55 protein-coding genes, 1 tRNA gene, 1 pseudogene and 1 riboswitch (2 of these 58 only partly in view) are annotated in these 55,240 nt (G+C 73.0%); of the genes and pseudogenes, 27 read left to right on the top strand and 30 right to left on the bottom strand.

The window, feature by feature from the left end; all coding sequences use genetic code 11:
• Window positions 1-460: the 5' portion of a carboxymuconolactone decarboxylase family protein gene (locus ACY34I_RS07430; protein WP_462753726.1), read on the bottom strand. It extends 104 nt beyond the left edge of the window; the window shows 460 of its 564 coding nt (coding positions 1-460); the start codon lies at window positions 458-460; its stop codon lies off the left edge, out of view.
• Between the two features lie 63 nt (window positions 461-523).
• On the opposite strand from ACY34I_RS07430, the gene ACY34I_RS07425 reads away from it, so the two are divergent.
• Window positions 524-994: a MarR family winged helix-turn-helix transcriptional regulator gene (locus ACY34I_RS07425; RefSeq protein ID WP_462753724.1), complete on the top strand. Its 471-nt coding sequence runs from the start codon at window positions 524-526 to the stop codon at window positions 992-994.
• 9 nt (window positions 995-1,003) lie between these two features.
• Here ACY34I_RS07425 and ACY34I_RS07420 read toward each other — a convergent pair whose 3' ends face one another.
• The gene (locus ACY34I_RS07420; protein WP_462753722.1) at window positions 1,004-2,485 is read right to left on the bottom strand and encodes an AAA family ATPase; all 1,482 of its coding nucleotides are present in this window, start codon (window positions 2,483-2,485) and stop codon (window positions 1,004-1,006) included.
• A 103-nt stretch (window positions 2,486-2,588) separates the two neighbouring features.
• On the opposite strand from ACY34I_RS07420, the gene ACY34I_RS07415 reads away from it, so the two are divergent.
• On the top strand, window positions 2,589-2,795 hold the full coding sequence (locus ACY34I_RS07415) for a hypothetical protein (RefSeq protein ID WP_462753720.1): 207 nt from the start codon (window positions 2,589-2,591) through the stop codon (window positions 2,793-2,795).
• On the opposite strand, the gene ccsB is transcribed toward ACY34I_RS07415, so the two are convergent.
• The 6 genes from ccsB to hemL all read right to left on the bottom strand — a co-directional run bounded on the left by ccsB (window position 2,788) and on the right by hemL (window position 8,901).
• On the bottom strand, window positions 2,788-3,792 hold the full coding sequence (ccsB, locus tag ACY34I_RS07410; RefSeq protein ID WP_462753718.1) for a c-type cytochrome biogenesis protein CcsB: 1,005 nt from the start codon (window positions 3,790-3,792) through the stop codon (window positions 2,788-2,790). The genes ACY34I_RS07415 and ccsB overlap by 8 nt on opposite strands.
• On the bottom strand, window positions 3,792-5,405 hold the full coding sequence (gene resB / locus ACY34I_RS07405) for a cytochrome c biogenesis protein ResB (RefSeq protein WP_462753716.1): 1,614 nt from the start codon (window positions 5,403-5,405) through the stop codon (window positions 3,792-3,794). The genes ccsB and resB overlap by 1 nt, the downstream gene beginning before the upstream one ends.
• Window positions 5,405-6,280 carry a cytochrome c biogenesis CcdA family protein gene (locus ACY34I_RS07400; RefSeq protein ID WP_462753714.1) on the bottom strand — a complete coding sequence of 292 codons (876 nt, stop codon included), beginning with the start codon at window positions 6,278-6,280 and terminating at the stop codon, window positions 5,405-5,407. Before ACY34I_RS07400 ends, resB begins: the two co-directional genes overlap by 1 nt.
• Complete coding sequence (locus tag ACY34I_RS07395; RefSeq protein ID WP_462753712.1) at window positions 6,280-6,852, bottom strand: TlpA family protein disulfide reductase; 573 nt, start codon at window positions 6,850-6,852, stop codon at window positions 6,280-6,282. The genes ACY34I_RS07400 and ACY34I_RS07395 overlap by 1 nt, the downstream gene beginning before the upstream one ends.
• Window positions 6,852-7,499 (bottom strand): histidine phosphatase family protein, encoded by a 648-nt coding sequence (locus ACY34I_RS07390; RefSeq protein ID WP_462753710.1) that lies wholly within the window; start codon window positions 7,497-7,499, stop codon window positions 6,852-6,854. Before ACY34I_RS07390 ends, ACY34I_RS07395 begins: the two co-directional genes overlap by 1 nt.
• 64 nt (window positions 7,500-7,563) lie before the next feature.
• Window positions 7,564-8,901, bottom strand: coding sequence for a glutamate-1-semialdehyde 2,1-aminomutase (gene hemL / locus ACY34I_RS07385; protein WP_462753708.1), 1,338 nt, complete (start codon window positions 8,899-8,901; stop codon window positions 7,564-7,566).
• 149 nt (window positions 8,902-9,050) lie between these two features.
• Between hemL and ACY34I_RS07380 the strand changes: the two genes are divergently transcribed.
• Window positions 9,051-9,383 (top strand): STAS domain-containing protein, encoded by a 333-nt coding sequence (locus tag ACY34I_RS07380; RefSeq protein ID WP_148794027.1) that lies wholly within the window; start codon window positions 9,051-9,053, stop codon window positions 9,381-9,383.
• Window positions 9,384-9,493: 110 nt separating this feature from the next.
• On the opposite strand, the gene ACY34I_RS07375 is transcribed toward ACY34I_RS07380, so the two are convergent.
• Both ACY34I_RS07375 and ACY34I_RS07370 read right to left on the bottom strand, forming a co-directional pair.
• Entirely contained in the window at window positions 9,494-11,086 is a 1,593-nt protein-coding gene (locus ACY34I_RS07375) for an ABC transporter permease (RefSeq protein WP_462753706.1), read from the bottom strand.
• Between the two features lie 76 nt (window positions 11,087-11,162).
• Window positions 11,163-12,080 carry an ABC transporter ATP-binding protein gene (locus tag ACY34I_RS07370; RefSeq protein WP_462753704.1) on the bottom strand — a complete coding sequence of 306 codons (918 nt, stop codon included), beginning with the start codon at window positions 12,078-12,080 and terminating at the stop codon, window positions 11,163-11,165.
• 96 nt (window positions 12,081-12,176) lie between these two features.
• Here ACY34I_RS07370 and ACY34I_RS07365 point away from each other — a divergent pair, with 96 nt between their 5' ends.
• A complete protein-coding gene (locus ACY34I_RS07365; RefSeq protein WP_462753702.1) occupies window positions 12,177-12,680 on the top strand; it encodes a GbsR/MarR family transcriptional regulator in 504 nt (167 codons plus the stop codon).
• A gap of 67 nt (window positions 12,681-12,747) precedes the next feature.
• On the opposite strand, the gene ACY34I_RS07360 is transcribed toward ACY34I_RS07365, so the two are convergent.
• Entirely contained in the window at window positions 12,748-13,305 is a 558-nt protein-coding gene (locus ACY34I_RS07360) for a response regulator (protein ID WP_148794023.1), read from the bottom strand.
• Window positions 13,302-17,666: a HAMP domain-containing protein gene (locus ACY34I_RS07355; protein WP_462753700.1), complete on the bottom strand. Its 4,365-nt coding sequence runs from the start codon at window positions 17,664-17,666 to the stop codon at window positions 13,302-13,304. Before ACY34I_RS07355 ends, ACY34I_RS07360 begins: the two co-directional genes overlap by 4 nt.
• A gap of 154 nt (window positions 17,667-17,820) precedes the next feature.
• Between ACY34I_RS07355 and ACY34I_RS07350 the strand changes: the two genes are divergently transcribed.
• Window positions 17,821-19,899, top strand: a complete 2,079-nt coding sequence (locus tag ACY34I_RS07350; protein ID WP_462753698.1) for a SpoIIE family protein phosphatase — start codon at window positions 17,821-17,823, stop codon at window positions 19,897-19,899.
• 10 nt (window positions 19,900-19,909) lie between these two features.
• On the opposite strand, the gene ACY34I_RS07345 is transcribed toward ACY34I_RS07350, so the two are convergent.
• Window positions 19,910-21,388, bottom strand: a complete 1,479-nt coding sequence (locus tag ACY34I_RS07345) for an FAD-binding oxidoreductase (protein WP_462753696.1) — start codon at window positions 21,386-21,388, stop codon at window positions 19,910-19,912.
• 100 nt (window positions 21,389-21,488) lie between these two features.
• Between ACY34I_RS07345 and ACY34I_RS07340 the strand changes: the two genes are divergently transcribed.
• Complete coding sequence (locus tag ACY34I_RS07340) at window positions 21,489-23,585, top strand: S9 family peptidase (protein WP_462753694.1); 2,097 nt, start codon at window positions 21,489-21,491, stop codon at window positions 23,583-23,585.
• 46 nt (window positions 23,586-23,631) lie between these two features.
• Here the strand turns inward: ACY34I_RS07340 and ACY34I_RS07335 are convergent, their stop codons facing one another.
• Window positions 23,632-24,576 (bottom strand): threonine ammonia-lyase, encoded by a 945-nt coding sequence (locus tag ACY34I_RS07335; protein WP_462753692.1) that lies wholly within the window; start codon window positions 24,574-24,576, stop codon window positions 23,632-23,634.
• Window positions 24,577-24,616: 40 nt separating this feature from the next.
• Here ACY34I_RS07335 and ACY34I_RS07330 point away from each other — a divergent pair, with 40 nt between their 5' ends.
• The gene (locus tag ACY34I_RS07330) at window positions 24,617-24,796 is read left to right on the top strand and encodes a hypothetical protein (RefSeq protein ID WP_148794017.1); all 180 of its coding nucleotides are present in this window, start codon (window positions 24,617-24,619) and stop codon (window positions 24,794-24,796) included.
• Between the two features lie 86 nt (window positions 24,797-24,882).
• On the opposite strand, the gene ACY34I_RS07325 is transcribed toward ACY34I_RS07330, so the two are convergent.
• The 3 genes from ACY34I_RS07325 to ACY34I_RS07315 all read right to left on the bottom strand — a co-directional run bounded on the left by ACY34I_RS07325 (window position 24,883) and on the right by ACY34I_RS07315 (window position 28,144).
• Window positions 24,883-27,000 carry a bifunctional polysaccharide deacetylase/glycosyltransferase family 2 protein gene (locus tag ACY34I_RS07325; RefSeq protein WP_462753690.1) on the bottom strand — a complete coding sequence of 706 codons (2,118 nt, stop codon included), beginning with the start codon at window positions 26,998-27,000 and terminating at the stop codon, window positions 24,883-24,885.
• A 2-nt stretch (window positions 27,001-27,002) separates the two neighbouring features.
• On the bottom strand, window positions 27,003-27,410 hold the full coding sequence (locus tag ACY34I_RS07320; protein ID WP_462753688.1) for a hypothetical protein: 408 nt from the start codon (window positions 27,408-27,410) through the stop codon (window positions 27,003-27,005).
• Window positions 27,411-27,577: 167 nt separating this feature from the next.
• The gene (locus ACY34I_RS07315; RefSeq protein WP_462753686.1) at window positions 27,578-28,144 is read right to left on the bottom strand and encodes a TIGR03086 family metal-binding protein; all 567 of its coding nucleotides are present in this window, start codon (window positions 28,142-28,144) and stop codon (window positions 27,578-27,580) included.
• Window positions 28,145-28,175: 31 nt separating this feature from the next.
• On the opposite strand from ACY34I_RS07315, the gene ACY34I_RS07310 reads away from it, so the two are divergent.
• Window positions 28,176-28,985, top strand: a complete 810-nt coding sequence (locus ACY34I_RS07310) for a DUF6597 domain-containing transcriptional factor (RefSeq protein WP_462753684.1) — start codon at window positions 28,176-28,178, stop codon at window positions 28,983-28,985.
• Window positions 28,986-29,015: 30 nt separating this feature from the next.
• Here ACY34I_RS07310 and ACY34I_RS07305 read toward each other — a convergent pair.
• Window positions 29,016-30,275: pseudogene (locus tag ACY34I_RS07305) on the bottom strand (PP2C family protein-serine/threonine phosphatase); the annotation flags it as partial.
• A gap of 142 nt (window positions 30,276-30,417) precedes the next feature.
• Between ACY34I_RS07305 and ACY34I_RS07300 the strand changes: the two are divergent.
• Window positions 30,418-30,774: an STAS domain-containing protein gene (locus ACY34I_RS07300; protein ID WP_148794012.1), complete on the top strand. Its 357-nt coding sequence runs from the start codon at window positions 30,418-30,420 to the stop codon at window positions 30,772-30,774.
• 10 nt (window positions 30,775-30,784) lie between these two features.
• On the opposite strand, the gene ACY34I_RS07295 is transcribed toward ACY34I_RS07300, so the two are convergent.
• The gene (locus ACY34I_RS07295; RefSeq protein WP_462753682.1) at window positions 30,785-32,077 is read right to left on the bottom strand and encodes an MFS transporter; all 1,293 of its coding nucleotides are present in this window, start codon (window positions 32,075-32,077) and stop codon (window positions 30,785-30,787) included.
• Between the two features lie 49 nt (window positions 32,078-32,126).
• Between ACY34I_RS07295 and ACY34I_RS07290 the strand changes: the two genes are divergently transcribed.
• The 4 genes from ACY34I_RS07290 to ACY34I_RS07275 all read left to right on the top strand — a co-directional run bounded on the left by ACY34I_RS07290 (window position 32,127) and on the right by ACY34I_RS07275 (window position 34,040).
• Window positions 32,127-32,810 carry a FadR/GntR family transcriptional regulator gene (locus ACY34I_RS07290; RefSeq protein ID WP_462753680.1) on the top strand — a complete coding sequence of 228 codons (684 nt, stop codon included), beginning with the start codon at window positions 32,127-32,129 and terminating at the stop codon, window positions 32,808-32,810.
• Window positions 32,811-32,850: 40 nt separating this feature from the next.
• Window positions 32,851-33,321, top strand: coding sequence for a large conductance mechanosensitive channel protein MscL (gene mscL / locus ACY34I_RS07285; RefSeq protein WP_462753678.1), 471 nt, complete (start codon window positions 32,851-32,853; stop codon window positions 33,319-33,321).
• 80 nt (window positions 33,322-33,401) lie between these two features.
• Window positions 33,402-33,650: a hypothetical protein gene (locus tag ACY34I_RS07280; RefSeq protein ID WP_462753676.1), complete on the top strand. Its 249-nt coding sequence runs from the start codon at window positions 33,402-33,404 to the stop codon at window positions 33,648-33,650.
• 30 nt (window positions 33,651-33,680) lie between these two features.
• Window positions 33,681-34,040: a hypothetical protein gene (locus ACY34I_RS07275; protein ID WP_148794007.1), complete on the top strand. Its 360-nt coding sequence runs from the start codon at window positions 33,681-33,683 to the stop codon at window positions 34,038-34,040.
• Between the two features lie 8 nt (window positions 34,041-34,048).
• Here ACY34I_RS07275 and ACY34I_RS07270 read toward each other — a convergent pair whose 3' ends face one another.
• Window positions 34,049-35,269 carry a benzoate/H(+) symporter BenE family transporter gene (locus ACY34I_RS07270; RefSeq protein ID WP_462753674.1) on the bottom strand — a complete coding sequence of 407 codons (1,221 nt, stop codon included), beginning with the start codon at window positions 35,267-35,269 and terminating at the stop codon, window positions 34,049-34,051.
• Window positions 35,270-35,350: 81 nt separating this feature from the next.
• Here ACY34I_RS07270 and ACY34I_RS07265 point away from each other — a divergent pair, with 81 nt between their 5' ends.
• The 4 genes from ACY34I_RS07265 (at window position 35,351) to ACY34I_RS07250 (ending at window position 38,850) form a co-directional block, all read left to right on the top strand.
• The gene (locus ACY34I_RS07265; RefSeq protein ID WP_462753672.1) at window positions 35,351-35,899 is read left to right on the top strand and encodes a helix-turn-helix domain-containing protein; all 549 of its coding nucleotides are present in this window, start codon (window positions 35,351-35,353) and stop codon (window positions 35,897-35,899) included.
• A gap of 104 nt (window positions 35,900-36,003) precedes the next feature.
• Window positions 36,004-36,723 carry a PP2C family protein-serine/threonine phosphatase gene (locus tag ACY34I_RS07260; protein WP_462753670.1) on the top strand — a complete coding sequence of 240 codons (720 nt, stop codon included), beginning with the start codon at window positions 36,004-36,006 and terminating at the stop codon, window positions 36,721-36,723.
• A gap of 141 nt (window positions 36,724-36,864) precedes the next feature.
• On the top strand, window positions 36,865-38,061 hold the full coding sequence (locus ACY34I_RS07255) for a GNAT family N-acetyltransferase (RefSeq protein WP_462753668.1): 1,197 nt from the start codon (window positions 36,865-36,867) through the stop codon (window positions 38,059-38,061).
• 39 nt (window positions 38,062-38,100) lie between these two features.
• Window positions 38,101-38,850 (top strand): ZIP family metal transporter, encoded by a 750-nt coding sequence (locus tag ACY34I_RS07250; RefSeq protein ID WP_462753666.1) that lies wholly within the window; start codon window positions 38,101-38,103, stop codon window positions 38,848-38,850.
• A gap of 91 nt (window positions 38,851-38,941) precedes the next feature.
• Here ACY34I_RS07250 and ACY34I_RS07245 read toward each other — a convergent pair whose 3' ends face one another.
• Window positions 38,942-40,024: an NAD-dependent epimerase/dehydratase family protein gene (locus ACY34I_RS07245; RefSeq protein WP_462753664.1), complete on the bottom strand. Its 1,083-nt coding sequence runs from the start codon at window positions 40,022-40,024 to the stop codon at window positions 38,942-38,944.
• 124 nt (window positions 40,025-40,148) lie between these two features.
• Window positions 40,149-40,622 (bottom strand): anthrone oxygenase family protein, encoded by a 474-nt coding sequence (locus tag ACY34I_RS07240; RefSeq protein ID WP_462753662.1) that lies wholly within the window; start codon window positions 40,620-40,622, stop codon window positions 40,149-40,151.
• 145 nt (window positions 40,623-40,767) lie between these two features.
• Between ACY34I_RS07240 and ACY34I_RS07235 the strand changes: the two genes are divergently transcribed.
• Window positions 40,768-40,839, top strand: a tRNA-Lys gene (locus ACY34I_RS07235).
• A gap of 202 nt (window positions 40,840-41,041) precedes the next feature.
• On the opposite strand, the gene ACY34I_RS07230 is transcribed toward ACY34I_RS07235, so the two are convergent.
• The 7 genes from ACY34I_RS07230 to ACY34I_RS07200 form a co-directional block, all read right to left on the bottom strand.
• Entirely contained in the window at window positions 41,042-41,647 is a 606-nt protein-coding gene (locus ACY34I_RS07230) for a histidine phosphatase family protein (RefSeq protein ID WP_462753660.1), read from the bottom strand.
• Window positions 41,644-42,396 (bottom strand): CbtA family protein, encoded by a 753-nt coding sequence (locus ACY34I_RS07225; protein ID WP_462753658.1) that lies wholly within the window; start codon window positions 42,394-42,396, stop codon window positions 41,644-41,646. The genes ACY34I_RS07230 and ACY34I_RS07225 overlap by 4 nt, the downstream gene beginning before the upstream one ends.
• Before the next feature lie 29 nt (window positions 42,397-42,425).
• A complete protein-coding gene (locus tag ACY34I_RS07220) occupies window positions 42,426-42,629 on the bottom strand; it encodes a CbtB domain-containing protein (RefSeq protein ID WP_187413323.1) in 204 nt (67 codons plus the stop codon).
• A 58-nt stretch (window positions 42,630-42,687) separates the two neighbouring features.
• Window positions 42,688-42,772: riboswitch (cobalamin riboswitch) on the bottom strand.
• 220 nt (window positions 42,773-42,992) lie between these two features.
• Window positions 42,993-43,616 (bottom strand): VOC family protein, encoded by a 624-nt coding sequence (locus tag ACY34I_RS07215; RefSeq protein WP_462753656.1) that lies wholly within the window; start codon window positions 43,614-43,616, stop codon window positions 42,993-42,995.
• Between the two features lies 1 nt (window position 43,617).
• Entirely contained in the window at window positions 43,618-43,758 is a 141-nt protein-coding gene (locus ACY34I_RS07210; protein ID WP_462753655.1) for a hypothetical protein, read from the bottom strand.
• A gap of 144 nt (window positions 43,759-43,902) precedes the next feature.
• Window positions 43,903-45,135, bottom strand: a complete 1,233-nt coding sequence (locus ACY34I_RS07205) for an epoxide hydrolase family protein (protein WP_462753653.1) — start codon at window positions 45,133-45,135, stop codon at window positions 43,903-43,905.
• Between the two features lie 17 nt (window positions 45,136-45,152).
• The gene (locus ACY34I_RS07200) at window positions 45,153-46,040 is read right to left on the bottom strand and encodes a thioredoxin family protein (protein WP_462753651.1); all 888 of its coding nucleotides are present in this window, start codon (window positions 46,038-46,040) and stop codon (window positions 45,153-45,155) included.
• 333 nt (window positions 46,041-46,373) lie between these two features.
• Here ACY34I_RS07200 and ACY34I_RS07195 point away from each other — a divergent pair, with 333 nt between their 5' ends.
• Together ACY34I_RS07195 and ACY34I_RS07190 are read left to right on the top strand one after the other, a co-directional pair.
• Window positions 46,374-46,859 carry a hypothetical protein gene (locus ACY34I_RS07195; protein ID WP_462753649.1) on the top strand — a complete coding sequence of 162 codons (486 nt, stop codon included), beginning with the start codon at window positions 46,374-46,376 and terminating at the stop codon, window positions 46,857-46,859.
• 120 nt (window positions 46,860-46,979) lie between these two features.
• Window positions 46,980-47,606 (top strand): phosphatase PAP2 family protein, encoded by a 627-nt coding sequence (locus ACY34I_RS07190; protein WP_462753647.1) that lies wholly within the window; start codon window positions 46,980-46,982, stop codon window positions 47,604-47,606.
• 135 nt (window positions 47,607-47,741) lie between these two features.
• Here ACY34I_RS07190 and ACY34I_RS07185 read toward each other — a convergent pair whose 3' ends face one another.
• Entirely contained in the window at window positions 47,742-48,512 is a 771-nt protein-coding gene (locus ACY34I_RS07185) for a prepilin peptidase (protein ID WP_462753645.1), read from the bottom strand.
• Window positions 48,513-49,099: 587 nt separating this feature from the next.
• Between ACY34I_RS07185 and ACY34I_RS07180 the strand changes: the two genes are divergently transcribed.
• From ACY34I_RS07180 to ACY34I_RS07150, 7 genes are all read left to right on the top strand, one after another.
• Window positions 49,100-49,666, top strand: a complete 567-nt coding sequence (locus ACY34I_RS07180) for a hypothetical protein (RefSeq protein WP_462753643.1) — start codon at window positions 49,100-49,102, stop codon at window positions 49,664-49,666.
• Window positions 49,660-50,604 (top strand): hypothetical protein, encoded by a 945-nt coding sequence (locus ACY34I_RS07175; RefSeq protein ID WP_462753641.1) that lies wholly within the window; start codon window positions 49,660-49,662, stop codon window positions 50,602-50,604. The genes ACY34I_RS07180 and ACY34I_RS07175 overlap by 7 nt, the downstream gene beginning before the upstream one ends.
• A 97-nt stretch (window positions 50,605-50,701) precedes the next feature.
• Window positions 50,702-51,358 (top strand): SAF domain-containing protein, encoded by a 657-nt coding sequence (locus ACY34I_RS07170; protein ID WP_462753639.1) that lies wholly within the window; start codon window positions 50,702-50,704, stop codon window positions 51,356-51,358.
• The gene (locus ACY34I_RS07165) at window positions 51,358-52,191 is read left to right on the top strand and encodes a P-loop NTPase family protein (RefSeq protein ID WP_462753637.1); all 834 of its coding nucleotides are present in this window, start codon (window positions 51,358-51,360) and stop codon (window positions 52,189-52,191) included. Before ACY34I_RS07170 ends, ACY34I_RS07165 begins: the two co-directional genes overlap by 1 nt.
• Window positions 52,181-53,713: a CpaF family protein gene (locus ACY34I_RS07160; RefSeq protein ID WP_462753635.1), complete on the top strand. Its 1,533-nt coding sequence runs from the start codon at window positions 52,181-52,183 to the stop codon at window positions 53,711-53,713. The genes ACY34I_RS07165 and ACY34I_RS07160 overlap by 11 nt, the downstream gene beginning before the upstream one ends.
• Before the next feature lie 91 nt (window positions 53,714-53,804).
• A complete protein-coding gene (locus ACY34I_RS07155) occupies window positions 53,805-54,704 on the top strand; it encodes a type II secretion system F family protein (RefSeq protein ID WP_462753633.1) in 900 nt (299 codons plus the stop codon).
• Window positions 54,705-54,747: 43 nt separating this feature from the next.
• Window positions 54,748-55,240, top strand: the 5' portion of a protein-coding gene (locus ACY34I_RS07150) for a type II secretion system F family protein (RefSeq protein ID WP_462753853.1). The gene runs 368 nt beyond the window's last position; the window shows 493 of its 861 coding nt (coding positions 1-493); the start codon lies at window positions 54,748-54,750; its stop codon lies beyond the right edge, outside the window.

The raw sequence follows: 55,240 nt of genomic DNA, 5'->3' as shown, positions 1-55,240 counted from the left end.
GCACCACGTCCAGCGCGTGCCGGGGGCGCCAGCCGGCGGCGAGGAAGGCGTCCAGCTCGTCATCGGGGACGCCGCCCCGGTGATCGAGCACGGCCAGGGTGAACCGGCGCAGCGCCTCCAGTCGCGGCTCCGGCAGTGCGGCGCCGGCACGCAGCGCCTCGATCAGCTCGGGCGTCCCGCCGCGCCCGGCCAGGGTGGCGGTATGCATGGCCACGCAGAGGTGGCACTCGTTGCGGGTGGCGACGGTGAGCACCACCACCTCCCGGGCGATCGGGTCGAGGTCAGTGGACTCGAAGACGGCGGTGGCGCCGAGGAAGCCCTTGAGCAGCTCGGGCGACTCCGCCATCAGGCCCACGGCGGTGGGCAGGTGGCCCTGTTTGCGGTGCACGCCAGCCATGACCGGACGGGCGGCGGCGGGCGCGGTGTCGGGGGTGTGGGCGGTGAAGACTGGTCGGGACATGACGGGACCCCTCACGTAAGATAGTCAACGTGGTTGACCAGATAGTAAACGTGGTTGTCGAACGTGGCAACGCCTGACCGCCCCGGCTTCGCGCTCCCGCTGCTGATGCTCGCCGGCTTCCGCACCCTCATCGACGACCTGCACGCCGAGCTGGCCCGGCAGGGCCACCCCGACCTGCGCCCGGTGCACGGCTTCGTACTCCAGGCGGTCGGCCCGGCCGGCACCACCGCCAGTGAGCTGGGCCAGCGCCTCGGCGTCTCCAAGCAGGCGGCGGGCAAGACCGTCGACCGGCTGGTGGCGCTCGGCTACCTGGACCGCGCCGACGATCCCGCCGACGCCCGGCGCAAGCTGGTCCGGCTGACCGACCGGGGGCTGGACGGGTTGCGCCGGTCCGCGGTCGTGTTCGACCAGCTCCGCGACCGCTGGGCGGCCACCCTGGGCGCCGACCGGGTCGCGGCCATCGAGGACGACCTGCGCCGGATGGTCCCGGCCGACGTCTTCCGCCTCGACGTCCCCGGCTGGTTCGGCGCCTGAACCGCAGGCTCAGCCGGTGTAGAGCCGGGCGGGATCCACCAGCACGACGTCCGAATCGGTCGATGCCACGCGAACAAGATCATCGGTGAAGCCCCCCGCGGTCGCGAGCAGCAGGCGGGTGTCGGTGGCGTCAAGCCCGGGGCGGCGGACGAGTAACTCCCGGATGTGTCTCAACCGGTCCAGGTCCGCCTGGCCCAACCGCCGCCCCCACTTCACCTCGCCGATCGCGAGCAGCGGACGCGGTCCGTCACCGAGCGGCGGCTCGCCAAGCGCGACGAGATCCAACTCGTGGCTGGTTCGGGTGGACGGGTCCGTCACGGTCGCGGCGCTGGCCTCGGCGACGATGCCGTCGAAAACGTCCAGGTCGGCGAAACGGATTGCCCACTGCCGGACGATCTCCTCGAACCGGGGACTGAGGACGGCACTGGTGTACCGACGGCTCGACCGGCGCCACACGTCCGCGCCGCGACGCTGCTCGAGTGCGGTCCAGGCAGGCCGCATGATCGCCTGGTAGAAGGTGATGAGCGGTTCGGTAATCCGGTAGCTACTGCGTCCGCTCCGCAGCGGGTCCGGTTCCCGCACCAGCAGTCCGGCGTCCTCCAGCACGGTGAGTGGATGTTGCAGGTCATTCGCCTTACGCCCGATGTAACCGGCGATCCCGCCACGACTGGCGTTGCCCTCGGCAACCGCCGCGAGCACGGAGTGGTAAAGCGCGACATCCCGCAGATCAGGGTCCTCGGCCAGCAGGTAGCGCGCCTCCCGGAACAACGGCCGCGCCGGGTTGAGGACCGCCCGCACCACCCAACTGTCGAAGTCCTCCGGACCGCTCGGCGCGTCGTCCTGGACGTATTCCCGCCGGTAGGCCGGCGTCCCACCCACGATGGAGAAGACCTGCACCGCCAGCAACGGGTCCTCGATACCCCAGAACGCGGCAGCGACGCGATAGTCCAGCGGCTGTACCGGTAACTCCAGGCCGGCCCGGCCGCGCAGCGGGGCGGAACCGGCGAGCAGGCCACCCATGAACGACAGAGCCGACCCGCAGAGCAGCAGACGGGTACGGGACTGCGTACGCTCCGGCCGCCCGGGGGTGAGGGCGTGCTGGATGATCGATGGGAGGTCCCGGGCAGCCCGCACGAGATACGGGAACTCGTCGAGCACCACGGTCACCGGGCGCTCCCGCCCCAGGGCGAGCAGGGCATCCACCGCCGAACTCCAGTCGGCCAACTGAACCGGCCCCGGCGCACCCGTGTAGGCACCCAGCGCCTCGCCGAGCCGCCGCAGCGACTCCGCCGCCGTCGCCTCGGTAGCGCCGAAGTAGAAGCCGCCAGTGGCTCGGGCCAGCTCATAGAGCAGCAATGTCTTGCCTTGGCGGCGTCGGCCACTGACGACCCCGAGGGTGGCGCCCGGGCGCTCGTCGGCGGCGAAGCGGATCAACTCTGCCCACTCGACGTCCCGGTCGAAGATCCCCTTCGGCTTCGACAATTGAGTCACGAGGGCCACCGCATTTCGTAGAACTACAATTCTTAGAAGTGTAGTCCTACATTTTGCAAACGCAGGAGTAGACACGGTCGCCTCGTGACGCGACGGTACGAGGATGAGTGACGCGTACGTGGTGGGCGACCCGGACGGCCTCACCCCACTCCAGGCGGAGATCCGGGACGCCGTCGCCCGGGAGCTGCACGCCCAACTGGCCATGCGAGCCGAGCGGATCGAGCTGGCCGACGTTCCCGAGATCGCCTACCAGGTGACGTTGGGCGTCGACCGGGTGCTCACCCGTCGACGCCGGACGGGGATCAGCTGACGCCGGCGTACGAGTGCAGGCCGGTGAAGAAGAAGTTGACGCCGAACAGGTTCATCAGCATGGTCAGGAAGCCCAGGATCGAGATCCAGGTGGCCACGTTCCGCTTGACGCTCGGGGTGGCCCGGGCGTGCAGGTAGCCGGCGTAGACCACCCAGGAGATGAAGGCCCAGGTCTCCTTGGGGTCCCAGCCCCAGGCCCGCCCCCAGGCCGCCTCGGCCCAGATCGCCCCGGCGATCACCGCGAAGGTGAAGAGCGGGAAGGCGAAGGCGTGCAGCGCGAAGGTCAGCCGCTCCAGGCCGGCCGCCGCCGGCAGCCGGCGGGCCAGGGTGTACGGGAAGCTCCGCCGCCCCTGCTCCCAACCGGCCCGCATCAGGTACGCCGCGGCCGGCACCACGCCGAGCAGGAAGATGCCGGAGGCGAAGATGATCGTCGACACGTGGATGATGAACCAGTACGACTGCAGCGCCGGCATCAGCGGGGTGACCTGCACGTAGAGCTTCAGCTCGGCGAACGCCAGCAGCAGCACCATGACCAGGGTCAGGAAGAGCCCGAGCCGGCGCAGCGACGGCTGCTTCCAGAGCACCGCGAGCCAGGCAGCGGCCCCGATGAAGGTGACCGTCAGCACGAACTCGTACATGTTGCCCCAGGGCATCCGCTCGGCGGCGACGCCACGGGTGACGACCGCGCCCAGGTGCAGGACGACGGCGAGCGCGGTGACCCAGCCGGCGATCCGCCCGGCGAGCGCGGCGCGGGCGGCCGAGCGGCTGGGCCGGCTCCCGGCCGGCGTGGCGGGCGCGGTGCTGGCCGGGGCGGCGGGTGCCTCGACCGGGCCGCCGGCGCCGCCGACGCCGGCGCCGACCAGCTCCCGGGCCGGCGCGGCAGTCTTCACCGACACCGCGCGGGCGTTGCCGAGCGCGTACTCGACGGCGTGGCTGATCATCGCGACCAGGTACGCCAGGATCGCGTACGTGACCAGCTGGTCGGAGAGTGCGGACATCACTCGACCCCTTCTCGCGCCCGGCCGTCGCTTCGCCCGTCGTCGCTGACCGCGGCGACGAGCTGCGCGAACTCGTCGGCGAACCCCGGATGCTCGGTGCGCGGCAGCCCACCGGCCTCCACCAAGCTACTACCGTGCGTCGGAGATCCGCCCTCGGGGGGCGAAATCCGGAACCAGACCCGCCGCCGCCGGGCGAAGAGCGAGCCCATCAGGCCGGCGAGCAGCGTCACGCAGGCGCCGAGCATCAGCATCTGCCCTGGGGCATACCGGACCGCGATGGTGATGTACGGCTTCGTGCCGACGAACTCCAGCGTGCTGCCGTCGTCCAAGGTCCACTTCTCGCCCAGGCCCAGCTTCTTGTTGCCGATCTGCTTGAGCTTGCCGTTGTCGATCTGCCGCTGGTCGAGCTGGTAGACCGACCCGGGGATGCCGGCGTCCAGGCCGAGGTTGCCCCGGTACGCGGCCAGCATCACCGCCGGGTTCCGCTCCTCGGGGAACTGCGACGCGACGAACGGCGCGCTCTCCGGGGCGGTGGGCAGGTAGAGCCCGTCGAAGGCGACCTGCTGATCGGGGGCACGCTGGCCGGTCTTCGGATCGACGTTCGCGTCCGGGAACGCGGCCACCCCCTCCTCGGTCGCGTTCGCGTCGCCGGTACGCAGGAACGGCACGGTGCTGGTCTGGGTACGGCCGTAGCGGTCGGTGTACTTCAGGATCGGGGCGTACCCGTTGCCGAGCAGGTAGACGTTGGCCGAGCCGAGCCGCAGCGGCGAGTTGACCGAGAAACCGGCGGTCCGCGTCGCGCCGTCCGGCTGGTCGACGGTCACCGTGGCCCAGTAGTGCGCGGCCTGCCCGGACGGGAGGTATTTCGCGTCGAACTTGTCCAGCTTGAGGCAGAACGGCGGCAGGTCGGCGCTGTCCACCCGGGGGCCGAGCGTCGCCTCGGCGTACTGCTGCCGGGTGTTGCAGAAGGCGTTTTCCTCGCCCGCCACCAGCAGCCGGTTGCCGTGCCAGCCGTACCAGGAGCCGACCGCGACGCCGAGCAGGACGGCGACCAGCGAGACGTGGAAGAGCAGGTTGCCGGTCTCCTTGAGGTAGCCCTTCTCGGCGGAGACCTCGTTGCCGCGGACCACGACCCGCCAGCGGCGGCGGCGCAGCACCGCCGCGATCGCCTCGGGGTCGGCGGCGGCCGGGGCCGCCAGCACCGTGTGCTGCGGCAGCCGCTCCAGGCGCTTCGGCGCGGCCGGCGGCTGCAGGCGCAGCGCCCGGACGTGGTCGCGCGCCCGGGGCAGGATGCAGCCGACCAGCGAGGTGAAGAGCAGCAGGTAGATCGCGGAGAACCAGACCGAGCCGAAGACCTCGAACATGCCGAGCTGGTCCAGGCGCGGGGCGAGGTCGGGGTGGTCGACGAAGTACTGGTTGACCTTCTCCGGGCTGACCCCGCGTTGTGGCAGCACCGAGCCGGGGATGGCGGCGACCGCGAGCAGGAAGAGCAGGATCAGCGCGGTACGCATGCTGGTGAGCTGCCGCCACGAGTTGCGCAGCAAGGCCAGCACCGGGTTGACCCGGCGCCGGGGCGCGGGCGGGGCCGCCGGTCGGTCGTCCACGGTCGTCATCAGATGCTCACCTCGCCCGTGCCCACGTGCGTCTGCAACCAGATCACGAAGTTCTGCCAGCCGCCGGTGACCAGCGCCAGGCCGATCAGGATCAGCAGGGCGCCGCCGATGCGGGTGACCCAGCGGCTGTTGCGCCGGACGGCGCGGAACAGCCCGAGCAGGCGGTGGAAGCCCAGCCCGAAGACGACGAACGGTACCCCCAGGCCGAGGCAGTACGCCACGGCGAGCAGCACCGCCCGGTCGGTCTTGCCCTCGACCGCCGCCAGGCCGAGCACCGCACCGAGCGTCGGGCCGGTGCACGGCAGCCAGCTCAGCGCGAAGACCGCGCCGAGGACCGGGGCGCCGAGCAGCCCGGCGGCGGGCAGCCGGTGGATCCGGAACTCGCGCTGCAACCCGGGGATCACCCCGAGATAGCCGAGGCCGAGTACGACGATGAGCGCGCCGATGACGATCTCCAGCGTGCGCTCGTACTCGAAGAAGAGCTTGCCGACGCCGGAGAAGAGGATCGCGGTGGCGGTGAACACGGCGGTGAACCCGGCGATGAAGAGCAGCGTGCCGGCGAGCACCCGCCCCTTCACGACGGCCACCGGCCGGGCCGCCGGCGGCGCGGCGACGGCCACGCCGCCATTGCTGTCCGCGCCGCCCGCCGGGTTGGCAGGGGCCCCCTCCGCCACCGGAGGCGTCGACCGGGGGCTCTTCCTCTCCGCCCGCCCCTCCAGGTCGGCGCCGGCCAGCCCGGTGACGTACGACAGGTAGCCGGGCATCAGCGGCAGGACGCACGGCGAGAGGAAGCTGACCAGCCCGGCGAGCGCCGCCGCGCCCACGGCCAGCAGCAGCGGGCCGGACTCGGCGAGTTGGCGGAACGTCTCGCCCATCAACGGGATCCGGACGCCGGCTGCTCGGCGGCGATCCGCTCGACGATGGGCCGCAGCCGGTCCTGGGTCACGGCGGCCCGGATCACGGTGGCGATCCGCCCCTCGCGGTCCAGCACGACGGTGGCCGGGATGGTGTTCGGCGGGATGTCCAGGGCCAGCGCCAGCCGGCTCGCCGGGTCGAAGAGGCTCGGGTAGGTGACCCGGCCCTCCTCGAAGGCGATCGCCTTGTCCTTGCTGTCCTGCACGTTGATGCCGAGGAAGCTGACCCCGGACGCCTTGGTGGCCTGGTAGGTGGCCTCCAGGTCGTCGGCCTCGGCGCGGCAGGGTGCGCACCAGGAACCCCAGAAGTTGACCACCACGACCTGCCCGCGGGCGTCGGCGACGTCGTACCGGCCGCCGGTGAGCAGGTCACCGGCCAGCTTGGGGGCCGTCGACCGCTGGTCGGGCGCGCATTCGATGACGCCGTTCCGGTCCGAGCAGCGGCTCTCCTGGTTTCCGGAGGAGCAGCCGACCAGCGCCGTCCCGGCGGTGACGGCGGCGAGCAGGGCGGCGACGAGCCTCCGGGTGAGCATCAGGCTCCCTTGGCCGTCCGGGCGGTCGGCGAGATCGCGATCAGGTGGGCCGCCGGCTCGGAGTATCCGATGCCGACGACCTTGGCGCCGTCGAAGTGGAACGAGGTGAGGCTGGCTAGCCCGCACTGCCGCTTGCGCGGGTCGTGCCAGAGCCGCTTGCGCTCGACGTACCGGCGCAGCGTCCAGATGGGCAGCTGGTGGGAGACGAGCACGGCCTCGCGCCCCTCGGCGGCGATCCGGGCGGCGTGCAGCGCGGCGAACATCCGCTCGGCGATGGCCCGGTAGGCCTCACCCCAGGACGGGGTGACCGGGTCGCGCAGCACCCACCAGTTGCGCGGGTCGCGGAACGAGCCGTCGCCCGGGGAGACCTTCTTGCCCTCGAACCAGTTGGCGCTCTCGATCAGCCGCTCGTCCACCCCCACCGGGAGGCCGAACTGCGCGGCGATCGGCTCGGCGGTCTGCTGCGCGCGTTCCAGCGGGCTGGCCACCACGTGCACCACGGTCTTGTCGGCGAGCGCCTGGGCGGCGGCCTTGGCCATCTGGACGCCCAGCTCGGAGAGGCGGAAACCGGGCAGCCGGCCGTAGAGGATGCCGTCCGGGTTGTACACCTCGCCGTGCCGCAGCACGTGGACCACCGTCTCGCTCACGACTGCGCCCCCTTCGTTCGCGACTGCGGGGCTCGCAAAACCGGCTCACTCCTCGCGCTCACCGCTACCCCCCGTGTCCCGCCGCTGCCGCCGCCGTCGCCGCGCCCGGCAGGGCGTCGGCGATCTGCTCCAGCGCGGCGTCGTCGATCGCCGCCGACACGAACCACGCCTCGAACGCGCTCGGCGGCAGGTAGACGCCGGCCGCGAGCATCGCGTGGAAGAACGCCTTGAACGCGGGCACCTGCTGGGTGCGGGCGCTGTCGTAGTCGACCACTTCGGCGTCCGTGAAGAAGATCGAGAACATGTTGCCCGCGGTCGACAGGCGGTGCGGGACCCCGGCGGCGGCCAGCGCGTCGGTGGCGAGCTTGCCCACCACGGCGGCCGTCTCGTCCAGCTTCCGGTAGAGCGCGTCGTCGGCCAGCCGCAGGGTGGCCAGGCCGGCGGCGCACGCCAGCGGGTTACCGGAAAGGGTGCCGGCCTGGTAGACCGGGCCGGCCGGCGCCAGCCGGGACATGACCTCCGCGCGCCCGCCGAACGCCGCGGCGGGCAGGCCGCCACCCATGACCTTCCCGTACGTCCAGAGGTCGGCGTCGCTGGCGTCGAGGCCGTGCCAGCCGGCGCGGGAGACCCGGAAGCCGGTCATCACCTCGTCGACGATGAGCAGCGCCCCGTGCGCGTGGGCGATCCGGGCGAGCTGCTGGTTGAAGCCGTCGCGCGGGGCGACCACGCCCATGTTGCCGGCGGCCGCCTCGGTGATGATCGCCGCGATGTGCGCTCCCTCGGCGGCGAAGGCCTCCTCCACCGCGCGCAGGTCGTTGTACGGCAGCACGATGGTGTCCCCGGCGGCCGCGCCGGTCACGCCGGGCGAGTCGGGCAGGCCGAGCGTGGCCACGCCGGAGCCGGCGGCGGCGAGGAGCGCGTCGGAGTGGCCGTGGTAGCAGCCGGAGAACTTGACGATCTTGGCGCGACCGGTGAAGCCCCGGGCCAGCCGGATCGCCGACATGGTCGCCTCGGTGCCCGAGTTGACCAGGCGGACCTGCTCGACCGGGGTACGGTCGACGATCTCCGCGGCCAGCTCGACCTCGCCCGGTGTCGGGGTGCCGAAGCTGGTGCCGTACGCGGCGGCGGCCTGCACCGCCTCGACCACCGCAGGGTGGGCGTGGCCGAGGACCAACGGGCCCCAGGAGCAGACCAGGTCGACGTAGCGGCGACCGTCGGCGTCGAAGAGCCAGGGACCCTCCCCCCGGACCATGAAGCGCGGGGTGCCACCCACGGCACGGAACGCGCGGACAGGGGAGTTCACCCCGCCGGGCACGATGGCCTTGGCGCGGTCGAACAGGGCCTCGGAGGCCGGCGCGTCGGCCGGGTAACGGCCGGATCCGGCGAAAAAGGTCTCGGTCACGATGCCGCCATTGTGTCAGCGCCGGACGGCTGATCAGCAGCCACCCCGCACCGGGGGTTACCGGGCTCACGCCCGCCCGTCCGGCCGGAGATCGACAGCCGGGGGTGGCTCGCCGGGCCCGGCGATCGAGATCGCGATAGGCTGACCGGGTGGATCGTGCCGAACTGTCCATCACGGTACACCGGTCGGGCGACGAAGCGGTGCTTCGTCTGGCCGGTGAGATCGACATGCTCACGGCCGCCCAGCTGTCGACCGTCGTGAATGAGGTGCTGGCCGAGGCCCCGCCGCGCATCGTGCTCGACCTGGGCGGGGTGACCTTCTGCGACTCGCAGGGGCTCGGCACCCTGGTGGTGCTCAGCCGCAAGGCCAGCCACGCCCAGAGCCTGCTGGTCCTCAGCAATGTCGGCGACTTCCTCCTGCGCGTCCTGGACATCACCGGCCTCCGGTCGGCCCTGATGATCCGCAACGAAACCGCCCCCTGACGCGCCCCACCCCCATCTCCTCCGCCCCGCCGCCCCGGTGATCATGAGGTTGACGGCGATGTGAATCTCATCAGGTGCCGTCAACCTCATAATCGACCTGGTTGGGCGGGTCAGGTGACGGGGGTGTCGCGGCGGCGGAAGGCGGCCAGGCCGGCGAGCGCCAGCAGCAGCGCCACGAGAGCCAGCGCGTAGAGCGGAGTGACGCTCCAGGTGTCCCGGAGCACCTGCGGGGTGTGGGTGAACGGGGAGAGGTCCAGCAGCCACTGGTCCAGCTCCAGCACGGCGCCGAGCTGGCCGAGCAGCAGGCAGACCGCGAGCACCGCCCAGGCCACCGGGGCGAGCCGGGGCAGCAGCCCGAAGAGCAGGACCGCGAATCCGGCCGGCACCCACGCCGCCGGCACCTGGGCCAGCCCGGCGCCGACCATCCGGGGCAGCTCCGTCGGCACGTCCTGCACGCTCAGCCCGTACGTCACGCCGATGGCGAGGCCGGTCACGGCGAGCACCACCGCCGGGCCGAGCAACGCGAACACCACGTGGGACAGCAGCCAGGTCGAGCGGTGCTCGCCGGTCGCCAGCAGCGGCTCGGCCCGCCCGGTGGTCTCCTCCGCCCGCATCCGCAGCGCCGCCTGGATGCCGTACCCGGCGGCGGCCAGCCCGGCCAGGCTGAGCGTGGCCCCCAGGTAGGCGTCGGCCAGGCCGGAGGCGCCGCCGATCCGGGCCATGATCTCCTCGAGCTGCGGGTTGCCCTCGACGCCCCGGCCGGCGCCCTTCGCCGCCCCGCCGAGGATCAGCCCCATCAGGCCGAAGCCGACCGACCACCAGAGGATCTGCCCGCGGTGCAGCCGCCAGGCCAGCCCGAACGATCCGGAGAGGGCCGGACCGGCGGTGGCCGGCCCGAGCCGGGGCGGCAGCACCCCGGCCCCCAGGTCGCGGCGCACCGACACCGGGTACGCCACGGCCGCGAACAGCACCGACGCGGCCAGCGGCAACGCCAGCACCCACCAGCGCTCCCCCTCGTACGGACGCACCCGGGCCGCCCAGCCCAGCGGGGAGAGCCAGCTCGGCCAGTCGTTCGAGGCGGTGTCACCCACCAGCCGGAGCGCGAAGGCGGCGCCGAGCACCGCGATACCGATGCCCCGCGCCCCGCCGGCCGTCTCGGTGAGCTGGGCGGCCAGCCCGCCGATCGTGGCGAAGACGACGCCGGTCAGCGTGGCGGCGAGGCCGTACGCGTACGAGCCGGCCGCCGGCAGCCCGGTGGAGGCCAGCCCGGCAGCGGTGAGCAGGCCGAGCAGCAGGTCGGCCGCGTACGTCACGAGCAGCGCGGCGGTCAGCCCGGCGTACCGGCCGAGCACGGTGCCGCCGAGCAGCTCGCGCCGGCCGGCCTCCTCCTCGGTGCGGGTGTGCCGGATGACGGTGAGCAGGCTGGCCAGCCCGACGATCACCAGCAGGAAGCCGGCGCGTTGCGCGGTCAGCGCGCCGACGCTGTCGCCGTACACCGGGCCGAGCAGCGCGACGATGGACGGGTTCCGGGCGGTGCCGGCGGCGTACGCGGCCCGGTCGGCCGCCGTCGGGAAGAGCTCGAAGAAGCTGGTCGCGTACGTCATCGGCAGGACGGCGAGCACCAGCACCCAGAGCGGGAGCAGGAGCCGGTCCCGGCGCAGGATCAGCCGAGCGAGGTGGCGGGTGCCGGTGAGGGTGCTCATGCGGTCACCTCGCTCCACTCGGCGGCCGTCTGAGGCACGACCGCGCGGTACTGATGATTCGCTCGCTGGCGCTCGCTCATCGGGTCGCCTCGGCAGGGGTCGCCTCGATCGGCACGGCCTCGTAGTGCCGCAGGAACAGCTCCTCCAGGGTCGGCGGCTGGCTGACCAGGCTGCGTACGCCCAGCTCGGTGAGCCGGCGCAGGGCGGTGTCCAGGGCGGCGGAGTCCACGTCGAAGCGCACCCGGTTGCCGTCGACGCGCAGGTCGTGCACGCCCGGCAGGTCGGCCAACCCGTCGAGCGGCGCGGTGACCTCGGCGTCGATCGAGGTGCGGTGCAGGTGGCGCAGCTCGCCGAGGGTGCCGGACTCGACGGCGCGGCCGTTGCGGATGATCGTCACCCGGTCGCAGAGCGCCTCCACCTCGGCCAGGATGTGGCTGGAGAGCAGCACGGTCCGGCCGTCCTGCTTGGCCCGCCGGACCCAGTGCTGGAAGACCTCCTCCATGAGCGGGTCCAGCCCGGAGGTCGGCTCGTCGAGGATGAGCAGCTCGACGTCGGAGGCGAGCGCGGCGACCAGGCCCACCTTCTGCCGGTTGCCCTTGGAGTAGGCCCGGCCCTTCTTGCGCGGGTCCAGCTCGAAGGATTCCAGCAGCTCGGCGCGGCGCTTCGGGTCCAGCCCGCCGCGCATCCGGCCGAGCAGGTCGATCACCTCGCCGCCGCTGAGGTTGGGCCAGAGGGTGACGTCGCCGGGGACGTACGCGAGGCGGCGGTGCAGGGCGACGGCGTCCCGCCACGGGTCGCCGCCGAGCAGCCGGACGGCCCCCGCGTCCGCCCGCAGCAGACCGAGCAGCACGCGGATGGTGGTCGACTTGCCGGCGCCGTTGGGACCGAGGAAGCCGTGCACCTGCCCGGCGCGGACGGTCAGGTCGAGTCCGTCGAGTGCCCGGGTCCGGCCGAAGGTCTTCACCAGGCCGGACACCTCAATTGGGGTTTCCATACTTCGGAAGCTACGCTCGTTTCATAAACTTGTGAAGACTGTGAGAGTTGGGGCACCATCAGCTTCACGACTTTTTAACGCGAGGAGCCATCGCCGATGCTTGACGACCGCCCGGCCCGGAACGAGGAGGAGATCCACCTCTTCGTCGAACGGATGGCAATGGCCTTCGCGGACGTCGGCTTCCCCCGGATGGCCGCCCGGGTGCTCTTCAGCGTGATGAGCGCGGACGACCCGCTGACCGCCGCCGAGATCGGCGAGCGGCTCGGGGTCAGCGCGGCGGCGGTCTCCGGTGCGGTCCGCTACCTGACCCAGTTCGGCATGCTGGTCCGTGAGCCGGTCAAGGGCTCCCGGCGGGACCGCTACCGGATGCCGGACAACCCCTGGTACGAGGCCACCATCACCAAGACCGGCCTCTACAAGAACTTCATCGACATCGCCAACGGCGGCGTGAACGCGCTGCTCGGGCGGGACACGCCGGCCGGCGAGCGGGTGGCCGAGATGCGGGACTTCTTCCTCTTCGTCCAAGGGGAACTCGACACGATGGGCGAACGGTGGCGGGCCTGGCGCGCCGCGAGGGCACACGGCGACCCGGCCGGCTGACCCTTGCCTGCCGGCCCGGCCGACCGACCGTCACTTTCCGTGGCCAACGGACAGGCCCGCGCAGCGCTCAGGCGGTGTTGCCCCAGCGCGCCTGCTCCAGGATGTCCACCGCGCGCTCCCGGGCCTCCGCGCCGTCGTCCGCGCGCAGCAACGCCGTCGCCTCGTCCACCGCGTCGGTGAGCACCCGCCACTGCCGGTCCCGCTCCCGCACCAGGTCGGACTGGGCGGCGAGCTGCCGGGTCTTCACCCACAGCTCCACGAAGACCGACACCTTGGCGCGCAGCACCCAGGGGTCGAACGGCTTGGTCAGGTAGTCGACCGCGCCCACCGCGTAGCCGCGCAGGGCGAGCTGGGCGTCCCGGTCCGCCGCGGTGAGGAAGATGATCGGCACGTGCCGGGTCCGCTCCCGCCGCTTGATGTGGGTGGCGGTCTCGAAGCCGTCCATGTCGGGCATCTGCGCGTCGAGCAGGATCACCGCGAAGTCGTCGACCAGGAGCTGCTTCAGCGCCGCCTCGCCGCTCTCCACGGCGACCGACTGGACCGGAAGCCCCTGGAGGATCGCCTCCAGGGCCATCAGGTTCTCCCGCCGGTCGTCCACCAGCAGCGCCTTGGCCATCTGAGTCACGGGGTCTCCTCGCCTCGGCTGCGGCCGATCCAGGACGACATCATCTCGATCAGCTCGTCCAGGTCCACCGGCTTGGTGATGTAGTCGCTACCTCCGGCCGTGATCGCCGACTCCCGGTCACCGGGCATCGCCTTCGCGGTCAGGAAGACGATCGGCAGGTCCGCGAAGCGGTGGTTGCGCCGGATCTGCCGGGTCGTCTCGTAGCCGTCCTGGTCCGGCATCATCGCGTCCATCAACACGATGTCCACCTCCGGATGCTCGGCCAGCTGGCGGACGCCGTCCGCCCCGTTGTCCGAGTACAGCACGGTCATCCCGTGCAGTTCCAACGCGGAGGTCAGGGCGAACACGTTGCGGACGTCGTCGTCGACGATCAGCACGGTCACGCCCTCCAGCCGCCGGGTCGCCGGAGTCTCCTGCGGCTGCGGCAGCTCCATCGGCATGAGCAGCGACGACGGCAGGCCCGCGCGGCTCGGTGAGGGTGGCGCCGGCGCCACCACCGCGTCCGGCGCCAGCACGTCCGGTACGAAGAGGGTGAACGTCGACCCCTGGCCGGGCGCCGACGACACGGTGATCGTGCCGCCGAGCAGGCGCGCCAGGTCCCGACTGATCGACAGGCCCAGCCCGGTGCCCCCGTACCGCCGACTGGTGGTGCCGTCGGCCTGCTGGAACGCCTCGAAGATCAGCGACAGCTTGTCGTCCGAGATGCCGATCCCGGTGTCGATCACCGTGAACGCGATCACCCGCCGCGCGTTGGTCAGCGCCGGCACGTCGAAGACGGCGTTCTCGGCGGCCGGGGCGATCCGCAGCGTCACCGCGCCGTTGTCGGTGAACTTCACCGCGTTGGAGAGCATGTTGCGCAGGATCTGCTGCAATCGCTGGGCGTCGGTGACCAGTGCCGGGGGCAGGTCCTTGCTGATCCGGACCTGGAAGTCGAGGCCCTTCTCCTCGGCCTGCGGGGCGAACGCCTGCTCGACGTAGCCGCGCAGCTCGGAGAAGTGCACCTCGGTCGGCTCCACGTCCATCCGGCCCGCCTCGATCTTGGCGAGGTCCAGGATGTCGTCGATCAGGGAGAGCAGGTCTGAGCCGGCGCTGTAGATGGTGCGGGCGAACTCGATCTGCTTCGGCGTCAGGTTCTGGTCCGGGTTCTCGGCCAGCAGCCGGGCCAGCAGCAGCAGCGAGTTCAACGGCGTACGCAGCTCGTGGCTCATGTTCGCCAGGAACTCCGACTTGTAGGCCGACGCCCGGGTGAGCTGCTGCGCCTTCTCCTCCAGGCCGAGCCGGGCCAGCTCGATCTCCCGGTTCTGGGTCTCGATGTTGGCCTTCTGCTCGGAGAGCAGCTTGGCCTTGTCCTCCAGTTCGGCGTTGGTGCGCTGCAGCTCCGCCGACTGCTCCTGGAGTTCGAGAGCCAGCCGCTGCGACTGGGCCAGCAGCTCCTCCGTACGCCGGTTGGCCTGGATCGTGTTGACCGCGATGCCGATGGTGGTGACCAGCCGCTCCAGGAACGACAGGTGCAGCTCGGAGAAGGTGGTCACCCCGGCGAACTCGATCACGCCGAGCAGCTCACCCTCGAAGAGGACGGGCAGCACCACCAGGTCGGCCGGGGGCGTCTCGGCGAGCCCGGAGCGCAGCATCAGCCGCCCGTCGGGCTGGGCGTTGACCCTTATGGTCCGCCGGGAGAGGGCGGCCTGCCCGACCAGCCCCTCGCCGGGCCCGAAGGTCACGTCGTGCCCCCGCGCCACATACCCGTACGAGGCGGTGAGCCGCAACCGCATGCTCCCCTCGGAGCTGTCCGCCAGGAAGAACGCGCCGAGCTGCGCGTCGACCAGCGGGGTCACCTCCATCATGATCATGCGGCAGACCTCGCCGAGGTCCCGCTGCCCCTGGAGCAGGCCACCGATCCGGGCCAGGTTGGAATCCAGCCAGCCCTGCTCGGCGTTCTTCTTGGTCGTCTCCCGCAGGGTGACGATCATCTGGTTGATGTTGTCCTTCAGCTCGGCGACCTCGCCCTGCGCCTTGACGGCGATCCGCTGGGTCAGGTCACCCCGGGTCACCGAGGTGGAGACCTGGGCGATCGCCCGGAGCTGGGTGGTGAGGGTCGAGGCGAGCTGGTTGACGTTCTCGGTGAGGTCACGCCAGGTGCCGGAGACGCCCTTCACCTGTGCCTGACCGCCGAGCTTGCCCTCGGTGCCCACCTCGCGGGCCACCCGGGTCACCTCGTCGGCGAACGACGACAGCTGATCCACCATCGTGTTCACGGTGTTCTTCAGCTCCAGGATCTCGCCCTGGGCGTCGACGGTGATCTTCTGGCTCAGGTCACCCTTCGCCACGGCGGTGGTGACCGAGGCGATGTTCCGCACCTGACTGGTCAGGTTCGACGCCATCGAGTTCACGTTGCCGGTCAGGTCCCGCCAGGTGCCCGACACGCCCTTCACCTGCGCCTGACCACCCAGCTTGCCCTCGGTGCCCACCTCACGGGCCACCCGGGTCACCTCGTCGGCGAACGAGGACAGCTGATCCACCATCGTGTTCACGGTGTTCTTCAGCTCCAGGATCTCGCCCTGGGCGTCCACCGTGATCTTCTGCGACAGGTCACCCTTCGCCACCGCCGTGGACACCTGGGCGATGTTGCGCACCTGCGACGTCAGGTTCGACGCCATCGAGTTCACGTTGTCGGTCAGGTCGCGCCAGGTGCCGGCGACGCCGCGTACCTGGGCCTGACCGCCGAGCTTGCCCTCGGTGCCCACCTCCCGGGCCACCCGGGTCACCTCGTCCGCGAACGACGACAGCTGATCCACCATCGTGTTGACCGTGGACTTCAGCTCCAGGATCTCGCCCCGGGCGTCCACCGTGATCTTCTGCGACAGGTCACCCTTGGCCACCGCAGTGGTGACCGAGGCGATGTTCCGCACCTGACTGGTCAGGTTGGACGCCATCGAGTTCACGTTGTCGGTCAGGTCCCGCCAGGTGCCCGACACGCCCTTCACCTGCGCCTGACCACCGAGCTTGCCCTCGGTGCCCACCTCACGGGCCACCCGGGTCACCTCGTCGGCGAACGAGGACAGCTGATCCACCATCGTGTTCACGGTGTTCTTCAGCTCCAGGATCTCGCCCTGGGCGTCGACGGTGATCTTCTGGCTCAGGTCACCCTTGGCCACCGCCGTGGACACCTGCGAGATGTTCCGCACCTGGCTGGTCAGGTTCCCGGCGAGCTGATTGACGTTCTCGGTGAGATCGCGCCAGGTGCCGGAGACCCCGCGTACCTGGGCCTGACCGCCCAGCTTGCCCTCGATACCCACCTCACGGGCCACCCGGGTCACCTCGTCGGCGAACGACGACAGCTGATCCACCATCGTGTTCACGGTGTCCTTCAGCTCCAGGATCTCGCCCTGCGCGGCCACCGTGATCTTCTGCGAGAGATCGCCCCGGGCCACCGCGGTGGAGACCTGGGCGATGTTGCGGACCTGTGCGGTCAGGTTCGACGCCATCGAGTTGACGCTGTCGGTCAGGTCCTTCCAGGTGCCGGCCACGTTCGGCACCTCCGCCTGGCCGCCCAGCTTGCCCTCGGTGCCCACCTCCCGAGCCACCCGGGTCACCTGCTCCGCGAAGAGCCGCAGGGTGTCGGTGAGCGAGTTGAAGGTGTGGGCCAGCTCGGCCACCTCACCCTTGGCCGACACGGTGATCTTCTGCGACAGGTCACCCTTCGCCACCGCCGTGGCCACCTGGGAGATCGAACGCACCTGGTAGGTCAGGTTCGACGCCATGGTGTTCACCGAGTCGGTGAGGTCCTTCCAGGTGCCGGCCACCCCGCGTACGTCGGCCTGGCCACCCAGCTTGCCCTCGGTGCCCACCTCCCGGGCCACCCGGGTCACCTCGTTGGAGAAGGACGAGAGCTGGTCGACCATGGTGTTGACGGTGCGGCCGATGCGCAGGTACTCACCGCGCAGCGGGCGGCCGTCGATCTCCAGCGCCATGTGCTGGGACAGGTCGCCGTCGGCCACCGCCACGATGACCCGGGCGATCTCGGTGGTCGGCCGGCCCAGGTCGTCGATCAGCGAGTTGATCGCCCGCTGGCCCTCGGCCCACGAGCCGTCCAGGCCCTCGTCGTCGAGGCGTTCGGTCAGCCGGCCGTCCCGGCCGACGATCCGGCTGATCCGGCGCAGGTCCAGGTGCTGCCGCTCCTGGAGCGCCACCACGTCGTTGAACGCGTCGGCCACCTCACCGGCCAGACCGGCCCGGCGGGGCAGCCGGACCTTGAGGTCGCCCCGGCGTACCTGCCGCAGCGCCTCCACGAGGTCACCGAGCAGCGCCTCGTGCTCCGAGGCGGCCGGGTCCGCGGCTACCGACTGTTTCGCCGTGGTCATCATTCCTCGCTCAGCTCGGGGCCAACCGGCTCGTGCCGACATCCCACCATTCTGCCCGCGGCACGTCGAGGTGACGACCAGCCGACACGGCGTGCCCGACCCCAGCTCCGGCGGGTGGCGCGACGGGGGGCGCTTGGCACCGGGGGCGGCGGCGATGGAGGATACGAAGGTGTCAGCGGAGGCGGGGCCGGTGGTCGACGACGGCGCGGACGAGCATGTCCGGCGGGTCCGGCTTCCCGCCGACCGGCGTACGCCGGCGGCCGCCCGGGCACTGGTGCGGTCCGTCCTCGGCGAGGCGGAACTGGACGAACTGCTCAACGAGGCACTGCTGCTCACCACGGAACTCACCACCAACGCCATCGAGCACGCGCGCACCGAACTGGACATCGAGGTCGAGGCGGACGAGCGGGGACTGACCGTCACGGTCACCGACTTCGCTTCCGGCCCCGTCGAGGAGCTGGTGGTCGGCGTACGCAACGTCAGCTCCGAGATCGCCGAGGTGTCCGAGCGCGGGCGCGGCCTGCTGCTGGTGGACCACTTCGCCAGCCGGTGGGGCACCACCTACCTGCCCACCGGCAAGGGCGTCTGGTTCCGGCTCGACCGGCACGATGTGGCGTCGGCCGCCCCACGGACCGTGACCGAGCAACGGGTCATCACGTCGGGTGAATCGGCGGAGAGCGCCCCGAGCGCCGCCGCGATGAGCGAGCTGATGCAGACCACCCCCGACCCGTACGCGGACGACCCGCTGCCGGAGTTCGCCACCGGGCTGCTGGCCCGGCTCGCCGACATGGTGGGCGCCGCCGGCGGCGTGGTCCGGCTGGACCGGGGCGACGGGCAGGGCACCCAGGTGATCGCCCGCTACGGCCGGCAGCCCCGGGAGGGGAACGAACTGCTCCGGGTCCCGCTCGCCGTGCACCGCCCGTACGCCGGCGAGCTGGAGCTGGACGCGGCGCCGTCGGCGTACGCCCGCCCGCTCGCGGTGCTGGCCGCCGAGCGGCTCTCGCTGCACCTGGAGAACGACCGGCTGCGCCGGGCGGACGTCCGCCGGTCGACCTGGCTGACCTTCCTCGCCGAGGCGAGCGAACTGCTCGCCCAGTCCCTCGACGTCGAGCTGACCATGGCGCTCATCCCGCAACTGGTGGTGCCCCGGCTCGGGCAGTGGTGCGCGGTGCACACCACCGACGAGTGGGGGCGGTTGCGGCTCGCCGCGTGCAGCCACGCCGACGAGTCGGTGCTACCGCAGCTGCATCGGGTGCTCGAGGAGACCGGGCCGGACTCGATCCAGGCCCGGCTGCGGGAGGCGTCCCGGAGCGCCGCGCAGGTGCCGCTCAGCGGGCCGATGGAGGGGTTCGCCGTACCGTTGATCGCCCGCGGGCAGCGGCTCGGCACCCTGGCCGTCGGCCGTCACCAGCGGCACCGGCACGACCCGGACGAGGTCTCGGTGCTGGAGGACGTGGCCCGCCGGGCCGCCCTCGCCATCGAGAACGCCCGCATCCACGCCGAGCGCCGGCGGGTGGCGCAGACCCTCCAGCAGTCGCTGCTGCCGCCGGTGCTCCCAGTGGTCGAGGGCATCGGCTTCGCCGCCGAGTACGTCCCGACCGGTGACGACGCCGACGTCGGCGGCGACTTCTACGACGTGGTCCCGCTGCCGGACGGCCGGTGGCTGGTGGTCATCGGCGACGTCTCCGGCAAGGGCGTGCAGGCGGCGGCGGTGACCGGCCTGGTCCGGGACGTGATCCGGGTGCTGGTCGGCGACGGCAAGCCGCTGCCGGAGGTGCTGGGCCGGCTCAACGAGACGCTGGTCGAGCGCGGCAGCGGCCGGTACTGCACGCTGGCGCTGGCGGCGGTCGGGGCGGGCGAGGGCGAGCAGCTCGACGTCTCCCTGCACCTGGCCGGGCACGACCGCCCGGTGCTGCTGGCCGGCGGCGGCGGGGCGGCCTTCGTCGGCACCGGCGGTACCGCGCTCGGGCTGCTCGACTCGATCGCCACCCCGACGGCCGAGATCGCGCTCGGCCGGGGCGACGCGCTGATCTTCTACACCGATGGGGTGACCGAGCGCCGGCGCGGCCGGGAGCTCTTCGGCACCGACCGGCTGCGCGAGTCGGCTGCCCCGCTGGCCGGCTACTCCGCCGACGTGGTCGCGGCCCGGCTGCGCGCCACGGCGATCGGCTTCTCGGTGGAGGCCCCCCGCGACGACATCGCCATCCTCGTCCTCCGCAACGACGCCCTCTGACCCGGGTTGGTCAGAGGCCGCCGGGGAGGCGGCCGGGGGCCAGGCGGTGGTGGGGGTCGAGGTGTGCCTTCGCCGTGCGGAGGCGGGGCAGGGTGGGCAGCTCGCCCCAGAGGTCGACGGCGCGGCGGACCGGCGCCGGGGCGGACACCACCACGCAGCGGCCCTGCCGGGCGAGGAGCACCCCGCGGACGGCCGCGAGGATCGAGGCGACCCGGTCGGGTGCCAGCGAGCCGGGCAGCGCCGCGTGCACCGTGCCGACCCCGGCGGAGCCCCGGACCGGCACCGGGCTGCCGGCCGCGTCGCGCAGCGCGTAGACCGCCGCATGCAGGTCGTTGATGGGCACCTCGATCCGCAGCGCGGTGTCGCCCGGGGCGAAGGGGTAGCGCCCCCACCACTCCGGTGCGGAGTGGCCGACCACCGCATCGCCGCCGAGCAGGGCGCTGAGCCGCTCGGCCCGCTCCGCGACGTCCGCCGGGCCGCCCTCCAGCAGCACCACGAGGCTGCCCGCCGCGGCTGGCGGGGTCGACCGCCCGGTCAACGCCGGATGGTCGGGCCGGCCGGCGACCGACGGGTGCCACGGGGAGACCCGCCGGCGCGGCAACGGCACCGGTACGGGCAGGTCCAGCTCGACGGCCGCGGGGTCGAGCCGGGCGGCGAGCACCGCCCGGACCAGGTCGTGCACTTCGAGCGGGGTCCAGACCGGCCGGGACACCCAGACCCGGCTGGCCGGTGCGGCCTGCACCCGCAGGGTGGCCGAGACCAGCACACCCAGCCCGCCCTGCGAGCCGCAGAGCAGCCGCGCCACGTCCAGCCCCGGCAGGTCGCCGGTGCCGAAGAGCGCCCCGGCGCCGCCCGCTCCCGCCCGGCCCGGAGCTGCCGCCCCGCCCTGGCCCACCTGGTCGCGGGCGGTCGGTGCCGCCCGGCCCAGCGACGCCGTGCCGGGCTCGCCGACGCTGACCAACTCGCCGTCGGCGTCCAGATAGCGCACCCCGACAAGCTGGGCGCACGGGCTGCCGTGCCGGAGCCGGAGCGGGCCGGCCTCGTCGGCGGCGAGCACCCCGCCCAGGGTCGCCCCCGGGGAGGGCGCGTCGACCGGAAGGCGCTGGCCGGTGCGTTCGAGGGTGGCCTGGACCGCCCGGAGCGGGGTGCCGGCGCCGATCTCGGCCACCGCAGAGCCCTGCGGTTCGTGCCAGACCCCGGCGAGCCGGCCGGTGTCCAGCATGATGTCGACCTGCTCCGGGGCCGCCCCCCAGTCGATCTTCGTGCCGGCGCCGCGCGGCACCACCGTCAGGTCGTGCGCGGCGGCCAGCCGCAGCACCTCGGCGGCGGCGTGCGGGCCGCCCGGCACCGCCACCCAGCGGGCCGTCCGGCCGGCCACCTCGTCGGCCGGGCCGGCGAAGCGGGCGAACGGCGGGCCGCAGATCTCGGCGAGGCGCCGGGTGATGTCGAGGGCTCCGGGTCGATTGGTGGAACTCGCTGCAGCCGCCATGGCGGTCATCGTACACATGTTCGAAAGTCTCGGACCGCAAGTTGCCGGATCCGACAGTGCGACGGCCCGGAACCGGGCGGCCGGCCGGTAACGTGACGCCGTGACCACCGAGACCCCGCTACCCGTCGCCAAGCGGGTGCTGAGCGAGCGCACCCACCACGGCGACACCGTCGTCGACGAGTACGCCTGGCTGGCGGCCAAGGACGACCCGGAGACGATCGCCTACCTGACCGCGGAGAACGCCTACACCGAGGCGCACACCGCGCACCTGGCCGAGCTGCGGTCCCGACTGTTCGAGGAGACCCGCCGGCGCACCCAGGAGACCGACCTGTCGGTGCCCACCCGCAAGGACGGGTACTGGTACTACACCCGCACCGTCGAGGGCCAGCAGTACGGCGTGCACTGCCGCCGGGCCGTCCGGGACGGCGAGACCGCGCCCCCGATCAGCGCCGACGGCGCCCCGCTGGAGGGCGAGGAGGTGCTGCTGGACGGCAACCTGCTCGCCGAAGGGCACGACTTCTTCGCCCTCGGCGCGTTCGACGTCAGCCCGGACGGGCGCTGGCTGGCATACTCCACCGACTTCGCCGGCGACGAGCGGTTCACCCTGCGGATCAAGGACCTCGGCACCGGCGAGGTGCTGCCCGACGAGATCCCGGACACCTTCTACGGCACCGCCTGGTCGCGCGACGCCTCGACGCTCTTCTACGTCACGGTGGACGACGCCTGGCGGCCGAACCGGGTCTGGCGGCACGCCGTCGGCACCCCGTCGAGCGAGGACGTGGTGGTCCACCAGGAGGACGACGAGCGGTTCTGGGTGGGCGTCGAGCTGACCCGCTCCGAGCGGTTCGTGATGATCGACATCCACAGCAAGATCACCAGCGAGGTACGGGTGATCCCGGCGGCCAACCCGACCGGCGAGCCGGCCGTCATCGCCCCGCGTCGGCAGGGCGTCGAGTACTCGGTGGAGCACCACGGGCACCGGTTCCTGATCCTGCACAACGACGGCGCGGAGGACTTCGCGCTGGCGTTCACCTCGGCGGACACGCCCGGCGACTGGACGCCCCTGATCGAGCACGCACCCGGCACCCGGCTGGAGTCCGTCGACGCGTTCGAGAACCACCTGGTCGTCTCGCTGCGCAGCAACGGGCTCACCGGGCTGCGGGTGCTGCCGGTCGGCGGCGGCGACCCGTACGACATCGACTTCCCGGAGCCGATCTACAGCGTCGGGCTGGACGCCAACCCGGAGTACCGCACCCGGGAGGTGCGGCTCCGCTACACCTCGCTGGTCACCCCGGACTCGGTCTACGACTACGACCTGGTCACCCGGCAGATGGTGCTTCGCAAGCAGAAGCCGGTCCGCCCCGGGCCGGACGGGCGGGCGTACGACCCGGCCGACTACGAGCAGCACCGGGACTGGGCGCTGGCCGACGACGGCACCCGGGTGCCGATCTCGCTGGTCTGCCGGAAGGACACCCCGCGCGACGGCTCCGCGCCCTGCCTCATCTACGGCTACGGCTCGTACGAGGCGAGCATGGACCCCTGGTTCTCCATCGCCCGGCTCAGCCTCCTCGACCGGGGCGTCATCTTCGCCGTTGCGCACATCCGCGGCGGCGGCGAACTGGGCCGGCGCTGGTACGACGAGGGCAAGCTGCTCGCCAAGAAGAACACCTTCACCGACTTCGTGGCCTGTGCCCGGCACCTGGTCAAGGCCGGCTGGACGGCCACCGACCGGCTGGTGGCCCGGGGCGCGTCGGCCGGCGGCCTGCTGATGGGCGCGGTGGCCAACCTCGCCCCGGACGCGTTCTCCGGGATCGTCGCGCAGGTGCCCTTCGTGGACGCGCTCACCTCGATCCTCGACCCGTCGCTGCCGCTCACCGTCACCGAGTGGGAGGAGTGGGGCAACCCGCTCGACGACCCCGAGGTGTACGCGTACATGAAGTCGTACACCCCTTACGAGAACGTGGCCGAGGTCGCCTACCCGGCCATCCTCGCGGTGACCAGCCTGAACGACACCCGGGTGCTCTATCACGAGCCGGCCAAGTGGATCGCCCGGCTGCGGGCGGTCGCCCCGGAGGGCGACTACCTGCTCAAGACCGAGATGGGCGCCGGCCACGGCGGCCCGAGCGGCCGCTACGACGCCTGGCGCGAGGAGGCGTTCATCAACGCCTGGATCCTCGACCGCCTGGGTCGGGCCTGAACGGCAGGCCGGACCCCCGCCGGCCAGCGGGGGTCCTGCCTGAGGCTCAGCCGGCGAGCACCGATGCGAGCCGAGCCGGGTCGACGTTTCCGCCGGTGATCACGGCGGCGGTACGGCCCGACGGCAGCTCGGCGCGGTGGAAGAGGCGGGCGGCGACCGACACGGCGCCGCTCGGCTCCACCACCAGCCGGGCCTCGCGGGCCAGGCGGCCCATCGTCGCGGTGATCTCCTCCTCGGTCACCGTGACGATGCCGTCGAGGCGTGCCCGCAGGTGGGCGAGGGTCAGCTCGGACAGGTTCGTCCGCAGCCCGTCCGCGCTGGTCCGGTAGGTCCGCTCGACGTCCCAGACCACCACCTCACCGGCGGCGAGCGAGTCCCGGGCGTCCGCGGCGAGCAGCGGTTCCACCCCGACGACCGCGGCCTGCGGGCGCAGCGCCTTGACCGCCGTGGCGACCCCCGAGGCGAGCCCGCCCCCGCCGACCGGCACCAGCACCACGTCGACGTCGGGCAGGTCCGCCACGACCTCCAGCCCGACCGTGCCCTGCCCGGCGATGATCCGCCGGTCGTCGAAGGGCGGCACCAGCGTGGCGCCGGTGTCGGCGGCGATCCGCTCCGCCTCCGGCAGCCGGCGGGCCGGCGTGACCAGCCGCACCTCGGCGCCGAGCGCCCGGATCTGGTCCACCTTGACCTGCGGCGCCCCCTCGGGGACGACCACCGTGCACGGGACACCGAACGCCCGGGCGGCGTAGGCGAGGGCCTGCCCGTGGTTGCCGGACGAGTGGGTCACCACGCCGCGGGACCGGACGGCCGGGTCGAGCCGGGCCACGGCATGCGTCGCGCCGCGCAGCTTGAACGACCCCACCGGTTGCAGGCTCTCCGGCTTGAGCCACAGCTCGTCGTCCCACGGTGCCGGCAGCAGCGGCGTACGCACGGCGGTGCCGGCGATGTCCTCGGCGGCGGCCCGGACGTCCTCGATCGAGATCAGCTCCATCGGCCCATCCTGCCCCGCTATGGGCGCCTAGACTGCCCCGGTGAGTCGGGCCGAGGAGGACGAGCCGGCCGGGGCGGAGGCAGGCCCGGCGGGGGCGGCCCGGCGCGGGCCGACCTGGGTGATCCTCGCGGTGGTGGCCGCCGCCCTGCTGGTCTGCTGCTGCTCGGTGGTGATCGGCCTGGCCGTCTCCTGGTCCGCCGGCCTCCTCGGCGGCCGCTGATCCGGCGCTGACGCCCGCCGACTACGCCCGCCGCATCCCACTCGTACGGCGGATCGCCGTCACCGCACGGGTCGCCCGGGGGTCGTTCAGCGGCCCGGGGCCGCCGGCACCAGGGCGGCCGCCTCCCCGGTACGCGCCATCCGCTGCCAGCGCAGCCGGTTGCCGATCACCGCGGTCACCACCGACTGCACCACCACCAGGTACATCACCTGCCGGTAGACGAGTTGCTGGAACGGCAGCGCCCACAGCGGTCCGAACCGTTCTCGGTCCAGGCGCAGCGCGTACGCGGCGGTGAAGCCCTGGAGCAGGAGCAGCCCGAGCCAGGCCAGCACCAGCTTCGACCAGGGCAGGAAGAGCAGTCCGTAGAGGGCGAAGATGTCGACCGCCGGCGCGGCCAACGGCAGCACGAGCTGGAACACGGTCAGGTACGGCAGCCCTCGACGGCCCAGCTTCCCGCCGGCCCCCGGCTCGCGCAGCGCCTGCCGGTGCTTCCACATCGCCTGCATGGTGCCGTAGCACCAGCGGTAGCGCTGCCGCCAGAGCTGGCGAAGCGACGACGGTGCCTCGGTCCAGGCGATCGCCCTCTCCTCGTACACCACCCGCCAGCCGGCCCGGAGCACCTGCATGGTCAGGTCGGTGTCCTCGGCCAGGGTGTCGGCGGGTACGCCACCGACGGCGAGCAGCACCTGACGGCGGAACGCCCCGATCGCCCCGGGGATGGTCGGCATGCACTCCAGCACGTCGTACATCCGGCGGTCGAGGTTGAAGCCGATCACGTACTCCAGGTGCTGCCAGCGGCCGAGCAGCCGACGCCGGTTGGCCACCTTGGTGTTGCCGCTGATCGCGCCGACGCGCGGGTCCGCGAAGCCCTGGACCAGTCGGTAGACGGTGTCCGGCTGGAAGACGGTGTCCCCGTCGACCAGCACCAGCAGGTCGGCGCGGGCGGCCCGGATGCCGGTGTTCAGCGCGGCCGGCTTGCCGGCGTTCGCCTGCCGGATGACGCGTACCCCGCGCAGCCGCATCCGCTCGACGATGTCGGCGGTGCCGTCGCTGGAGCCGTCGTCGACCACGATCACCTCCAGCGCCGGGTACGCGCTGGCGACCAGGGACCGTACGGTGGCGGCGATGTTCGCGGCCTCGTTGTACGCCGGCACGATCACCGAGACGGGTACGGTCACCTCGGGCCAACGCCGTCGCGGCCGCCGGACCCGGCGTACGTGCCGTTGCGCGCAGACCACCTGCACGGCGAGCCGCGCCACCCCGAGCACCAGAGCCACGCCGAGCAGCAGGTTCATGGCCGAGGCCAGCCAGCCGGCGCCGGTCTGCGCCCAGCGCAGCGCCATCCCGCTCAGCCGGGCGCCGGCGCTAGCCGGGAGCATCGACGCGGGTGCCCCGATGCCTTCCGACACGGTGGTGAACCGGTATCCCGCCCCGGCCAGCCGGGGCAGCAACTGGTCGAGGGCGGCCACGGTCTGGCTGCGGTCGCCGCCGCCGTCGTGCATGAGCACCACCGCCCCGGCGCCGCCCTGCGGCGTGGCCGCCTGGACGATGGCCGGGACGCCCGGCCGCTCCCAGTCCCTGGTGTCCCGGTCGGCGAGCACCGCCACGTGCCCGCTGCCGGCGGCGTCGCGCAGCGCGCCGTACAGCGGCCCGGTCAGCGCCGCCGGGGTCGACGAAAAGGGCGGCCGGAACAGGGTCACCTCGCGGCCGGTGGCACCGGCGATCGCGTTGCGGGTCCAGGCCAGCTCGGCCCCGACCCGCCAGCCGGGCACGCCGCCCACGTCCGCGTGGGTGAAGGTGTGCGAGCCGATCTCGTGCCCCTCGGCCAGGATCCGCCGGACCAGCTCGGGATGCTCGTTCACCCGGGCGCCGACCACGAAGAAGGTGGCGTGGGCATGGTGCCGGCGCAGCACGTCGAGCACCTGCGGCGTCCACCGCGGGTCGGGCCCGTCGTCGAAGGTCAGCGCCAGGGTGCGCGGCGCGAGCCGCCGGCTGACCGGCGTGGGGCCGTCCAGCCGCAGCACGGGTCCAGCCGTGCTGACCGCTTTCGGCGCGGGCATCGCGGTTGCCTGGACCGGGCCGGAGCCGCCCCGGACGTTGGTGACCAGACCGTTGAAGCTGAGCGCCGCGAGCAGCGCGACCAGCCCCAGCAGGAGCAGCAACCAGTGCGCCCGGGGGTCGCGGCGGGCCACGTGTCGCGCCATGGTCAGGGCTTGCCCGGAGTCCGGGTCGGCTTGGCGCTGCGCCGCCGCTCGTCACCCTGCCCGGGGACCGACGGTCGTGGGACGGCAGAGGTGGTGGCCCGGGTGGTCGTCGTGCCGGTGGCGGTCGGGGTGAGCGCCGGGGTCGTGCTGGTCACCGGCTCGGGCCGGGGGCTGGTCCGCTGCTCCCCCCGGGACGGGGCGTCGTCGCCAATCTTGATCGGCGGCTGGACCTTCGTCTCCGACCAGCCGGGCAGCGGCACCGAGGAGTCGAAGAAGAGACCGGCGAGGATCAACCCGAGGCTGGTGAGCAGGCCGAGGCCCATCGCCGTACCCGCGACCACGGTCAGCCGGCGGCGGCGTCCGGTCCGGTCGACGAACACCGGCGCCGCGTTGCCGGGCTGGTTGTGCATGCTGCTGGTCTCCCGCTGTCGCGCTCTCCGCCGGCCCTTCGGCCCGGCCCGGGAGGGCCGCCGGTGGGCCTCCCCGTGCGAACAGCGTCGGCGGTGGCCACCGCGTCACATCAGGTCGTCCGCAGCTCTGCCACGGTCGTGCTGGCATGCAGGAAGAACAGCGGGAGTCAGGGGGTCCAGGCCGGGTTCCGGCCGGTCCGGCCGAGCAACTGGTCCAGCGCGGTGGCGTCGGAGGTGGTGGGCACCGGTTCGCCGAACGCCCCCATCCGCTGGCCGGTCTCGCCCATCCGGTCCATGAAGCCGTGGCCCGCCGCCAGCACCGCCGGTTCGATCTCGAACCGCCGCCCGGTCGCCCGGGCCAGGTCCCAGGCGTGCACCGTGAGGTCGATGAGGGCCATGTCGCCGACCGTCTCCTGCGGCAGCCCCATCCCCGGCGAGACACCCTCCAGCGCCGCCGGGTCCGACCACGCCTCGATCAGGCGTACGGTCTCCGCCGCGAACCGGTCCCGCCAGCCCTCGGTCAGGTGGTCGTCCTTCGCCGACCAGTCCACCTCCTGCCGCCGGGCGAGCGCCTGGAAGTTGACCACCACGTCGTACAGGTGGTTGAGCAGGTCGCGCACCGAGTAGTCGGGGCACGGGGTGGGCAGGTCGAGCTGATCGTCGGAGATGCTCTGGACCACCGCCACCGTCCGGGGTGCGGCGGCGGCCAGCAGCTCACTAGTCTTCGTGCTCATAGGGCCAGCGTATGGGGGTGGTCTTGAAGAAATGCGACACGAACCGCGACGGGACAGCCGCGGCATCCTCGACCCGAGCCGGCTGCTGCGGAACGTGCGCTTCCGGCGCCGGCTGGCCGCGCCCGCGCTGCGCCCGTACGTCGAGCACTACTGGCTGGTCGACTGGGAGCTGACCGAGCCGCACGTGCAGCGGGTGGTGCCGCACCCGGCGGTCAACGTGGTGTTCCAGACCCAGGCGGGCGGCCCGGAGACCGGTGAGGTGGCCGGGGTCGGTCTGGAGTTGTTCACCGTCACGCTGCGTGGCACCGGCCGGGTCAGCGGCGTCCAGTTCCGCCCCGGCGGCTTCCGGCCCTTCTGGCCGCGGCCGGTCAGCGAGCTGACCGGGCAGCGCCGGCCGTTCGCGCAGGTCGGGCTGCCGGTCCAGGGCGAACACTGCGCCGGCCCGGACGACGAGCGGTGCCGCCGGCTGGACGAGCTGCTCACCAGCTGGGCGCCGGCGCCGGACCCGCTGGCCGCCGAGGCCACCGCGCTGGTCGAGGAGATCCGCGCCGACCGGCGGATCCTGCGGGTGGACGACTTCGCCCGGCGGCACGCCGTCTCGACCCGGCGGTTGCAACGGCTCTTCCTCGATCACGTCGGCGTCGGTCCGAAGTGGGTGATCCGGCGGTACCGCCTCCAGGAGGCGATCGAACAGGCCGCCGCCGGGCCGCTGGACTGGGCGCGGGTCGCCGCCGACCTCGGGTACGCCGACCAGGCCCACCTGGTCCGCGAGTTCAGCGCGGTCACCGGCGTCTCCCCCGCCGCGTACGCCCGCTCGCTGGCCGTGTCGCGCGGCGGGTGACCCTCGGCCGCGCTGCGGACGGACCCGTGCTCAGCGGCGACGGACCGCGACCACCGCGACGTCGTCATGGATCTCCGGCGGCGCCAACTCGACCAGCAGCCGCTGGCAGAACTGGTCGAGGTCGTCGTCCACCCGGGCGGCGACGGCCCCCAGCGCCGCCATCCCCTCGTCGATCGTGGCGTCCCGGCGCTCGATCAGGCCGTCGGTGTAGAGGACCAGCGTCGCGCCGGCCGGCAGCACGAACTCCAGGTCCGGCGGGCGCGGCGCGCGGACCCCGAGCAGGGGCGCCGACTGCTGCACGAACTCCACCCGCCCGTCGCTGCTGATCAGGGCGGGCAGGTGCCCGGCGCTGGCCAGCCGGATCAGCCCGCTGCCCGGGTCCAGCAGCAGCAGGCAGAGCGTGGCCAGCTCGCTCGGCAGCAGGATGCGCATCAGCTCGTTGACCCGGTCCAGGATCACCCCCGGCGGATGCCCCTCGACCGCGTACGCCCGCACCGCGTGCCGCAGCTCGGCCATCACGGTCGCGGCGTGCAGCGAGTGCCCGGCCACGTCGCCGATCGCCATCAGCAGGTGGCCGTCGAGCATCACCAGCTCGTAGAAGTCGCCGCCCACCTCGGTGTGGGCACTCGCCGGCTCGTACCGGACGGCCAGGTCCAGGCCGGAAATCTCGGGCAGCCGGCGGGGCAGCAGGCTGCGCTGGAGGGTCACCGCGATCCGGTGCTCCTGGTCGAAGGAGCGCTGGGCCTCCACCGCCGAGGCGACGGCCTGGGCGAGCTGCACCAGCACCGGCGTACGGACGGTCTGCGTGGCGGTCGGCACCACCACGTAGAGCGCCGCCCGGTCCTCGCGCAGCCGGGCGGCGGCCACCGTGACCGTGTCGCCGGTCGGCCAGTCGGCCAGCGCCCAGTTGCCCGGCTCGTCGATCCGGACGGTGGTGCCGATGGGCATCCCGGTGTCGTCGATGGTCCACGGGACAAGGACCCCGGCGGCGTCCGGCGCGGCGGCCACCCCGGCCAGGCAGTCGCCGTCGAAGGTCTCGGCAATCACCGCCGCCGGGCTCTTGAAGATCCGCGCCGCACCGGCCGCGGCCGCCGCCAGCAGCCGGCCGAAGTTCGGCGCGGCATGCATCTGCACGGTGGTGTCGGCCAGCGCGACCAGCCGCTCGGCGAGCAACTCGGCCTGCTGCCGGGCCTCGTGGTAGCGGAGCATGGCCGCGCCGCCGTCCACCGTCACGCTCCGGCCGAAGGGAGGATGATCGCGCTCAACGCCACGGCGACCTCCCTGGTTTCTGGACGGGCGGACTCTATCACCGGAATCTGCGGGCTACTTGTCACGCAGCAAAGGAATGACCGGGAGCACTCCCGCCGGCCTCCGTTCTGCGTATCCCCCTTCTCGTGGGATACGGTTCCAACCGAACACAGGAGGTCTGCGTATGTCCCTGACGGTGCACACGGAACAGCGCGGCGACGTGGTCGTCGTGTCGGTCGCGGGCGAGCTGGACATGGCGACGGCACCGCAGCTGCAGGACCAGATCACGGACCTGCTGGACAAGGGGCGCAACCGCCTCGTCTTCGACCTGGCCGAGCTGTCCTTCTGCGACTCGACCGGTCTGTCCGTGTTCGTCCGGGCGAAGAACAGCTGCGACGACACCGGCGGGGTGGTCCGGCTGGCCGCTCCGCAGCGCGGGGTGCTCCGCATCCTCGAGGTCAGCGGCCTGGTCGAGGTGCTGCACACCTACCCGACGGTGGAGCAGGCGGTCGCGGGCGACCCGACGCCGGCCTCCTCCTGACCGTCCCGCCTCAGCGCTCGTCCTCGATGTAACGGGGACGGGCGATCACCAGCCCCGCCGCCGTCTGCACCGCGAGCGCGACCAGCAGGAAGCCGATCGGCGCCGTCCAGCCTCCGGTCGCCTCGTAGAGGATGCCGACCAGCAGCGGTCCGAGCGCGGCGATGACGTACCCGGTGCTCTGTGCGAAGGCCGACAGCGCCACGGTGCCCTCGGCGGTCCGGGCGCGCAGCCCGATGGTGGTCAGGATCAGCGGGAACGCGCCCTGGCCGAGGGCGAGCAGCAGCACCCAGAGCGGCGCGAGGCCGTGCGCCGCGAGGGCCAGACCGAGGTAGGAGGCCGCCGAGAAGGCGGTCAGCGCGAGGACCAGCGGCCGCAGCGTCCGCAGCCGGCCGGCGAGGGTCGGCATGGCCAGCGCCACCGGCACGCCGAGCGCGGTCACCCCGGCGAGCAGCAGGCCCGCCGTCTCCGGCGCGTAGCCGGCGTCCCGGAAGAGCTGGGCCAGCCAGCCCATGATCGCGTACCCGCTGAGCGACTGCGCCCCGAAGTAGACCGCCATGGCCCAGCCGAGCCGGGTCCGGGCCGGCCGCACCCGCGCCGGGGTGGCGACGGCCGCGTCCGGGGCCGCGGTCCGCCGCGCCGCGCGGGCGCGCAGCGCCAGCGGCACCCACGGGAGTACGGCCACCGCGGCCATCCCGGCCCAGACGCCGAGCCCGGCCCGCCACGACCCGAAGGCGTGCGCCACCGGCACCGCCGAGGCGGCGGCCACCGTCGTGCCCGTGGTCAGGGCCATCGTGTACGCCCCGGTGACCAGCCCGGTGCGGTGCGCGAAATGCTGCTTGACCAGCATCGGCAGCAGGATGTTCGCCACCGCGATGCCGGCCAGGGCGAGCGCGCTGGTGAGCACGAAGACCGCCGCCGAGTCGGTGACCACCCGGAGCACCTGCCCGACGGTGAGCGCGACCATCGCCAGCACCAGCACCCGGGCGGCCGGCCAGCGGCGGACCAGCCACGGGGTGAGCGCGCCGAGCCCGGCGAACGCGATGGTGGGCAGGGTGGTGACGAAGCCGGCCATGGCGCCGGAGAGGCCCAAGCCGCCGCGTACCTCGTCCAGCAGGGCGCCGAGGCTGGTCACCGCGGCGCGCAGGTTGAGCGCGACCAGCAGCATGCCGACCAGCACCAGCGCGCCGCCCGTGGCCGGGCGCCGGGCTGCCGGCGGGGCCGCCGCCGGGGCCGGACCGGGCGTCACGTCGGCGGTGATCTGGTCGGCGGCGGGAGCCTCGGCGCAGGTGGGTGGCGGTGTCATGACCTCGAACCTACAATCATGGGATGAATTTCGGCAGGAGTTGTAACCGGTGACACGCGCCGTTGATTCCCTCGCCGTGCCGCCGCGTGGGCACCGGGTGCGGCAGACCATCGAGCAGCTCCGGACCCGGATCCTCGGCGGCGAGTGGCCGGTGGGTAGCCGGATCCCCACCGAGCCCCAACTCGTCGCCGCGCTGGGCGTGGGGCGGAACACCGTCCGCGAGGCGGTCCGCGCCCTGGTGCACGCCGGGGTGCTGGAACCCCGCCAGGGCTCCGGGACGTACGTGGTGTCGACCGACGAACTGGCCCCGGTGGTGGCCCGCCGGCTCACCGACGACCGGATGGCCGAGGTGATCGAGGTCCGCCGCGCCTTCGAGGTGGAGGCGGCCCGGCTCGCCGCGCTGCGGCGTACCCCCGAGGACCTGGCGGCGCTCGACGCGGCGCTCGCCGCCCGGGAGGCCGCGTGGCGCTCCGGCCGGGTGCCCGAGTTCGTCGAGGCGGACGCCGCGCTGCACACCGCGGTGGTGGCCGCCGCGCACAACGCCATGCTGGCCGAGCTGTACGCCTCGGTCGGCGCCGCGCTGCGCAGCACCGTCGCCCAGGCGATGGGGGACGCGCTGGAGCCCGAGCGGTACGTCGACCACGGTCGACTGGTCGACGCGATCCGGGACGGCGATCCGGGACGGGCGGCGATCGAGGCCGGCGCTTTCCTGGAGGCTCCCTCCGGGGCATAGGTTGTCCCGGACGGAGATACCGGACAGCACGGGAGAGCGGATGCTCAAGGGCTTCAAAGACTTCATCATGCGCGGCAACGTCGTCGACCTGGCGGTCGGTGTCGTCATCGGCGCCGCGTTCACGGGCGTGGTCACTCAGCTGACCAAGTCGTTCCTGGACCCGCTGATCCGGGTCTTCGTGCTGCTAATCACCGGCAGCGACAAGGGCATCGAGGGCACCGCCCCCAAGTTGCTCGGTATCGAGTTCGACTGGATCGCCTTCGTCAACGCGGTGATCACCTTCCTGCTCACCGCGGCGGCGCTCTACTTCCTCGTCGTCTTCCCGATGAACAAGCTCGCCGAGCGGCGCAAGCGCGGCGAGGAGCCGCCGCCGAAGGCGCCGAGCGAGGAGGTCCGGCTGCTCACCGAGATCCGGGACGCGCTGCTCGCCGGCAACCACGCCACGCCGGCCCAGCGGGGCGCGCTGGACGACGTGCTGGGCCGCCGGCCGGAGCCGCCCGCCGCGCGCTGACGTACGCGAACACACCGGCCCCCGTGGGAATCCCGCGGGGGCCGACGTGTGTCGAACACATGTTCGATAGAGTCCCGGTCATGGAGCAGCGCAGGCACTGGTGGAACGGGAAATGGGGGCGGCTGGCCCGGCGGGACGTCTTCCTCCGGGTCGACGGCGACCGCTGGCACGTCGAGCAGCGCGCCGGCGGCGCCGAGGGGGTCTCCCAGTTCTACGAGTACGGCAGCGCGGAGGAGGCGGAGGACACGGTCCGGGCGCTGCTGGAGGGGACGGACGCCTGGCGCGAGCTCTCGCCCCGTCCGCCCAGCGGCTGGACCCCGCCCGTTTAGCGCCGGGCCGGCCCGGGAACCGCTGACGGCATGAGTCAGCAGGTGATTTCCCGGGTCACCACGGGCATGCGGGTGGTCGACTCGACCGGCGCCGAGGTCGGCACCGTGGATCTCGTCCAGCGCGGCGACCCGAACGCGGTGACGGTGCAGGCGCCCGCCGGGGTCGATCCGGGCGGCAGCCTGGACGAGTTGATCGAGTCGGCGGCGGTCGAGGAACCGGACGTCCCCGCCGACCTGGCCGCCCGACTGCTGCGTACCGGATATCTCAAGGTATCCACCGAACTGGCCCGCACCGGCGCGGTCTACGTGCTGGCCGACCGGATCACGGCCGTCACCGACGACGGCGTACGCCTCGACGTCCCGGCCGCGGAACTGCCCGAGGAGGAGTGACGCCGTGATCAGCCGACCCGCGCCGGGGTGGCCGGCTCGGCGGCGGACGGGTCCGTCGGGGGTGGTGCCGGACGCTCGGCACCCCGACGGCGGCGGAAGAGCAGGAGCATCAGCCAGCCGGCGACCAGACCCCAGAACGCACCGCCGATACCGAGCAGGCTCACTCCGGAGGCGGTGACCACGAAGGTGACCACCGCCGCCTCGCGGGCGTCCGGCTCGGCGACGGCCGCCGAGACCGCGCCGGCCAGCGCACCGAGCAGCGCGAGCCCGGCCACGGCCTCGACCAGGATCGGCGGGGAGAGCAGCACCAGGGCGGTCGCCACCCCGGCACCGAGGCCGAGCAACGCCATGCCGATCCCGGCGGTGACCGAGGCGATCCACCGCCGCTCCGGGTCGGGGTGGGCGTCGGGGCCGGCAGCCAGCGCGGCGGTGATCGCCGCCAGGTTCACCGCGTGGCCGCCGGCCGGCGCGCCGAGCGCGGTGGCGAGGCCGGTCACCCGGAGCGCGGAGCCCAGCGGGGCGCGGTAGCCGTAGCCGGCGAGGACGGCCGTGCCGGGCACGTTCTGCGCGGCCATGGTGACCAGGAACAGCGGCAGCGCGAGGCCGACCACCGCGGGCAGGGTCCAGGTGGGCGTGGTCAGCGCGATGGTCGGGGCGAGCTGCGCCCGGGTCGGCCCGGCCGCGGTCAGCGCGATCGCCCCGGCCGCCACGGCCAGCGCGCCCGGCACCGCCCAGCGGCGGGCGAAGCGGTGCAGCACCAGCCAGGTGAGCACCACCGGTCCGGCCAGCCTGGGCACCTCGACGAGGGCCCGGACGGGCGCGGTGCAGAGCGGCAGGAGCACCCCGGCGAGCATGGCGCTGGCGACCGGAGCGGGGATCGCGGCGACCGCCCGGCCGAGCGCCGGGACCAGTCCGGCGGCGGCGATCAGCAGGCCGGTGAGCAGGAACGCGCCGACCGCCGCCGGCCACCCGCCGGGCACCGGACCGGTGGCGACCAGCAGCGCCGCGCCCGGGGTGGACCAGGCGATCGCCAGGGGCAGCCGGTGCCGCAGGCCCAGCCAGACCGCGCAGCCGCCGGTGGCGAGGCAGAGCGCGAGCAGGCCGGAGGCAGCCTGCGCCTGGTCCGCGCCGACCGCCCGCAGCCCGGCCAGCACCACCGTGAACGAGCTGGCGAATCCGACCAGCGCGGTCACCACACCGGCCAGGACCGGTTGGAGTCGACCCGCCACGCCATCCTCCCGCCGTCGTTCCGTCGGCCATTCCGTCGGCCGTTCCGTTTACGGAACGCCTCGATGTAGCACCATAGCCGCATGGCAGCAGCCCCACCAGCCCGGGACCGGGCGCCCGAGACGGTCGGCCGCCGGGTCCGCACCCTCCGCGAGGAGCGGGGCATGTCCCTCTCCACGCTGGCCCGGCTGGCTGGCGTCGGGAAGGCCACCCTCTCCGGGCTGGAGAACGGCACCCGCAACCCGACCCTGGAAACCCTGTACGCGATCACCGCGCAGCTCGGCGTACCGCTCACCGCCGTCCTCTCCGAACCGGCGGCGACCCCCACGGTCACCGGCGCGGCGGTCAGCGCCACCCTGCTGGAGGTCTTCACCGACACCGACGCGACCTACGAGCTCTACCGGATGCGGGTCGCCCCCGGCCCGGGCCAGCTCTCCCCCGCACACCAGCCCGGGGTGACCGAACACGTCACCGTCTTCGCCGGCGTGCTGCGGGCCGGGCCGGTGGACGCCCCGCTGACCGCCGCGGCCGGCGAGCATCTGCGCTGGACCTCCGACGTCCCGCACAGCTACGCGGCGGTCGGCGACGAGGAGGTACGGGCCAGCCTCCTGCTGCGCTACCCGCGCCGCTGACCAGGGTGGACCCGGCCGCCCGCCCCGGACAACGGAATCTTTCTCGGCCGTACCCCCGGGTAGCGTAGAGACGGCGGTGGGGTCTTCTTGGCAAGCTTGACCCCATGACGCTCATCCTCCGCTCGGCCATCCTCAACGACGTCGGCCTCATCCGGACCAACAACGAGGACTCCGCCCTCGCCGGTGACCGCCTGGTGGCGGTCGCCGACGGCATGGGCGGCCTGCCCGCCGGCGAGGTGGCCAGCGAGATCGTCATCCGGATCCTGGACGAGCTGACCCCGCCGACCGGCCCCGACGAGGCCGCCGACGCGCTGCGCGCCGTGGTCAGCACCGCCAACCAGCGCATCCGGGCCGCCATCACGGTGGACCCGGCGCGCGACGGCATGGGTACGACCCTGACGGCCGGCCTGCTCGCCGGCGACACCCTGGTCCTGGCCCAGGTCGGCGACTCCCGCTGCTACCTGCTGCGCGACGCCGCGCTGACCCAGCTCACCCGGGACGACACCTTCGTGCAGGCGCTGGTCGACCAGGGTGCACTCTCCCCCGACCAGGCCCGGCACCACCCGCAGCGCTCCCTGGTCACCCGCGCCGTGCAGGGCGCGGACGCGCCGCCGGCCATCGGGACGCTCACCGTCGTCCCCGGCGACCGGCTGTTGCTGTGCAGCGACGGCCTCTCCGACTACGTGGAGGACGTCGCGATCGCCTCGGCCCTGGCCACGTACGGCGACCGGCAGCAGTGCGGCGAGCAGCTGGTGAAGCTCGCCCACCAGGCCGGCGCGCCGGACAACGTCACGGTCGTGGTCTCCGACGTCACCGAGGTCTGACCCGGCCGTACTGGTCCTCGCGGTGGCGGGGGTGTCCATGTCCACCGCCCGGCTGCGCCGGCGCCGGCACGTCCGGCACCTGCCGGTGACCTGAACGGCAATCGGGTTGCGCCCGCCGCGCTGCCGGGTTGGGATGGACGGATGATCATCCGCCGGTTGGCCGCCGAGGAACGCCTCACCCACAGTTTCCCGCTCCAGGCGTACGCGTTCGAGGCGTCGCCGATGAAGCCGACCCGGGTCGAGGAGTACCGGGAGTACCTGCCGTACAACGCGGGCAACCGGACGCTGGTCGTCGAGGAGGACGGCGGCGCGATGGCCGCCGCCACGGCGATCCCGATGCGGCAGAACCTGCGCGGACGCGTCCTGCCGATGGCCGGCGTGGCCGGGGTGGCGACGCATCCGCTGGCCCGCCGGCGCGGCCACGTCCGGGCGCTGCTGCACCAGCTCCTCGACGAGATGCGCGCCGAGGGGCACGCGCTGACCGCGCTCTACCCGTTCCGCGCCTCGTTCTACGAGCGCTTCGGATACGTCGGGCTGCCCGCCCGGCGTACCGCGGTCTTCTCCCCGGCCGACCTGGCCCCGCTGCTCCGCGCCGAGCTGCCCGGCGAGGTGGTCTGGGAGCGGATCGGCGCCGGCTACCCGGCGTGGCGCGCGTACACCGAACGGTGCCTGGCGGAGCGGCACGGGTTCGCCGTCTTCCCCGACTTCCGCGCGGTCGGGCTGCGCGACCGGGACGACCGCTGGCTGCTCACCGTCGTCCGAGACGGCGCGACGGTCGGCGCGGTCACCTACCGCATCGACGACCACGGCGGCGAGCTGATCGCCGACGACCTGCTCGCCGGCGACCCGTACGCCCGGGCGTCGCTGCTCCAGTTCTTTGCCCGCCACGTCGACCAGGTGGAGCGGGTCCGCGTCCAGCTGCCCGCCGATGAGCTGCCCGAACTGTGGCTCACCGACCTGTCGGTGCACGTCGAGGCGCGGGTGTCCCGGCCCGGGTCATCGGCGCCGATGGCCCGGCTGCTGAGCCTGGACGCGCTCGCCGGCCTGCCGGCCGGCACCGGCCGGGTCACCGTGGAGCTGGTCGGCGACCGGTGGCTGGCCGGCACCCACCTGCTCGACGGGGCCACCGGGCAGCTGGAGGTGCTGCCCGGCGACGCCGCCGTCGGCACCGTCCCCACCGCGAGGCTCACCGCCGCCGGGCTCAGCGCCCTGGCGTACGGGGTGCTCGACCCGGCGGAGGTGGCCATCCGGGGGCTCGGCGTGGTGCCGGTGGACGCGGCCGCCGAGCTGCGCCGCATCTTCCCGCGCCAGCTGCCCTATCTGTTCGCCGATTTCTGACCTGGTCCCCGTCGCTGGGGCGGGCGTAGGGTGCTGCCCGTGCCGCAGTGGCTGGAAGCGGGTTTCTGGGGTCTGCTGGCCGGGTCCGCCCTGTTGATCGGCGCGGTCGCCGGATACTTCGCGCGGGTACCGCGCCGGATCATCGCGTCGATCATGGCGTTCGGCGCGGGAGTGCTGCTCTCCGCCGTCTCGTTCGAGCTGATCGCCGACGCGCACGAACGGGGCGGCCTGACGCCGACCGTGATCGGGGCGGCGGCCGGGGCGCTCGCGTACACCGGGGCGAACGTGCTGCTGGCCCGGCGCGGCGCGCGGCACCGCAAGCGCTCCGGCGAGGAGCAGCCCTCCGAGCAGGAGCAGCCCGGCTCCGGTACGGCGATCGCGGTGGGCGCGCTGCTGGACGGCGTACCGGAGTCGGTGGTGATCGGCGCCAGCCTGCTCACCGGCGGCCCGGTCAGCCTGGTCACGGTGATCGCGGTCTTCCTGAGCAACGTGCCGGAGGGGCTGTCCAGCGCCGCCGGCATGCGCCGGGCCGGCCGGACCAGGCGGTACGTCTTCCTGCTCTGGACGGCGATCGCCCTCATCAGCGGAGTGGCGGCGCTGGCCGGGTACGCGCTGCTGGGCGGCGCGCCACCCGAGGTGCTGGCCGGCATCACCGCCCTGGCGGGGGGCGCCATCCTCGCCATGATCACCGACACCATGGTCCCGGAGGCGTTCGAGGACGCGCACCTGCTGGTCGGCCTGATCACCGTCCTCGGCTTCCTGGTCGCCTTCGCCCTCTCCCACGCCTGACGCCGGAACCCGTTGATCAAGAAGTTTGCGTCTCCAGGGAGATCGACTCGGACGCGAACTTCTTGACCTGGTGGCTGAGTGGGGTGGGTGGTCAGTAGGGGTTGGGGTGGCCGGGGAGGCGGGACTGGAGGAGGGCCGCGGGGCGGCCGGGGAGGGTGGGGGCTGCCGAGAGCGGCGGCGCCGCAGTGCCGGCGTGGTGGGCCATGCCGGTGAGGACTTCCCGCAGCGCGGTCACCGAGTCGACCTGCGGGGTCCAGCCCAGCTCGGTCTCGGCGCGCTCGCTGGACATCAGCGGCACGTTCAACGCCAGGTCGACCCAGCCGGCGTCGACCGGCTGCAGCCGCGCCCGCCAGGTCAGCGCCGCCGCCGCGCGCAGCACCGGGACGGCCACCGGCACCGTCCAGCCGTGGAAGTGCCGGGCCACCAGCTCCGGGGTCAGCACCGGGTCCGCGGCCACGTTGAAGGCGCCGCGCGCCTCACCCAGGACCGCCTTCGCGTACGCGTCGGCCACGTCGTCGGCGTGCACCGCCTGCATCCGGAGGCGGCGGTTGGTGGGTACGAGCGGAATGCGGCCGTACCGCAGCAGCCGCACCGGGGCCAGCGGGCCGAGGAAGTAGCGGCTGATCTCGGTGCCGGCGTCCCGCTGGAAGGTCAGCCCCGGCCGCAGCCGGACCACCCGCAGCTCCGGGCGCTCCCGCTCGACCGCGTCGAGGAGCGACTCCACCTCGGCCTTGTCCCGGCTGTAGGACGACTCGGGCACCCCGGTCGCCGGCCAGCGCTCGCTGACCGGGTGGTCCTTCGGGCCGGCCGCGTACGTGCCGACGGACGACGCGTACACCAGGGCGGGGACGCCGGCCCGGACGGCCGCGTCGATCACCGCGCGGCTGCCGCCGACGTTGGTCCGGTACAGGGTGCGCCGGTCGTGGCTGGGCTGGATCTGCCAGGCCAGGTGCACCACCGCCCGCGCCCCGGCGAAGATCGCGGCCAACTGCTCGGCGGCCTCGGGGCCACCGATGTCGCAGGAGTGCCACTCCACCCGGTCATACGGCTCCCCCGGGTCCAGCCCGGGCAGCCGGCGCGCCACGCCGACCACTTCCGTCCCGGACTCCCGCCGCAGCCGGCGCAGCAGCGCCGTCCCCACGTTGCCGGTGGCTCCCACGATCACGATGCGCATGTCGCCTGCCGTACCCGCTGCAGCGGGTCCCAACCGCCGTGGCCCATGAGTGCGACGCCAGGTCGGCGAGGTGGCGGTGACCGCGCGGCAGGACACCGCCACGTCGCCGATCTGCCGCCGCGCGTCAGTCGCTGCCCACCAGCGCCCCGATCAGGCAGCCGAACGCCGCGACCGAGGTGATCGTCCGCGCCAGGTTCCACCGCACCCACGGCGCCTCGAAGCGCTCGCGGATCGCCGCCGGGTCGTCCGCCGGGCCGGCCCGGTCGAGCTGATCGTTCAGCGGCACGTTCCACCGCATGGTGATCACCAGCGTGGCGCCGTAGAGGACCAGGGCCGCGCCCGTCCAGACCAGCACCGGTCCGTCCGCGTAGTGCAGCGCCACCGCCACCACGATCAGCACCATCGACCCGAGGAAGGCGGTGAGGAACCACCCGTTCAGGATCCGCCGGTTGATCCACTGCATGGTCTGCACGAAGCTCCGGTCGTCCGTTGCGGCCAACCCCGGCATCACCGAACACGAGTACGCGAAGAACAGCCCCGCCATCAGCCCGGTCAGCAGGGTCGCCGCGACCAGCACCCCCGTACGCACGATCATCATGCGGCAAGCCAAGCGGAGAACGACGCTCCTGACCACCCCGCTTCCGTCACGGCGGGTACCGGCCGTCGGGCGTCGGTGCCGGGCATCGATGGGCGGTGGGAAGCCGGAAGCCTGGCGCGGACGGGTTCCGGTAGCCTGAGCGGGCGGGCCGCTAGCTCAATGGCAGAGCTGTGGACTTTTAATCCATAGGTTCAGGGTTCGAGTCCCTGGCGGCCCACTCGTACTCAGGTCAGCGGCCCAGACCGGGCCGCTGTTGCCTGGGAACCGGCCCATACACCCGTAGGCCGGGCACCGACCGAGCGCCGGGCGCTGCCGCCTGCCTACCCGTCACGCCGACTATCGGCACATCGAGTCGATCAGTGCCCAGCGTTCGGCGATCTCCGTGAGGCCGACTCAGCGGGCAGGTTGCCACAGGCCGTCTAGGTTCCATGTCTGACGGCAGCCGTTGGTCCTGCCGCCGCCAGGTGAACTCTCCATCCCCGGTTGCCTGCCCGTAGGTGCAGGACCGACAGTGGCGCGACGTCGAGTTGCCAGAAGGCTGTCGACGGTGCTCGCAGGACGTTGACCAGGGCGGCTCGGATCACTGCCGCGTGGGTGATCGCGGTGATTCGCTCGCAGCGTGCTGTCTGTGCGTGAAGCCAGTGGCCGACGCGGTCGATGAGCGTGGTGAGGGTCTCTCCGCCGTGTGGTGCGGCGTCCGGGTCGGTGAGCCATCGCTGCAGGCCGTCGGGGTTTGTCGCGGCGACCTCGTCGAGGGTGTGGCCGGTCCAGTCTCCGTAGTCGCAATCGGCGATCGCGGCTTCGATCGTGGGTCGCAGTCCCCAGGCCATCGCGGTCTGGACGGCCGCTTCGGCGGGGCTGCTCACGCAGCAGTGCTCGCCCCAGCGCGCGGGGGCCCGGTTGGCCAGGGCGAGGGCGGCACGGCGGCCGCCCTCGCCCAGGTCCACGTTTCCGCTACCGAAGGTCGCCAGTCGTAGGGCACGGGTGGGTGCGTGGGCGACCAGCTGAATCCTGGTCGTGGTCACGCTCTGGCAGGAACGGTCGCCTCTGGTGAGAGCTCGCTACCTGCAGCCTTCGCCTGTCCACGCCGCAGCAACGCGGCGAAGGCAAGCCCGACGCCGGCCCACAGCACCAGCTGGGTGCCCAGCGAGGCGAGCCGGAAGTCCCACAGCAGGCCCGCCGGGAAGTTCGCGGGCACCTCGTTGAAGGACGGCAGCGCCAGGTAGCCGACGGCCACGGTGGCCAAGAAGCCGGCGACGGCGGCGGCACAGCGTGACCACTGTGGTGCCCCGGCGCGCATGGATCGGTAGGCGATGGCGCCGGCCCACACCGCCACCAGGCCGAGGATCACCATTGCCAGGTAGCTGCCGGTGCGCTGGTTGATCGTGTCGGGGTTGCCAACCGCAGGCGGATTGGCCGGATACTTGCCGAACGGCACGATCACCGCGCCGAGCAGCGCCGCACCGGCCAGAGCGAGAGCGGCATGGGCGTCGTGGCGGATCCGCAGCCGACGCCGCAGCAGTGCGTACGCGATGGACAGCAGGCCGCCCATGGCGACGCCGAACAACCCGGTGGCGAGGAAGAGCCCTGCCCGTTGGCCTTCGCGGCTGACCAACTCTTCGGCGTGGTGATCGTCGCCGATCGCCGGATCGGCGTGCACGGCCTGTTCCTCGATGGCGATCGCCGCCTCGACGCGGGATTCACCGGCGACATGGGCGAAGGCCCCGGCGAGCAGGCCGCCAATCAACCCGGCAAGGAGACCACGCAGCAGCACGGAGGTGAAGGTAGGCATCCCGGCGGCACTCAGTGGCACGGGACGCCGAGCAGGTGCCGGCCGTCGTGCATCAGTTCGTGCAGGTACATGCCGCTGCGAGAAACCGCGCCCTGGTCGAACGCCACGAGGTACGCCAGGAGCAGCAGGACGGCGACGACTGCCAGCACCGCCCACACCATCCGGGGAGAGACGGCAGGCTGAGTCAGCGGGCGAGCCGGAGTGGCACTGGACATGATGAGTCGACCTCCTCTGGGGATGACGCGTCCCCTACGAAAGGACTGCGACGAAGGAGCGTCCTGACTCGCGGCCTCGTCTCCATCATCGATACGAAGGCCGCTCACAGTGGCGCGACCGCACCGGATTCCCACCGGTTTCCCTCGCGACGCCGCAGATAGCGTCATGAACGTACCGACGGGATGCCGACCGGTCAACAGACACTTGCGTGGTCGGCGCGCCTGGCCCCAAGCGGGATACCACCGATGGACGCGCTCGGAGACGCGTCGGGATCGTGGCCATGCTCCTGCCACCCCTGCTCACCGGGGCCGCCGCCGTCGCGGCGACGGCCCCCTGTCTACCCGATCGCCCGAGACTTCGGATCAACCGGCGCGAACCGACGCGGCCTCCCAGGCGAACCCGTCCGGGTCGGTGAAGGGACCGGCATCGCCGGCGATGGCGATCCGGTGCGATCCGGTGCCGTCCGGGGAGACGCCGACGTCCTTGGCGGCAGCGCGGCGGCTGTACAGCGCCAGCTTGACGGGCGACCCCGCGGCCTCGAACTCGACGTACTTGCTGCCGAAGCTCTTCGCCACGGCCAGGCCGCGGTCGACGTAGAACTGCTTGCTCGCCTTGACGTCCGCGACGCCGAGCAACAGCACGACGTCGTCGACCTGCCGGGTAGCCGGGCCGGTGTCCTTCTTCGCCGACGTGGCTACCTTCCAGATCGCTCCGTCCGGGGCCTGCACGACGCCGGCGTAGCCCCAGAAACTCTTCTTGACCGGCTTCAGCGTGGTGGCACCGGCGTCAAGGGCGGTGCCGATGAGGCTGTCGACGGTGCTCGGCTGGGACACGACGAGCGACAGCGCGAACCCGCGGAAGCCTGTCGTCGGCGCCTCGGTGGCGCGGACGCCCAGCACAGCGCCCAGCCCGAAGGCCGCGGCGTAGAAGGCGTCGGCGGCTGCGGGGTCGGGCACCTCCAGGGTGACGGACTCGATGGCGCCCATCTCAGTGCACCTCCTGCGTGCGGCCCATGTTGCCGGCGAAGACGCGGTCGCGAACGCCGTACGGCTGCTCGGTTGGCTCCTGGACGACCTCGGCGTCGCTGACCGACAGTCGGCGGCAGGTCGGGTGAATGGTGATGTCCATGGCGATCACGCTAGGTGCGGCGCGGCGGCCCAGGCTTCTCGATTCCTGATCAGTCTGGGCACCTACCTCGCACACACGGCGGCGTCCCCGCCGTCGCGCCGCGTAGCACCGTAGGGCGTGTGCAGACGTTCGGACACTGGTCAGCTAGCGGAGCGGCCGGAAGCCGGCGCGAATCTCTTCGGAAAGGAGTTGCGGCTGTTCCCAGGCCGCGAAGTGCCCGCCCTTGTCGAGCTTGTTGTAGTGGATGAGATTGGGATACGCCTGCTCTGCCCAGCTCTTCGGTGCCTGGTAGAGCTCGTCGTGAAAGACGCTCACGGCAACGGGGATGGATGGGGATACGCCCTTGGCGGCGAAGAAGGAGAGCTTGTTTTCCGCGTAGAGACGCGCTGCGGAAACGCCCGTGTTCGTCAGCCAGAAGAGCGTGATGTTGTCGAGAACATCGTCTCGGGTAAGGCCTTCGGCCTGTCCGGCGAAGACCCGGGAGATCAGCGCCAGGCTAGCTGCGTCATGATCGAGCATAAAGGCCGCGAGACCGGTGGGCGAATCCGCGAGCCCGGTCAGCGTCTGCGGGCGCGTCGCCATCATGAGGCCGTAGCCGACGTGCTTCCACACGAAGTCCAACTGCTCGCACGCGCGCCTTTCCTCGGGTGAGAGACCCGATGGCAGCTTGCCGAGTGCGTTGTTCGCTCCGGTGATGTCGGACTGGAACAGCGCATCGATGTCGGGTGGAAACACACCAGGCATGTTGACGTGAATGCCGATCAGTTCCGGCGGCGCCTGTACGCCCATCAGATCGGTGATGATGGCGCCCCAGTCGCCGCCTTGCGCCACGAATCGCGTGTAGCCGAGGCGCTTCATCAGCTCGGTCCAGGCACGTGCGATGCGTTCCGGGCCCCAGCCAGGCTCGGTCGGCTTGCCCGAAAAACCGTAGCCCGGCATCGACGGGATCACCAGATGGAAGGCGTCCGATGCGCTCCCGCCATGTGCCGTGGGATTGGTGAGCGGCTCGATAATCTTCAGCTGCTCGATGATCGAGCCGGGCCAGCCGTGCGTGACGATGAGCGGCAACGCATCTTCATGCTTTGAACGAACATGGATGAAGTGGATGTCCAGTCCGTCGATCTCGGTGATGAACTGCGGCAGGGCATTCATCCTCGCCTCGACCTTGCGCCAGTCGTACTGGGTCTGCCAATAGCGCGCGAGCGCCTGGATCGTCGCCAACTGCACGCCCTGCGACTGATCTGGGACCGTCTCCTTTTCTGGCCAGCGAGTGGCCGCGATGCGCGCACGCAGCGCCTCGAGTTCCGCGTCGGGGATCTCCACCGTGAACGGTCGGATCCCGGCAACGCCCACTCGCGCTTCGGTCTTGACAGCCATCTGGGCCACCTTTCTGTTTACGGGCCGAATGTGAAGGCGAACGCGCGTAGGCCGGGTTGGCTGGCGACGAGGGTCAGCAGGTGATCGTCCCGGGACGCGCCAGCGACAAGCCGCACCATCGCCGCCCGGTCGAGGTGCGCCACCGCGTCCGGGCCGACGTCGGCGCCGCGCTCGTCACCGATCGGTTTGCCGTCGAGCAGCACCCTGACCGCCGCTGTTCCGGACGGTCCCGGGTCCACGACGAGATTCACCTCGCCGGCGTTGAAGGGAAGCCCGATCTCGCCGGTGCCGCTGGCCAGTTCGACGTACTCGCCGCTGCTGCGCCAGTCGCCGACCAGGTCGAAAGTGCCCGGCTCGCGTCGGTCGGCGCCGACGTACGTCTCCGGCGTGACGCCGGCGTGGGAGGGCTGCCGGGTCGTGGCGAACGCCGCCGCCTCGGGGCTGACCGGCGGCAGCTCGGTTCCGGGCGCGGCGGCGACGAGAAGCCGGCGGATCTCCGACTCCACGCGGTCGTAGTCACCTTCTCCGATCCACCGATCGACGAATCGTCTGTCCGCGTCGAAGAGATACCTCGCCGGCCAGGCGATGTTGCCGAGGGCCCGCCAGAACGTGAAGTCGTTGTCGAGCGCGATCGGATAGGTGAGCCCGTGGTCACGGATCGCCCGGTCGATGTTCTCGGCGCGCTTGCCGAACTCGAACTCGGGCGCATGCACACCGATGACGACCAGGCCCCGATCGACGTAGTCGCGGTGCCAGGCCTTGACGTATGGCGACGTGCGGATCCAGTTGATGCAGGTGTACTCCCAGATGTCGATCAGGACCACCTTGGCGTGCAGGGCATCGGCGGTCAGCGGCGGCGAGTTGACCCATCGCTCAACAGAGAAATCAGGGATCCGGATCGTCATTTCTTCATCCGTCATCTCTTCGGGCCGGATGCCTTGTCGACCTCGTGGAAGAAGATGAGCTGGCGGCGGGCGTGCTGGGTCCAGCGTTCGGTGCAGGAGACTTCGACGCTCTCCGCGCTGCGCGCCAGCGGTCGGGCCGTTCTCAGCCTAACTTCGGCGTAGGCCGAGTGAGCCGGAACGCCAAGGTCAGCCCACCCTCACCGCTCAACGACGGACCGTACGGTGGGTAGCACTGCCGGCGACACGCCGCTGACCCGTCGTGTCCATGATCCGGCTGCGGACGCCCGCCACCTGGTACGACGGTGGGGAACATGCCGCACCGAGGGGGTACCGATGACCGGTAGGCGGGAGACCGTGGAGGTCGACCCGGTGGTGTTCCGCGCCGTCTACGACTCGCCCGCCTCGCTGCCCGGCCGGCACCGGTGGACCACGCCCGAGTCGGACGTACGCCGGCTGGAAAAGCTGCTCAACATGCCGGCGCGCAGCATCGGCGCCCCGCTCTGGATCAGTGGCGACGAGCCGGACTGCCTGAAGTGTGGCCGCCGCGTGAACTGGTACGACATCGTCGCCTCCGCCCTGCACGGGGTGCACGACCGCACGATGATCGCCCGGGTGATCCTCGGCGAGCGCAAGTACGTGAACACCGAGGTGCCGGACGCCATCCCCGGCGTGCACTGCGCGGACTGCCGCAGTCCGATCGAGGGGCTGCGCAGCTTCAAGTGCCACAACTGGGCGTACGCGTTCGAGGCGCTGGAGGAGATCGTCGAGCGGATGTCCGGGGTGCCCGCGCAGCCGCCGCACCCCTCCGAGGCGTCGTAGCGCCGCCACTGGGCGCTCGCTGCTCACCACCTGTGAACCGCCTGAGACTTCGGTGCCGGGCGGCGGATTTTCCCGGCACCCTCCAGGTGTACGGAGTATGAACAGTTGGTGAGGTGATTCATGACTGACGCCGTTATGACCGACGTTCCGGATATCAGCACCGACTGGTACCACGACATCGTGCAGTACGCCGACAGCACGCCGCAGCCGGTGCACTGGTTCGCCACCCACTTCACCGAGGGCGCGATCCTGCTGCTCGGCGTACTCATGGTGCTGGCCGCGCTGACCCGGCTGGTCGGCGGCGACATCCGGGGCCGGGCGCTCGCCCTGGCCGCGCCGGTCACGGTGCTGCTGGCGTACGGGGCCAGCGAGGGGCTCAAGGACCTGATCGCCGAGGACCGGCCCTGCCGCAGTCCCGCCGACCTGGTGATCGTCGCCGGGCACTGCCCACCGGTCGGCGACTGGTCGTTCCCCAGCAACCACGCCACGATCGCCGGCGCGCTGGCCGCCACCACGCTGCTGCTGCACCGCCGGATCGGCCTGGTGGCCGCCCCGCTGGCGCTGCTCGCCGCGCTGTCCCGCACCTTCGTCGGGGTGCACTACCCGCACGACGTGGCCGCCGGACTGCTGCTCGGGGCCCTCGTCGGCACCCTGCTCACCCCGCTGGCCGCCCGCCCGGCCGCCGAGTTGCTGGCCCGCCGCGCCCGGCGCGCCGCCCGCCCCCTCACCCGCCCCGCCCGCCGCTGACCCACCCCGTCGCCGCCCACACTCACCCGCGGCCATGTGCGCAGATTCACGGAAACGGTGCTCATTCCGTCAAAGAGTGGCCACCGCGTAGGGACGGGCGGGTACGAGTGCGTCACCGGGCGGCGGGGGGCGGTGTCAGGGGGTGAGCAGGAGGGCCGCGGCGGCGGCGAGGATGAGGAACGGGCCGAAGGGCAGGTGGCTGGACCAGCGGACCCGGCACGCCGCGAGCAGGGCCAGCCCGACCAGCGCGGAGAGGGTGACGGCGAGCACCAGCCCGACCACCAGCGCCGACCACCCGTACCAGCCGAGCAGCACGCCGACGCCCAGGGCCAGCTTGGCGTCGCCGAGCCCGAAGCCGCGCCGGCCGAGCAGCAGGGTGGTGGCCGCGAAGCCCGCGCCGAGGACGAGTCCGGCGGCGGTGGCCCGCAGCCAGGGTGCCGCACCGGCCCCGCCCACCGCGGCCACCCCGAGCAGCCCCCAGACGCCGGCCGCCGCCGGATAGGTGAGCCGGTCCGGCAGCCGGTGCACCGCCGCGTCGACCAGCGCCAGCGGCACCGCCCAGACCAGCCACCAGGCCACCGCCACCCGCACGGCGACCGGGCCGCCGGCCAGCGCGAGCACCACCACCGCCGCGGCCAGGGCCGCCTCGACCGCGCCGGGTGGCGCGCCGACCCGGGCCCGGCAGGCCGGGCAGCGGGCCGCCGGTCCGAGCGCCGGCAGCGGCCGATCCAGGCCGATCAGCGTGCCGCAGCCGTCGCACCCGGCCCGGTCCGCCGATCCCGTGGGTACGGCGTACCGCGCGACCGCCAGCCGCATCGGCGGTACGAGCGCCAGGACCGCCAGCAGCCGTACCGCCGGACGCCGGGCGACCTCCGCTCCGGTGCTTCGGAGCCGTTCGGCGGTCACCTCGACCCGCCAGCACGGTTGCTGACCGTTCCACTCTGGAACACGGAGCGTGATATTTGCCGTATCGGCGTGTGGCGGATGGCGCGGAAACCGGCGTGCCGACCGGGGCGACCGGAGGCGGGGTGGCCGGCGGGCGACGGCCGGCGACGAGCCCGGACCCCGACGGGACGGATCGGACCAGTGGCACAGATGCCACCCATTCTTCCGCCCCTCGATCGACCAACGGGCCGAGCGCGGCCTTGACAGGGTGCGGGCACTCCTGCCACCGGCCCGGCCGGCCCTCGCGGGAGCGTCGCCGTCCGGACACCCACCGGCCACCACCACCTGTCATCACTCAGCGTGTTCAAATGAATTTCCTCTGCTGCATCGGCGGACGTCAGCCTATGCTCGCCCCTTGGGTACGACGCAACCCCGAGCAATTGGCGTCGGAGGCCAACCAGAGACAACCTTTCGAATTCGTCGAAGATCAACAGAGGTAATTGCAGCGGCAGTCAGTCAAGGCCCGGCCGCACACATCCGGGCGCGCTGCCGCATGCCCGGAGTACGCCGGCGCGACCGCTCCGGGCCACCACCGAGGAGGCACGGCGTTGCGCACACGGCATTCCCGCCGCTGGACAAGCTGCCTGCTCAGCCTTGCCGTGCTGGGCGCGAGCACCGGTTGCGGCACCGAACCGGAGGCGGCGGCCCGCCCACTGGCCGGGCACGACGACGCGCCGGCCACCCATTCGGCCGCCGACGAACAGGCGGCCGGGAAAGCCGCCCTCGCCGCCTATTCCGGGTATCTGGACGCGTCCCGAGCGGCGAGCGCGCGCAGCGATCCGGCGCATCCCGCGCTGTCCCGGTTCCTGGCGGATCCGCTGCTGACCCGGGTACGGGTGGCAATTCATGAGGCGAAGGAGCACGGCGCGATGCGTACCGGGACGCTCGTTTCCGATCCCGCCGTCGTGTCGGTCGACCTGGCCGCCGACCCGCCCACAGTGGAGATCCAGGACTGCCTGGACGCCACCGGCTACCGCCTCGTCTACGCCAAGGACCGCCGGGTCGTCCCGGGCACGCGCGGCGGCCGCTACCTGGCCACGGCCACCGCCACCCGCTACCCGGACGGCCGGTGGTTGATCAATGCCGGCGCCACGCATCAGGACCAGCCGTGCTGACCTGGGGAGGAGGGGGTGTCCCGGCCCACCCGACCCGGGCCGGGGCACCCCGAAGGCTGCTGCTCGCCGCCGGCCTGGCGCTGCTGCTCACGCTGACCGGCATACCCGCCCGGGCGGCCGGTCCCGGCGGCAACTGCCCGCCCGGGCAGAACGACTGCAACGTCTGGGACGACGACCCGGGCGTCCCGGGCGGCCCCGGCGGCGGTGGGAACACCGGCGGGGGCGGAAACGGCGGGGGCGCCGCCCCGAAGTGCCAGTGGAACGGGCGGGTCATCGCCTGCTACAGCGAGTTCCTCGGCTGGTTCAACAACGGTGACGGCTGCTACTACAAGCTGGCCGAGCCGCAGCAGGCCGCGCCCGCGGGCAAGCAGTGGTACCTCCAGACCTGCAACGGCGGCGACCTGGGCACCCAGACCACGGTCCTGCGGGACGGCCCGCCGCCCGGCTACGGCGCGCCGCCCGACCCGGAGGAGCTGGCCCGCCGCGCGCTCGCCTCGATCACGCTGCTGCCGCCCCGGATCGCGGTCGCGCCCCGGCGGAGCAAGGGGCCGGGCCTGGTCGGCCTGCCGGTCTGGATGTGGGCCAGCAGCGGGGCCGCCTACTTCGGACCGCTGCGGGCCGCCGCCTCGGACCGGGGGCTGACGGTCCGGATCACCGCCCGGGTCAACCGGATCGTCTGGACCATGGGCGACGGCACCCGGATCACCTGCCGCAGGCCCGGCACCCCGTACACGGCCGACGGCCCCCGGGCCGGGTTGACCTCCCCCGACTGCGGCTACGACCGCGGGTACGCCCGGGCAGGCACCTACCAGGTCAGCGCCACCACGTACTGGACGGTGCACTGGGTCGGCGGGGGCAAGAGCGGCGACATCGCGCAGAGCCGGGTCAGCGGCACCGTCCCGGTGCAGATCAACGAACTCCAGGTGGTGACGCGGTGAGCGCGAGAAGGGGGTGGCTCGCGTGGGACGCGGCCGAGCCGGGATGCGCGCGTGAGCCGGGCATGCGAGCCCCGCAGTCGGGAACGGAGGTGGCCCAGTGAGTGTGGCGACCCGGAACGGGACCCCGTTGGACGCGCCGGTGGTGCCGCCCCGGGTGGTCCGGCAGCGGCGGGTCCGCCCCGGCCTGCTCGGCCTGGCGGTGCTGCTGATCGCCCTCGGCGGGCTGGGCTCGGCCTTCGCGGTCACCTCGGTCCGGTCCACCGGCAGCTACCTGGCGGTGGCCCGCCCGGTCGAGGCGGGCCGGCAGCTCAGCGCCGATGACCTGGTCGCGGTGCGGGTCTCCGGCGGCCAGGGGCTGCGGCCGGTGCCGACCCGCCGGCTGAAGGAGGTGCTGGGCCTGCGGGCGGCGGTGCGTCTGACCCCGGGCACCCTGCTCACCCCGGCGCAGCTCACCGACGCCCCGCTGCTCGGGCCCGGGCAGCAGCAGATCGCGCTCGGGCTCAAACCGAGCCAGGTGCCGGCCCGTACGCTCCACCCCGGCGACAAGGTCCTGTTGGTCAGCACCCCGGACAAGAACACCGAGGGAGAGGCGCGCGCCGGCGGCACCCGGTTCGAGGCCACCGTGATCGACTCGGTCACGCCGGAGCACGACGACGTGGTGGTCTACGTGGCCCTGGCCGTCCGGGACGTGCCGGCGGTGGTGGTGCTGGCCGCCGACGACCGGATCGCGCTCGTGCTCACCGGGGCGGCCTGATGGCGGTCATCGCCCTGGTCTCGGCGAAGGGCTCGCCCGGCGTCACCACGTCCGCGCTGGCCGCCGCGTTGAGCTGGCACCGACGGCTGGTGCTGGCCGAGTGCGACCCGGCGGGCGGGTCGATCCTCGCCGGCTACCTAGGCGGGGCGCTCGACGGCCCTCGGGGCATCGGCGAGCTGGCCGTCGGGGAGCTGCGCGACGGCAACCTGGAGAGCGCCTTCTGGTCCCAGTTGGTCGACCTGGACGCCCCGAAGCGGGAGCGGCTGCTGCTGCCGGGCGTGGTCGACCCGGCCCAGGCCGGCAGCGTGAGCCCGCTCTGGCAGCGCTTCGCCGACTTCTTCACCAGCCTGGAGCGGGGCGTCCCCCCGTACGACGTGCTGGTCGACTGCGGCCGGCTCCAGGTGGGCGGTCCACCGTGGCCGGTGCTCCGGGCCGCGGCGGTGGTGCTGCTGGTCACCCGCGCGCACCTGCCGGACCTGTCGGCCACCCGGTCGACCGTCCGCGCCATCGAACGGGACTTCACCGAACACCGGGTCCCCCCGGGCACCCTGCGCCTTTTGGTGGTCGGGGACGGGCACGGCAGCAGCGAGATCAGCAAGGCGCTGCGGCTGCCGGTGATCGGCCGGCTGCCGCACGACCCGCGTACCGCGGCGGTGCTCAGCCTCGGCGGCACCGTACGCGCCGGCCGGCCGCTGATACGCGCGGCCGGCGCCCTGGAGGTGCCGGTCCGGGCGCTGCTGGACCGGCGGCGGGCCCGGCTGGCCTGGCCGGGGGCGGCAGCGCCGCGGCCGGTGACCGCGTCGGGCGGGCCGGGGGTGTCCGGTGCGGTTTGAGCCGGTCTCCCACGACCCGCGCGGGCAGCAGCCCGGCGCCACCTCCACGGCGCCGCCGCTGGCCCCGCCGAACGGGCGGCACCAGCCCGGCACGCCGGCCGCCGCGCCACCGACACCTACGCCGCCGCCCCGCCCCCGGGTCGACTTCGCGGTGGTCCGCGAGCTGCGCCGGGAGCTGAGCGAGCGGCTCACCCTCTGGCAGCGGGGCCGGGAGTTCGACGCGGACGCCGAGGAGGTCGAGCGGGCCCGACTGGCCGTCGCGGTGGTCTCCGCGTACGCGGACTCGGTGCGCCGGGCCGGCACGCCGATGCCCGCCGAGGAGGAACGGCTGCTGCTCGACCAGGTCACCGCCGAGCTGGTCGGGCTGGGGCGACTCCAGACGCTGCTGGTCGACGAGACCATCGAGGAGGTGCACATCCTCGGCTGCGACCAGGTACGCATCACCCGGCACGGCGGCGGCGTGGACTGGGCCGAGCCGATCGCCGACAGCGACGAGGAGCTGGTGGAGATCCTCCAGGCGGCGGCCCGGCGGGCCGGGGCCACCGAGCGGTCACTGTCCACCTCGAAGCCGACCCTCGACCTGCAACTGCCGGACGGCAGCCGGCTCGCCGCGGTCTTCCTGGTCAGCCACCGCCCGTACGCGGTGATCCGCAAGCACAACACCCTGGCGGTGAGCCTGGAGGACATCGCCGGCGGACGGCCCGACCTGGACGAGATGATCGACCCGCTGCTGCGCGACTTCCTCCGCGCGTCCCTGCGGGCCGGGCTGAACATCATGGTCGCCGGGCTGGCCGGGGCGGGGAAGACCACGGTGATCCGGGCGCTGATGGAGGAGATCCCGGCCGACGAGCCGTACGTGCTGCTGGAGGAGAGCCGCGAGCTGCTGCCAGCCCGGCGGGGGCACCGGCACCGGGCGGTGATGAGCTTCGAGGCCCGGGAGGGGCACGGCGAGCGCGGGCTGGACGGCCGACCGGCCGGCGAGGTGAGCATCGCCGACCTGATCCCGGTCTCGCTGCGGATGGGCGTGCTACGGATCATCGTCGGCGAGGTCCGGTCCCGGGAGATCGTGCCGATGCTCCAGGCGATGACCACCAGTCGCGGGTCGATGTGCACCATCCACGCCCGTACCCCGGCGGGCGTGAGCGAGCGGATCATCGAGCTGGCGCTCGCCCACGGCCGGGAGATGACGGTCGACCAGGCGCGCCGGATGGCGGGCAACGCGCTCGACCTGATCGTCTACGTCACGGTGGAGGACGAGACCGCGATCGGCGGTCGCAAGCACCGCTTCGTCTCACACGTCGAGGAGGTGGTCGGTGTCGGTGCCGGCAACCGGATCATCACCACCTCGGTGTTCGGGCCGGGGCCGGACGGCCGGGCCGTCCCCCGCCACCTCCCCGAGCGGATCCGGGACCAGCTCCTGCGCGTCGGCTACGACGCCCGGCTGTTGACCCGCTTCATCGAGGCCGGCACCGGCGCCTGGCGCCGCCCCCGGCACACCCGCCTCGGCCGGCGGCAACCGTGAGCGCGAGGAGTGAGCCGGGGTTGCGAGCCCCGCAGCCGCAAACCGAGGCCAGCACCGTGACCAGGCCGAGGCGCACGAAGGCGGGCCCGACATGACGGTGATCGAGCTGGTCGCTCTCTGCTCCGGCGCGGCCGGCGTGGCCGGGCTGGTGCTGGCCGTGGTCGCGCTGGTCGGCACCCACCGGCCGCCCGGACCGGCGGCCGGCGCCGGGCCGGGGCTGCGCCGAGTCTGGACCGGATCCGGGGCGAGCCGACGGGAGCAACGCCGGTACCAGGTGCTGCTCGGCGCGGCCGTGCTGGCCGGCGCGGTGGCCTTCCTGCTGACCGGGCTGCCGGTAGTCGGCCTGCTGGTGGCGCTGGCGGTGCCCGGGGTGCCGTGGCTCTTCGGGGTCGGCCGGGCCGAGCAGCGGGCCATCGCCCGGATCGAGGCGGTGGGCGAGTGGACCCGCCGGCTCAAGGACATCTGCGGCACCGGCCAAGGGCTCCAGCAGGCCATCGTCGGCACCATCACCACCGCCCCCGAGGAGATCCAGGAGGAGGTACGCACCCTGGCGGCCCGGCTCCAGGCGGGCTGGCTGGCGAAGTCCGCCCTGCTCGCCTTCGCCGACGAGATCGGCGATCCGGTCTGCGACCAGGTGGTGGCCGCGCTGATCCTGCACCTGACCGACCGCGGCGAGCGGCTGGGTGACGTGCTCGGCTCGATCGCCGCGGCCGCGTCCGCCGAGGTGGCCACCCGGCGCGAAGTGGAGGCGAAACGTACGCAGCCCCGGTTCGCGGTCCGCTTCCTCACCGGCATGACCCTGGCCGCCCTCGCGTACGCGCTGGTCAACACCGAGTACATCCGGCCGTACCGGACGCCGGTCGGGCAGCTCGTGATGGCGGTGCTCGGTGGCGCGTTCGTCGGGCTGCTGGTCTGGGTCCGGTCGATGAGCCAGCCGCCCCGGCCGGCGCGTTTCCTGCCGGCTCCCGACCCGGACGAGGTGATCGCGTGAGCGCGAGAAGTGAGCCGGTCGCCAACGAAGGAGGGCTGCGGTGATCCTCAACTGGCAGCTCGCCGCGGCCGTGCTGGGCGGGGCGGCCATCGGGCTCGGCCTCTTCCTGGTGGTCCGCGAGGCACTGCCGGCCACCCCGGCGCTCGGCCCCGCGCTGCGCCGGCTGCACCAGCCGCCCGGACAGGTGACCACCGCCCGGGGCGGCCCCGACTGGCTGGGCGGGCTCTCCCGCTGGCTGCGCCCGCCGCACCGGCAGCTCGCCCTGCTCGACCGCACCCCCGAGCAGTACGCCCTGTCGGTGCTGCTCAGCGCCCTGGTCGGGTTCGCCACCCCGGCCCTGACCTCGGCCGTGCTGTTCCTCGGCGGGGTGTCGGTGCCGTTGGCCGTACCCCTGTTGGGCAGCCTGGGGATGGCGTTCCTCGCCGGCCTGCTCGCCCACCGCGAGGTGCTGGCCAAGGCGGACGCCGCGCGCGACGAGTTCCGCCAGGCGGTCTGCACCTACCTGGACCTGGTGGCGTTGCAGCTCTCCGCGGCGC

The sequence above is a fragment of the Micromonospora sp. RTBAU3-60 genome (genome assembly GCF_054963695.1).
Note: the sequence above shows the minus strand (reverse complement) of the source record. Positions and strands in the feature narration are given on the sequence as shown.

Bases quoted from the DNA above. Each gene is read 5' to 3' on its own strand.
- ACY34I_RS07355 (WP_462753700.1), bottom strand. From the start codon at position 17,666: ATGACCACGGCGAAACAGTCGGTAGCCGCGGACCCGGCCGCCTCGGAG.
- ACY34I_RS07155 (WP_462753633.1), top strand. From the start codon at position 53,805: ATGACGGTGATCGAGCTGGTCGCTCTCTGCTCCGGCGCGGCCGGCGTG.
- ACY34I_RS07345 (WP_462753696.1), bottom strand. From the start codon at position 21,388: ATGGCGGCTGCAGCGAGTTCCACCAATCGACCCGGAGCCCTCGACATC.
- ACY34I_RS07325 (WP_462753690.1), bottom strand. From the start codon at position 27,000: ATGGCGCGACACGTGGCCCGCCGCGACCCCCGGGCGCACTGGTTGCTG.
- ACY34I_RS07260 (WP_462753670.1), top strand. From the start codon at position 36,004: ATGACGCTCATCCTCCGCTCGGCCATCCTCAACGACGTCGGCCTCATC.
- ACY34I_RS07310 (WP_462753684.1), top strand. From the start codon at position 28,176: ATGCGACACGAACCGCGACGGGACAGCCGCGGCATCCTCGACCCGAGC.
- ACY34I_RS07255 (WP_462753668.1), top strand. From the start codon at position 36,865: ATGATCATCCGCCGGTTGGCCGCCGAGGAACGCCTCACCCACAGTTTC.
- ACY34I_RS07265 (WP_462753672.1), top strand. From the start codon at position 35,351: ATGGCAGCAGCCCCACCAGCCCGGGACCGGGCGCCCGAGACGGTCGGC.
- ACY34I_RS07275 (WP_148794007.1), top strand. From the start codon at position 33,681: ATGAGTCAGCAGGTGATTTCCCGGGTCACCACGGGCATGCGGGTGGTC.
- ACY34I_RS07195 (WP_462753649.1), top strand. From the start codon at position 46,374: ATGACCGGTAGGCGGGAGACCGTGGAGGTCGACCCGGTGGTGTTCCGC.
- ACY34I_RS07365 (WP_462753702.1), top strand. From the start codon at position 12,177: ATGCTTGACGACCGCCCGGCCCGGAACGAGGAGGAGATCCACCTCTTC.
- ACY34I_RS07215 (WP_462753656.1), bottom strand. From the start codon at position 43,616: ATGGGCGCCATCGAGTCCGTCACCCTGGAGGTGCCCGACCCCGCAGCC.
- ACY34I_RS07320 (WP_462753688.1), bottom strand. From the start codon at position 27,410: ATGCACAACCAGCCCGGCAACGCGGCGCCGGTGTTCGTCGACCGGACC.
- ACY34I_RS07370 (WP_462753704.1), bottom strand. From the start codon at position 12,080: ATGGAAACCCCAATTGAGGTGTCCGGCCTGGTGAAGACCTTCGGCCGG.
- ACY34I_RS07350 (WP_462753698.1), top strand. From the start codon at position 17,821: ATGGAGGATACGAAGGTGTCAGCGGAGGCGGGGCCGGTGGTCGACGAC.
- ACY34I_RS07375 (WP_462753706.1), bottom strand. From the start codon at position 11,086: ATGAGCACCCTCACCGGCACCCGCCACCTCGCTCGGCTGATCCTGCGC.
- ccsB (WP_462753718.1), bottom strand. From the start codon at position 3,792: ATGTCCGCACTCTCCGACCAGCTGGTCACGTACGCGATCCTGGCGTAC.
- ACY34I_RS07280 (WP_462753676.1), top strand. From the start codon at position 33,402: ATGGAGCAGCGCAGGCACTGGTGGAACGGGAAATGGGGGCGGCTGGCC.
- ACY34I_RS07210 (WP_462753655.1), bottom strand. From the start codon at position 43,758: ATGGACATCACCATTCACCCGACCTGCCGCCGACTGTCGGTCAGCGAC.
- ACY34I_RS07315 (WP_462753686.1), bottom strand. From the start codon at position 28,144: ATGAGCACGAAGACTAGTGAGCTGCTGGCCGCCGCCGCACCCCGGACG.
- ACY34I_RS07165 (WP_462753637.1), top strand. From the start codon at position 51,358: ATGGCGGTCATCGCCCTGGTCTCGGCGAAGGGCTCGCCCGGCGTCACC.
- mscL (WP_462753678.1), top strand. From the start codon at position 32,851: ATGCTCAAGGGCTTCAAAGACTTCATCATGCGCGGCAACGTCGTCGAC.
- ACY34I_RS07300 (WP_148794012.1), top strand. From the start codon at position 30,418: ATGTCCCTGACGGTGCACACGGAACAGCGCGGCGACGTGGTCGTCGTG.
- ACY34I_RS07200 (WP_462753651.1), bottom strand. From the start codon at position 46,040: ATGACGATCCGGATCCCTGATTTCTCTGTTGAGCGATGGGTCAACTCG.
- ACY34I_RS07240 (WP_462753662.1), bottom strand. From the start codon at position 40,622: ATGATGATCGTGCGTACGGGGGTGCTGGTCGCGGCGACCCTGCTGACC.
- ACY34I_RS07245 (WP_462753664.1), bottom strand. From the start codon at position 40,024: ATGCGCATCGTGATCGTGGGAGCCACCGGCAACGTGGGGACGGCGCTG.
- ACY34I_RS07205 (WP_462753653.1), bottom strand. From the start codon at position 45,135: ATGGCTGTCAAGACCGAAGCGCGAGTGGGCGTTGCCGGGATCCGACCG.
- ACY34I_RS07395 (WP_462753712.1), bottom strand. From the start codon at position 6,852: ATGCTCACCCGGAGGCTCGTCGCCGCCCTGCTCGCCGCCGTCACCGCC.
- ACY34I_RS07415 (WP_462753720.1), top strand. From the start codon at position 2,589: ATGAGTGACGCGTACGTGGTGGGCGACCCGGACGGCCTCACCCCACTC.
- ACY34I_RS07335 (WP_462753692.1), bottom strand. From the start codon at position 24,576: ATGGAGCTGATCTCGATCGAGGACGTCCGGGCCGCCGCCGAGGACATC.
- ACY34I_RS07190 (WP_462753647.1), top strand. From the start codon at position 46,980: ATGACTGACGCCGTTATGACCGACGTTCCGGATATCAGCACCGACTGG.
- ACY34I_RS07295 (WP_462753682.1), bottom strand. From the start codon at position 32,077: ATGACACCGCCACCCACCTGCGCCGAGGCTCCCGCCGCCGACCAGATC.
- ACY34I_RS07220 (WP_187413323.1), bottom strand. From the start codon at position 42,629: ATGTCCAGTGCCACTCCGGCTCGCCCGCTGACTCAGCCTGCCGTCTCT.
- resB (WP_462753716.1), bottom strand. From the start codon at position 5,405: ATGACGACCGTGGACGACCGACCGGCGGCCCCGCCCGCGCCCCGGCGC.
- ACY34I_RS07400 (WP_462753714.1), bottom strand. From the start codon at position 6,280: ATGGGCGAGACGTTCCGCCAACTCGCCGAGTCCGGCCCGCTGCTGCTG.